The organism is Collinsella tanakaei YIT 12063 (assembly GCF_000225705.1).
Lineage (GTDB): Bacteria > Actinomycetota > Coriobacteriia > Coriobacteriales > Coriobacteriaceae > Collinsella > Collinsella tanakaei.
In genome coordinates this window covers 1-56,165 of record NZ_JH126468.1, presented here as the reverse complement: position 1 = coordinate 56,165, position 56,165 = coordinate 1, and the positions used below count along the sequence as shown (strand labels likewise).

Here is a 56,165-nt window from a genome sequence, read left to right as displayed (position 1 = left end):
CCGCGCCGCACATCCGTTATCCTATTGACTTGCCGCACGCGACCGGTCGGTCCGAGTCGTTTGCGAGCAGCCTCGTTGCGCGGTCTACGCAGGCGGGGCCATCTGTACAGCAAGCCGCCCGTAACGACACGGGGTGGCACGGATGAGGAGGTTCTTATGACCCAAATCCACTCTATGCACACGCATACGTGCAACGAGCTTCGTCTCGAGCACATTGGCCAGGAGGTGACCCTCACCGGTTGGGTGTGGCGTCGCCGCGACCACGGCGGCCTGATCTTCGTCGACCTGCGCGACCGCGAGGGCGTTACGCAGATCTCCTTCGACCCCGAGCATTCCGGCGGCACCGCGTTCCACGCCGCTGAGACCATCCGTTCCGAGTGGCCCATCAAGGTTACCGGCGTGGTGCGCGAGCGCCCCGAGGGCCAGTCCAACGCTAAGCTCGCTACGGGCGAGATCGAGGTGCTGGTCTCTCATATCGAGGTGCTCAACACTTCCAAGACCCCGCCCTTCCAGATCGAGGATCACATCGAGGCTGGTGAGGACATCCGCCTGCGCTATCGCTACCTGGATATCCGTCGCCCCAAGATGATGGCCAACCTCCAGATGCGCTCCGACTTCACCTTCGCCATCCGCGAGGCCCTGCACAAGCGCGCCTTCATGGAGGTCGAGACCCCGTCGCTGTTCAAGTCCACGCCCGAGGGCGCTCGCGACTTCCTGGTCCCCAGCCGCATCCAGCCCGGCCACTTCTACGCGCTACCCCAGAGCCCGCAGCTGCTCAAGCAGCTTCTTATGATCGGCGGCGTGGAGCGCTACTACCAGGTTGCCAAGTGCTTCCGTGACGAGGATCTGCGCGCCGACCGCCAGCCCGAGTTCACCCAGGTGGACATCGAGATGAGCTTTGTCGAGCAGGACGATGTCATGAGCGCTCTTGAGGATGTGCTCCGCGACGCCTTCGCCAAGATGGGCGTCGAGCTGCCCTGCCCGCTGCGTCGCATGCAGTACTGGGACGCCATGGACACCTATGGCACCGACAAGCCCGATACCCGCTACGGCATGGAACTCCATGACGTGACGGACATCTTTACCAACTCTTCCTTCAAGCTCTTCGCCGGCGCTGCCAATACCGATGGCCAGTACGTCAAGGCGCTCAACGCCAAGGGTGCCGGTACCTGGCCGCGCGCCAAGATCGACAAGCTCGCCGGCGTCGCCGCCGAGTTTGGCGCCAAGGGCCTGGCTTGGATCGCCTTCCGCGAGGACGGCTCCATCAACAGTCCCATCGTGAAGTTCTTTACGGACGAGGAGATGGCCGCCCTGCGCGCCGAGATGGACGCTCAGCCCGGCGACCTGGTCATGTTCGCCGTCGCCGATCGCCTTGGCGCCGACGAGATCCTGGGCGGCATGCGCTGCCACATGGCCGACGCCCTGGATGTTCCCCGCGAGGGCCACGACTTTTTGTGGGTGGTCAACTTCCCGCTGTTCCATTGGGACGAGGACCGCAAGGCGTACGCCGCCGAGCATCAGCCCTTCACCCTGCCTGATACGGATGACCTCGAGGCCATCAAGGCCAACCCGCTGGCCGCGGGGTCTTGCACCTACGACTTTGTCATGGACGGCTACGAGGCCGGTGGCGGCGGCATGCGCATCCACAACGCGCAGATGCAGCTCGCCATGCTCGAGATGCTCGGCTTCACCGAGGAGGGCGCTCGCGAGCAGTTTGGCTTCCTGATGGACGCCCTCGAGTTCGGTGCACCCCCCATGGGCGGCTTCGCGCTCGGCCTCGACCGCGTCTGCATGCTGCTTGCCGGCTGCGATTCCATCCGCGAGGTCATGGCGTTCCCCAAGACCAGCTCCGGCTCCGACCTTATGTCCGACGCCCCCAGCGCCGTCTCCGCGCGTCAGCTTAAGGAAGTCGGCCTCCGCATGGAGTAGTCGGCTTTTCGAGGCTCCTGCGTTCCTTGCTTTGAGCTTGGAATTGATGAGACCTAATAAAAGGCCCAGAATGGTATGCAAGATGGCAGCCATTCTGGGCATTTTTGTTGCTTTCATCGAATGAGGGGCGGACGCCCGCTAACGACTTCGCCTGCTGACGACTTAGGGGGTGCGATGCAAATCCTGCAGCCCGGGGCAGGGAGGCAATCGGGTAGGGAGGCAACCAGTTCTGGGAGGCAGCCCGCGCCGGGAGTCAACTGGCTCCGGGAAGCGAGTGACAAATAATGGCTTAGTGCGGGACTTAGGTCAAATAGTCGCTTAGTGCGGGCCTTGGAGTGTCAAATAGTGCGTTAGTGCGGAAAGAGGGAGATATAGTAAGGGTACCTCATGAATAGGCCTCTCCAATTATCCGAGCTAGAAGGCTCGGGCGATGATGATCGATGCATACAGAAGTCGCGCCGGGCCGCCTCCAGTCCGCACTAACGCACTATTTGACCTAAGTCCCGCACTAAGCCCTTTTTTGACACACCGTCCTTCTCTCGAACGATGATGGATTTGCATGCTCCGCCTTCCGTCTACACGTTTTGGCGCACCGCGGTGCTGCGGAAGCAGAAGTGGTCCAGGCGATGGCGCGACTGCGTGTACTCGATCATGGTGCCCTGTGCATCGAAGGTCTGGCTCTTGACCACGGCGAGGTAGTCGACATCGTCCAAATCAAGGAGTTCGCGGTCGCGATCGGTCGCGCGCTCGCCGGTGATTTCGCGCTTGCTCATGGCGATGGTGATGCCCAGCGTGTTCTCTAGATAGTTGTAGATAGAGGCTTCCGCTATTTGCGGCGTGAGGCCCTCCGCTGCGCTGGCGAGGAAGAAGTTGCGGTCCAAAATGAGCGCCTCGCCATCGATGGTGCGGATGCGTTCGATGGCGAAGAGTTCGTCGCCGGGGGCAAAGCCCGTTTGGTCCGCTATGGCTTGGGTGGCTTGCATGCGCTCGAAAGCCACCACGCGCGTGGTGCTTGAAAAAGCGGGCCTCGCTTTGCGCGGGGTCCGCTCTGCTGGTTTTAGTTGATGCGGTGCCGAGTTGCTTGGCGCCCGCCGAATGCGCGGCGATTTACTACAAGAGGGACCCCAGGGTATCGATGTCTTGCTGCGGCAGCTCAAAGTCGAGCGTAAGATCCATGGCGGGGATGTACATGGTGATGTAGTCGGTATCGCCGTATAGCGTGATGTCGAGCGATTCGGTGTCTTGGTCGCTGCTGGATCCAAGCAAGGTCTCGGTGGGGTTGGTGTAGAAGCGCAGCGAGCGGTCCGCCACGCAGTCATCTGGCGCCGACGAGACGAGCTTCCAGGATGCAGCATCCAGCCCGGCGATGGAGTCGCCAAGCTTCGCGAGTTCGGTGGCGCTGTCGATGGATGAGACGACCTCTTGGGTCTGGGCATCGACAAGCTCCGGACGAGAAGAGCTGTTCATGAGCTCGTGGTTCGAGTGCCATTCTAAAGATGGTGGCAAAGCTCGGTGGGTGCCGGGCCCGTAGGCGGGAGGTTGCGATGACTACTGCGATTACGCTCTACCTGCTTCTTCTCTGCGTTCTCACGGCGGTTGCTCTTGGCGTGGGAACGGCCATTTATCGCGGGTTGATTCACTGGTTTTAACCGTGGCTGATTGGGATGGCAATTGAAACGTTTCAGGCGGGATTTTTTCTCTATGCATAGCGGTTAAGCGGGGTCTGCGTCGACGCGCGGCGTGCGTTTCCGATTCGTGCTTTTTGTGAATGGCGACAGAGCCATTAGAACCGTTGGATAAGTTACATCTGTTGAGCGGCCCTTTTATCCGGTAGTGGCTCTGTCACGGCTTTGCGGAGGGTTCGCTTGTGCGTACCGAGTTTATTTAGGCGAGTCCGTACCCGCCTCGTGGCACTCAGTGACCATACCGATTCGAGACGACTTGGCTAATTTGCATTGATTGCATAAAACGTGAATAGAGCAGTAAGAAATCCTGCGAAAACTTTACGGCGCATGCACGCGCTAAGATGCTTGGCCTACCACCGCCTCATGCCATCTTTCTGGGGCGCGGTGTCGACGTTGCTTCTACGGCCTTTTGCGCAATGCGAGCGGCGGTGCGAGTGCTATACTCGACCGCGTACATGGGGAGCTGGGACGATGGCCCGGCTGAGAGGAGCATGCCCGCGATGCTCGACCCGCAACCTGATCCGGATAATGCCGGCGTAGGGAACCAACAGCCTTGCTTTTGCAACTGCAAGGCCCCTACGGAAAACGAGGGGCCTTTTCTTGGCCCGGAAGGGAGGAGCAGTGGAGGCAAGCGTTGCCATTCAGGTACTGCCCCAATTCGTGGAGAGCACCGAAGAGGTCGTCCGCATCGTCGATGAGGCGATCGCCTACATCCAGTCGGAGTTCCCAGATGCCTACGTGGGTCCGTTCGAGACCACTATCCAGGGCGAGTACGACCATTGCATGAAGGTGGTAGCCGAGGTCAATCGCATTGTGGTCGCAGCCGGAGCGCCCGAAGTAGCGACCTATGTCAAGATCTTCTTTGCCCCCGAGAAGGGCGTCCTCACCACTGAGGAAAAGATCACCAAGTATCATTTGGACGAGAAATAACATGTCGCGCTCGTCCAAGACAGCCGAATCAACCCGCAGGGATCCTGCTTCGCGTGGCCGCTGGCTATCTGCCGCCGCGCCCGTGACGTTGGTCGCTTTGCTGGCCGCCTGGCAGGCAGTGTGCTCGGCCGGTATCATGCCTCCCTATCTGCTGCCCAGCCCCGTTGCCGTGTTGCGCGCGCTGGCGGGGGATTGGCCCTTACTGGCGGGCCATGCCGTGACCACGTTGGCGGAGGCGGGTATCGGTCTTGCTGCGGGTATTGCGCTGGGCGCCGCGGCGGCGGTCGCCATGGATCGCTTCGAGTTGCTCTACCGTGCGTTCTACCCCTTGGTGGTGCTTACGCAGACCATCCCTACGGTCGCCATCGCTCCGCTGCTGGTGCTGTGGTTTGGCTACGGCATGCTGCCCAAGGTGGTGCTCATTGTGGTGGCCACATTCTTTCCCATCACGGTGGGGCTTCTGGGCGGATTCAAATCGGTTGATCCGGACGAGATAGACCTTATGCGCTCCATGGGGGCGTCGCGCTGGCAGATCATGCGCCATGTAAAGATCCCGGCTGCCCTGCCGCAGTTCTTCAGTGGTCTCAAGATCTCCGCCGCCTATGCCATCGTGGGCGCGGTCATTGCCGAATGGCTGGGAGGTTTTTCCGGCCTTGGCGTGTACATGACACGCGTCCGCAAGGCGTATTCGTTCGACAAGATGTTCGCGGTGATCTTCCTCATCTCGGCCTTGAGCTTGGTGCTCATGTGGGCCGTCGAGGCCGTCCGCCGCATCGCAATGCCCTGGGAGCGCGTCAAGGGTAACCAGGGAGAATAGGATTCATCATGCGTTCCAACAACATGTTCAATATGCAGGCCACCATCAGCCGTCGCGGCCTTGTGCGCACGGGCCTGGCGGGGCTGGGCCTCGCCGGCGCTGCGGCCCTGACGGGTTGCGCGGGTGGCAACGCTAGCGCTCCGGCGGGTTCCGCGGGTTCTGGCAAAACCCAAGGCGGCCTCACCAAGGTGACCTTCGCGTTGGACTGGACGCCCAATACCAACCATACCGGCCTGTACGTCGCCCAAGAGAAGGGGTACTACAAGGATGCCGGGCTTGAGGTCGAGATCCTTCAGGCGCCGGAAAACGGTGCGGATCCGCTGGTGGCGGCCGGCGACGCGCAGTTTGGCGTGAGCTTCCAGGACACTATGGCCTCCTACGTGTCCGGCGACGCCGCCATGCCGGTCACCGCGATCGCCGCTATCATCCAACACAACACCTCGGGCATCATCAGCATGAAGGACAAGGGTATCACCGGCCCTGCCAAGATGATGGACCATACCTACGCCACCTGGGAGATGCCTATCGAGCAGGGCGTCATCCAGCGCTGCGTCGAGGCGGACGGAGGCGACTATAGCCGCGTGCAGATGGTCCCCTCGACCGTGACCGACGAGGTGACCGCGCTTTCCACCAACCAGGTCGACAGCATCTGGATCTACTGGGCGTGGGCGGGCGAGAAGTGCAAGCTCGCGGGCCTGGACACCAACTACTTCGCGTTCGCAGACATCGACCCCGTCTTCGATTTCTACACGCCGGTCATCATCGCCAACAACGATCTCATAAAGAGCGACCCCGACACGGTTAAGGCGTTTATGGATGCCACGCGCGCCGGCTACGAGGACTGCATCAAGGACCCTGACGGCGCCGCCGAGATCCTGCTCAAGGCTGCTCCCGAGCTTGAGAGCGAGCTGGTCCACGCATCGCAGAATTACCTGGCGGATCAGTATCAGGCAGACGCTTCCATGTGGGGCCAGATGGACCAGCAGCGCTGGGACGATTTCTTCTCCTGGGTCTCTGACCAGGGTTTTGCGCCCGCAATCGAGCCGGGCGCTGGCATGACCATGGACTTTATCAGCGCTTAGCGCCTATTGCGGCTCGCCCGCGGTGATCGGCGCCCGCGACAAGCGGGGCGTGCGGCACGCGATGCCTGCGGCACGTGGTGCGTCGTCGGCAGTCCGTGGCTGGCGGTTATCGGGTGCCGTCGTTTTTCTCAGACGGCACCTATTATTTTGGACGAGAAGGGGCGGGGGAGTAACGCATGGCGAGTCTGGATATCGAGGACGTTTCCCAGGGCTTTGGTGACATCAAGGTTTTGGACGCCATCAACTTGCATGTGGAATCCGGCCAGGTTGCCTGCCTGCTGGGGCCGTCCGGTTGCGGCAAGACCACGCTGTTCCATGCAATCGCAGGTCTCTCCCGCCCCTGGGCCGGTCGCGTGCTTCTGGACGGGCATGACATCACTGGGCAGTCCGGGCGTCTTGCTTACATGCTGCAAAAAGATCTGCTGCTGCCCCATAAAACGATTCTGGACAACGTCTCGCTTCCCTTGGTGCTCAAAGGCGAGCCGCGTGATTCTGCCCGCGATAAAGCGCGCGAGCTGCTTGGTCTATTTGGCCTGGAGGGCACCCAGGATCGCTGGCCCGCCGAGCTTTCCGGCGGCATGCGCCAGCGCGCCGCGCTGCTCCGCAGCTACTTGTTCTCGCGCGAGTTCATGCTCTTGGACGAGCCCTTCTCCGCGCTCGATGCGTTCACCAAGGCGGACATGCACGAGTGGTTTCTCAACGTGGTCGATACCTGCGGCACCACGGCGCTGGTGGTGACCCATGACATAGACGAGGCAGTCAAGCTCGCGGACATCATCTACGTCATGCGCGGGGCCCCGCAGCGCGGCGAGCCCGCTCATATCGTAGGCTGCGAGCCCGTGGCATGCGAGCGCTCGCAGCGCGCCTCGTTCTCGCTCACGCCCGCTTTCCTCGACCACAAGCGCCGCGTCCTTAACCTGCTGGGGTAATAGAAGCCTCACCTTGATTATATTTGCTATGCATGCTATACACTTATTATAGCAAGCTAGCTATGAAGTGAGGAGGATTGCAATGGCGACGGCTAAGGTGATGGCATCTTCGCAGCTTAATGTAAGAATTGATTCTGATTTAAAGCGAGCGGGTGATGCTGTATTCACTAGCATAGGGTTGTCACCTTCGCAGGCGGTTAGGGCTTTGTGGGAACTTGCGGCAAATCATAAGGACGAGCCCGAGCGGCTGCGCGCTGTTTTGTTCCCTCACGAGGAGGAAATCTCCGTGGCTGCTCATGATAAGGAAAAGGCAAGGAAGCTGAAGCTGGCGGCGCAAGGTCCTCATATCATGGAGGATGTTATACGCGCCTCCGGGTTGAATCCCATCGACTCTTCTGTTCCAGAGCTATCATTTGATGATCTCAAAGAGCTAGCTTATCAAGAGAAGTATGGTGACGGCGCTTTGTTCTTTAAAGCGATGGTGTAACCATGTCTCATCAGATCTCTCTTCTAATAGATACTAATGTCTGGATGGATTATTATGACGCGAGCCGAAGCGGCTCAAAGGCGGCGTTCAAGCTGATTAATAATGCACTTGAGCATGGAGCCGAGCTGGTGTATACCGTTCCTAGCAGCAAAGATGTGTTTTATCTTATTGGAAGGGCGTACAAAGGGGTGCTCCGCGCCGTTAATCAAGAGCGCTCATCTGAGGATTTGGCAGCCGTAGCTTGCGAGATGGCATGGGGCTGTGTTCGCAACATGTCGGAGATTGCGACTGCGGTTGGATGCGATGGAAGAGATGTCTGGATTGCCGAAAAACAGAAGCGTTTGCATCCAGACTACGAGGACAATTTGATTATTGCTGCATCTATTCGGCTGGGAGCGACGTTGCTTGTAACAAATGATGAGGGTTTGCTTCGCCATGCCCCCGTAAGCGCGCTTTCCGTAGAAGACGCATTGAAGTATCTCGATACGCTGGAATAGGGTTACTCGCTAATGGGGCGTCCACGTTCCGACTTGTCTTCGTTCGCCGATAGCGAAGGACTTCTTTTTGCCTTCCTCGTTATACTGTGGGGGCGAACGTATCAGATACGTCATGGGTTCTCGAAATCTGAGCGTATGGGAGATGTGCGGGGCTAAGGATATGTGGCAGTCAACTTCGAGCGATGGACGTCGCGTGACGATCGATGAGCGTCGGGCGATGATTGTGGAGGAAGTGAATCGACGCTCATCTATTCAGGTGACGGATATTTGCGAACGTTTTGGCGTGTCCGAGGTTACGGCTCGCAATGACCTGGATAAGCTTGAGAAGGGCGGAAAGCTGCGGCGTACCCACGGAGGTGCCGTATCAATTTCTCGTACGATTACCGTCTCATATCCAGACCAACGAATGAATATCAATGTTGAGGCGAAGAGGGCTGTAGCCCAGAAAGCCGCCGAGTTCGTGTCGAACGGGGATTCCCTCCTTATCGATACGGGAACTACGACATTTGAGTTCGTAAACACTTTGTACGATAAGCGGAACATCACCATCGTCACTAGCGATTTGTCAATTGCTACCTTTGCCGACTCTAACCTTCCCCATGCGGATGTCATGCTGCTTGGTGGCGCCCTTCGTAAAAACCATCGCTATATGACCGGTTCGATTACCAACGAGATTCTCGGCCGCCTACATTTGGATAAAGCGTTTGTGGCGACTGATTCCTTTCATGAGGAGTATGGGTTTACCACTGAATATACCGGCAATGCTGATGTGAAACGTTTGATGCTCCGCCGCGCTCGGGAGCGGTTCATGATCATGGACGCATCAAAGGTTCGTCCGCCAAGCTTCATCCAATTTGCCACTATTTGCGACTTTGATACCGTTATCACCGATTATGACCCCGAAGGTGTAATTGCTCGGTCAATTGCAGACAATGGGGCCCACGCTCACTTAATCGAAGCGAGGCCCGATGGCTTTACTGCAGATACAGCAGCGGACGAGGTCGGCGAATTTGAAGTAGGGCGTCAGGCTACCAGACATGTTGGTAGGGTAATGTAGCCGTTTGCCTAGCGATTCGAGTCGAAGGAACGGGGCTGCGTGATGGGTGGATCTCGCGGCCCCGTTTTGCGTTGATGATGGTCGGGGTTATTTGGGCTGACGACCAAGGTACGCCACGATGCCGCCGTCAACATAAAGGATGTGTCCGTTTACAAAGTCGGATGCGGAGCTCGCGAGGAAGAGCGTGGGGCCCATGAGATCCTCCGGAGTGCCCCAGCGATCTGCTGGAGTTTTGGACATGATGAATTGGTCGAAGGGGTTTCTCGAGCCGTCGGGAAGGCGCTCGATTAACGGCGCGGTTTGGGCGGTTGCGATGTAGCCCGGCCCTATGCCGTTGCATTGGATGTTGTACTGGCCATATTCGGATGCGATGTTGCGCGTCAGCATCTTGATTCCGCCCTTTGCGGAGGCGTACGCCGATACGGTCTCTCGACCGAATTCGCTCATCATGGAACAAAGGTTAATGATCTTGCCCGAGCGCTGTTCCATCATATGCGGGAGCACCGCCTTGGAAACGATGAACGCGGATGTGAGATCCGTATCGATAATCTTGCGGAAATCCGCGGCATCCATTTCATGCATGGGGACGCGCTTGATGACCGCTGCATTGTTGACAAGGATGTCTACGCCTCCGAGGTTGCTCTCGATGGCACGGATCATGCTGGAGACCTGCTCTTCATCTGTTACATCGCAAACATAGCCTGCGACCTCAAGGCCGCACTCTCGGTATTGGGCGACGGCTGCATCGCGCCTTTCTTCTGTTCTGCAGCAGAATGCGACGCGGGCGCCCGCCTTCCCTAGAGCCTTGGCCATCGCGAATCCAATGCCGTGCGATGCGCCGGTGACAAGCGCGACTTTGCCGTCGAGATCATACTGAACCATCGTAAAATCCTTTCCCTTTTCGTGCTTTTTGCTACTTCGTAAGAAACCGAAAGAAATATATGAACAAAATATCGACACTTACGAAATTAATGCTAATAACGAAAGAAAACAGAACATCTAAATTCCTTCGCTCAGGTATTAAGAACTTATAAAAAAGTGCCATCTACCTGCAGTAACAATACTACACGCTTGGAAGTTGAAGAACACCTACGGGCTTTAAATTGAACCAAATATACCGTTTACGTACGAAACTAGTACGCTCGCCGAGCGAAAACGTTTTACCTCCTCGGCGTGTTGTACAAATAGGGCCGTCAAGACGAACAAGGGCCTTACCATCCCCTATCCAGAAGAGGAGCGTTCAATGGATTTGCGCGAGATTCTGAGCGAGGACATCATCGACCTCGACCTCAAAGGCACCACCAAGGACGAGATTCTTCACGAGCTCTCTCAGCATCTGTTCGACGCGGGCTACATCACCGATATCGATCAGTTCGTGAAGGATATCTATGTCCGTGAGGCTGCTGGCATTACCGGAGCGGGCAATCACATCGCCATTCCCCATGGTAAGAGCAGCGCGGTCAAGAAGATCACCATCGCCGTCGGTCGCTCCGAGCACTACGTTGAGTGGGAGAGCTACGACGAGCAGCCCGTGAACCTGTTCTTCCTGTTCTGCGTATCCGATGACGAGGGCTTTGCCCAGAACCACATGCGCCTGCTGGCGGAGCTCGCCGGCAAGATCGGCAAGGACAGCCTTGTCGAGGCCCTGCAGGGCGCTCAGACCCCTGCGGAGGTTATCGAGATTCTTACGGCGTAAAGAAGCGCCGAGGAATGCGCAGAGATGCGCGTTGGAAATTGGGGGACGCGTTGCGTCCATAAGGAGAGCAACTAGAAGGAGGAAGTAATGAAGATCGTTGGAGTTACCGCTTGCACTGCAGGAATCGCGCACACCTACATCGTCGCCCAGAAGATTCAGGACGCCGCCGAGGCCGCTGGTCACGAGTGCAAAATCGAGACCCAGGGCACCATCGGTGCGGACAACATCCTCACCGATGAGGAGATTGCCGCCGCCGACGTCGTGATCATCGCCCACGACATCGCCGTTGACCAGGCTCGTTTCAAGGACAAGAAGGTTGTTGATATCCCCATCAGCACCGCTATGAAGAATCCCAAGAGCCTGATCGCCACCATCGAGAAGAAGCTCGGCAAGTAAGCGGTTCTCTCAGGTATTCCGTGTTGAATTGCCATATGGCTAAGTAAGAAAGGAGGGAGTTCCATGTCTCAGATCAAGAAGGTCGGCGTGATGAAGACCATCATGACGGGTATCTCCTACATGATCCCCATGGTCGTTGCCGGCGGTATCCTCGGAGCTCTCGCAAAGGGTTTCGGCGGCTGGGAGATCGGCAACTACTATGCCGAGGTCGCCGGTAGCTGGCCCACGCCCTTCACCGGTATGGAGCCCTTCACCTGGGGCGGCTTCTGGTGGGGCGTCAACATGCTCAGCTCCTACGCGATGAACTTCGCGGTCGCGATCCTATGCGCCTTCATGGCTTACTCCATCGCCGAGCGCCCTGGTATCGTCCCCGGTTTCATCATCGGCTACGTCTGCACCATGTCCAAGGCCGGCTTCCTGGGCGGTCTGCTCATGGGCTTTGTGATCGGCTACTTCATTCTCTGGATGAAGACCTGGAAGCTTCCCAAGTGGGGCGCTGGTCTGATGCCCGTATTGATCATCCCGGTCCTCGCTACCTTTGTTTGCGGCATGCTCTTCCTGTGCGTCTTTGCCCAGCCCCTGGCCTGGGTCATGGACGTCTTCCAGCAGTGGATCGCGTCTCTTAACGGCGGCTCCAAGGCCGTCATCGGCGCCGTCATCGGTGCCTGCATGGGCTTCGACATGGGCGGCCCGGTCAACAAGACCGCTTCCATGGCTGCTAACGGCCTCGGTGCCGACGGCATCTACGGCCCTATGTCCGCTAAGATCATCGGCGGCATGACCCCTCCCATCGGTGCTTTCGTTGCCTCCCTTATCGCTCGCGATAAGTTCACCCAGACCGAGCGCGATACCGCTATCACCGCGTTTCCCATGGGCCTGTGCTTCATCACCGAGGGCGTCCTGCCCTTCGCAGCTGCTGATCCCGTTCGCTTCATCCCCGCTTCCATGCTCGGCTCCGCCGTCGCCGGCGCCATCGCGGTAGGCATGGGCGTCGAGTCCATGGCCGGACACGGCGGCATCTTCGTCTTCCCGGCTATGGTCAACCCCATGTGGGCAGTCGTCGCCCTCGTCGCGGGCTCCCTGGTGACCGGTGTGGTCTACGCCTTCATCAAGAAGAAGCCCGAAGAGGCTGAAGAGGTCGAAGAGGAGATCGTCGAGCTCGACATTGACCTCTAAGCAAGATTCCCTCAGGAGCCGGCGACCGACATCGTCGGCTCCATTACTGAACATCAAGAAATCGAGGTAGAAACAATGCTCGTTTCCATGAAGGCCATCCTCGATGACGCTAATGAGAACTACTACGGCGTCATGGCGATGAACTCGATCAATATCGAGATGGTGCGTGCCGGTATCGAGGCGGCCACCGAAGAATGCTCTCCCATCATCATCCAGATGGGCCCCGGTCAGATTGCCAAGCACGCGCATCTGGACGAGATGCTCCCTGTCATCAAGGAGCTCGCCGAGACAGCTCCCGTGCCCGTTGCCCTCAACCTCGACCACGGATCGAAGCTTGAGGATGAGGTCCGCGCCATCCAGGCCGGCTTCACCAACGTCATGATCGATGCCTCGGCCCTTCCCTATGAGGAGAACATCCAGAAGACCAAGACCATCGTTTCGCTGGCCCATCCCATGGGCGTGTCCGTCGAGGCGGAACTCGGCCACGTCGGCCAGGCTGCCGATGGCGACGGCCGCACCGATGACATGTACACCAACGTCGAGCAGGCCAAGGACTTTGTCGAGCGCACCGGTTGCGATGCTCTGGCGGTCGCCATCGGCACCGCTCACGGCAAGTATCCCGAGGGCTTTGTTCCCCAGCTCGACTTCGAACGCCTGAAGGAGCTCAAAGACGCCCTCAAGATGCCTCTGGTCCTGCACGGCGGTTCCGGCTCCGGTGAGGAGAACCTCAAGAAGGCGGTTGCCGGCGGTATCAACAAGATCAACGTCTGCACCGATGCGTTCCAGGCCGGCAAGGAGGGTATGCTCGCCCTTTTGGAGGAGAATCCCAAGGCCGATTTCCTCGCCCTGCAGATGGCAGCCGAGGCTTCTATTAAGAAGTTCGTTAAAGAGTACATGCATATCATCGGTTCGAACGGTCGTTATACCTACGCCGAGTACGAGTCCGGTTCCAAGGAGTAAAAACAATGAAGATCGCACTTATCCAGGAGTTTTCCCAGGCTTCCAAGAACGATGTCATCTTGGGCCAGCTGAAGAAGGTCGTCGAGCCCATGGGCCACACCGTCTTCAATACCGGTATGCAGCAGGTCGAGAACCCCAACGACCGCCCCGAGGACTACACCGAGGAGAATCCTCGCCTCACCTACCTGCACATCGGCATTCAGGCTGCGCTGCTGCTCAACTCCGGTGCCGTTGACTTTGTCGTTACCGGCTGCGGTACCGGCCAGGGCGCTCTCATGAGCTGCAACATGTACCCCGGCGTCGTTTGTGGCTACTGCATCGAACCCACCGATGCTTACCTCTTCCTGCAGATTAATGACGGCAACGCCCTCTCCCTGCCGTATGCCAAGGGCTTTGGCTGGGGTGCCGAGCTCAATCTTGAGACCATCTTCACCCGTGCATTCGGTTCTCCCAAGGGCCAAGGCTATCCCTCTGATCGTAAGGAATCCCAGAACAAGAACGTCCGTCTGCTGGACGATGTCAAGAAGCGCGTCGCCAAGCCGCTTCCCGAGATCCTTCGCGCCCTTGATCCCGAGATGGTCAAGACCGCGCTGACCAAGGCCTTCCTGGATTGCTTCTACGCTAACTGCCAGGATGCCGAGCTTGAGGCTCTCGTTCGCGAGCTGGCAGAGTAGCCTTTCGCAACCATGGTTCGCGAGTAACTAGGTTTCCCCTTTTTCTCACGCGGGAGGGGGCGTTCTAACCCCCTTGGACGCCTCCTCCCGCCTTTTATTATTTCGAGGAGCTGAGGCATATGTCCAACTGCACTACCCAATATCTGCCGAGCTACACGGTCGGCGTCGATGCGTACCGCGCGGTTCCGCAGGTAGTGGGTGCTGCGCGCGTTGCTGTGATCGGAGGCCGTAAGGCGCTTACCGCCGCGAGCGACCGTCTTACCGCCGCTCTCGAGGGAAGCGATGTCAGCGTCACCGGAACGTTTTGGTACGGAGGCAAGGCGGCGTATTCCTGCGTGGAGGAGCTTTGTTCGAGTCCCGAGGTTGCGGAGGCGGATGCCATCTTTGTAGTGGGAGGCGGCAAAGCGGTTGACACCTGTAAGATCGTCGCCCATAGGCTGGCAAAGCCCCTCTATACGTTCCCGACTATCGCGTCCAACTGCTCGCCCGTCTCCTGCATATCCATCATGTATAACGAGGATGGAAGCTTCAAAGAGATCGTCCAGCTGCACGAGCCGCCGGCACATTGTTTCATCGACACCCAGGTTATCGCCGAGGCTCCCGAGATGTATTTGTGGGCGGGCATAGGAGATACCATCGCCAAGTATTACGAAGTGGTCTTCTCCATGCGCGGTGATTCTCCCTCGTACGGTCCCGTGCTGGGGCGGGCGATTTCATGCATGTGCAACCGCCCCCTCATTGACTGCGCTCTTGAGGCGTATGAGGACTGCAAGAACAATCGCGTTTCGGACGCTCTCACGCATGCCGCACTCAACATCGTGGTAAGTACGGGTCTGGTTTCCGGTCTCGTCGGGGTTGATTACAATTCGGCGCTCGCCCATGCGTTGTTCTACGGCCTCACCACCATTCCCTCGATCGAGCGGGACCATTGCCACGGCGAGGTGGTTTCCTATGGCGTCCTGGTCCAGCTTGTGATGGATAAGGATTCCGAGCAGCTTGATTTCCTCATGCCGCTCTATCGCAAGCTCGGTCTTCCCACCTGCCTAGCCGATCTTGGCCTCACGGTCGAGGATGACTTTGCCGAGGCTCTTGCCGCCACCGAGGTAAACCAGGAGCTCCGCCACGTGCCCTATCCAGTCACCAGAGATCTTATCTGGCAGGCGATCCTTGGTCTGGAAGACGCCTCGAAAGTATGCGACGTCCCCGCATCTCCCGCCCCCGTTCTTCCGGAGGAATAGCCATGCAGCTGTCCGAGTATATCCAGATTGCATGCGCCATCGTGGGGCTGGCCGGCATAACCCTCGCCCGTGTCAGGTTCACGCGTCGCCAGCAGGCGAACCCCGGCGTAACCTCGTATTCCGACGGAGAGCGCAAAATTTACTACGCGTCCTGGGCAGTCATCGCTGCCGCGCTCGTCCTCGTCTTCTTTCCCTTCTAATCGCGAGCGCGGCGGCTTATTGAATCGCCTTGCTCAGGAGAACCCATTCATTCGATAGCACAGGAGTTATCCCATCATGGCATACATCGACCTTGACCAGACCCGTCCCCTCGACATTGTCCTTCTCGGTCGCATCGCAATCGACTTCAACCCCGCCTACTCGGAAGACGTGAAGGAGGACTTCAAGCCGTTGAAGGACGTGCACTACTTCGAGAAATACGTTGGAGGTTCCCCGGCGAACATCGCCGTGGGCGTGACTCATCACGGTCTCAAAGCGGGGTTCATCGGTCGCGTTTCAGACGATCAGTTTGGCGACTTTGTTATCGAGTATTTTGATAAAGAGGGCATCGATACCAGCCATATCGCTCGCTGCACCGGCGGCGAGAAGCTGGGGCTTACGTTCACCGAGATGCTGAGCCCTTCCGAGAGCTCGATCCTTATGTACCGCAACTGCATCGCCGACCTGCAGCTTTCTGTGGAGGATATCGATCCCAAATACATCGCTCAAGCGAAGGTCCTGTTGATCTCTGGCACCGCTCTGGCCGAGAGTCCCAGTCGCGAAGCGGCCCTGAAGGCTGCCATGGTCGCCCGCCAGGTGGGGACGCCCGTCATCTTCGATATCGATTACCGTGCCTATAACTGGAAGAATGCGGACGAGATATCGATTTATTGCTCCGCGGTCGCGCGCCAGGCAGATATCATCATGGGCTCTCGCGAGGAGTTCGACCTGACGGAGGCGCTGATCGCACCCGGTATGACGGATGAGCAGAGCGCCGCGTACTGGCACGGGCAGGTCGCGAAGATCGTTGTCATCAAGCACGGTATGGAGGGCTCGACGGCATATCTCAAGAGCGGGGAGCGCTACTCTATCAAGCCGTTCCCTGTCACGGCGCGTAAAGGATTCGGCGGCGGCGACGGCTATGGGTCGGGCTTTATATACGGCCTGTTCCAAGGCTGGGACATGCAGCGCTGCCTTGAGTTTGGATCGGCCGAAGCCTCGATGATGGTTCGCGCCAACAATTGTTCTGACGCCCTGCCCTCTCCGGACGAGGTCCAGGCCTTCATAGACGAGGAGAAGGCGATGTACGGGGAGATGGTGGCGCGGGCATGAGGCCGCTGCTTGTTCTGGACGGTGTCAGGGTAGATTGGCGTAGGACCGTGCTGAGGATGGCCATGTACCTTTCCGGCGTCTTGATTCTGGCGCTCGGCATCGTGATTCAGACCGAATCGGGCATGGGGGTGGCGTCGCTGACGTGCTTTGCCGATGCGCTCTCGCACATATCGGGGGTTTCGTTGGGCACGATGGTCTCGGTGACTTATATCGTCTACGTGTTTGCCCAGCTCGTGATTCTGGGACGCGAGTTCCAGCCCCGTATCCTGCTCGAGATCGGCTTCTCGGTTGTGATAGGCATGTTTACCGACGTCTTTTCAGCCCTGATTCCCATCCATCCCGTCGCGCTTTCCGAGCGGGTAGCGGCAATGTGTGTCTCCTTGCTCCTTACGTCGTTCGGGGTCAGTCTGGTTGTGAACATGGGCGTTGTGCCGAACGCTCCCGACGGCCTGGTGCAGGTTATTGCCGAGAAGATGCAGAAACGTTTTGGAGACGTCAAGGTAGCGTTCGATTCCATTCATGTCGCGGCCGCTTTGGCGTTGACCCTTACGGTCCTCGGAACTGCTGGAGGATTCGGGCCCACGACGGTGATATCCGCCCTATTCCTTGGCCGGATGATCAATGTGATGAATCGCTTGTTTGCGACGAGGTTTACAAGGGCTGCGTTTGGAAACGTGGCGCCGCTGGCGAGTGGTTTGGCTGAAGCGAGAGGGGAGTAGCTATGGGAGAGCTGGTAACGGCGATCTGCGTGGTGTTTATCGGAATCATGGGCTTTAAGGCGTATCAGGCTTACCCGTCGTATAGGGGCAGTCTGTATCAAGAGCTGTTTGGAAGCTATGCCGAGTACTTTTGGCGCTTCACCATGAAACGGGACCTCTCGGAGTCCAGCTACCTTAATGAGAAAATCGGCCCTCATCGTTTAGGTTACAACGCGTATTTCGATGGAAGCGGAAAGCAGGCGGCGACGTTTGTGACCGTATTCTCGACGCGCGGGGTGGCGAGCATTTGCATGGTTGGCGGCGTTGGGGCGTACCGCGGCGGCGACACCGGCTCCTGGACCGTCGATCGGGGCGGCAAGGTGGTGGCATGCGCTTCTCCCATCGTCTACCTTCGCCGTCAGAAAAAGCTTCTCGATGGAATCGCGAGGGGCGTGCGCGTGGGTTACGCAGTTTCCTTCGAAGACGCCGCGGACCTATCGGGGATCGATTCCTCGTACCCCGTGATGCATGCGTCAGAGGTCGTTTCATATCTTGGGGAGCACGATGTCTCTGTTGACGAGGCAGCGATGCTCGAGGCGTTCGAATCATTTAAGGGGATGGCGAGGAATGGACAATAACGAGGGCTTTTGTGGCGTTTCGTCTCCGCAGGGCAGGGTCTTGCCCGCGGTTTGCCTCGCGGGCAAGAACGATCGCTATATCTTGTCCAACGGCGTCGAGATACCGTGCCTGGGGTATGGGACCTATATGGTTCCCAACAACAAGGTGGGGGAGGATGCTCTGAGGGGCGCCATCGAGATGGGTTTTCGCCATATCGACACCGCCACCAGCTACCATAACGAGGATATGGTCGGTAGAGTCATGGCCGAGTCCGGTCTGCCCCGTTCCGATTTCTTCATCACGAGCAAGTTGAACAACCCCGACCAAGGGTATGAGAGCACCCTCGAAGCCTTCGAACGCTCTTTGGCGTGGCTGGGCACGGATTACCTCGATCTTTACCTTATCCATTGGCCGCGCGTCGCGGGTACCGAGGAAGTATGGGAGGAGCGCGTCGCCGAGACCTGGCGTGCGTTCGAGGAGCTGTATCGGGCGGGCAGAATTCGCGCGATAGGAGTTTCGAACTTTTTGGTGCATCATCTCGAAGGGCTCGCGCGCCATGCGAGCATAGCCCCCATGGTGAATCAGATCGAGCACAATCCCACCTACCAGCAGCGTGAAACAGTTTCGTACTGCGAGGAGCACGGGATTCAGCTCGAGGCATGGGCTCCCCTTGGCAGGGGGCACCTGTTCGATAATCCGGACGTGGTGGCCTTGGCGGAGCGCAAGGGTAAGGATGTTGGGCAGATCTGCGTGCGTTACGCGCTCCAGAAGGGATTCGTCACCATGCCTAAATCCAATAGACCGGAGCGCATCCGCTCGAACAGCGAGGTTTTTGATTTCGCGTTGGACAAGGACGACATGGCCCTCCTTGATTCGCTTAATACCGACGATTGCTACACCTTCCATCCCGACCGTCTGGACGAGTGGGCCGAGCGTGTTTCTCGTGCCCATGCGGAGTCAGGGGTTGCATAGGCCATGGGCCCATTGATGTCCGTCCGTTGCCGCGGACGGCTGAGCATGAGGAGAGGAGCGCTTTATGGAAAAGAGATTCGATGAATCCGTGCCGTCGCTAAGGCTTGCGGGTGGGGTCGATATTCCCCAAATAGGATTCGGCACGTTTAAGATTCCCGCTTGCGACACGCAGCGCGCGGTCGAGGAGGCTTTGACTCTTGGATACCGTCATGTCGATACCGCGGCGGCCTATAACAACGAGGAGGGCGTTGGTGCCGCGCTAAAGGCGCTTGGCAAGGAGGACGAGGTATTCGTTACAACCAAACTGCGAAACGCGGACCAAGGCTACGAATCCGCGATGCGCGCCTTCGAGGAGTCTCGAGCTAAGTTGGGTGTCGATATCGTGGACCTCTACCTCATCCACTGGCCGGCGCCTTCGCAAGATCGCTATGTCGATGCCTGGCGCGCGCTCATCGAGCTTCGTGATCAAGGTGCGGTTCGGGCGATCGGCGTGAGCAACTTTATGCGGGAGCATCTCGAGCGAATCGAGCTCGAGACCGGTCAGCTGCCCTGCATCAACCAGATCGAATCGCATCCCGGTTACTGGCAACCTGACCTAGAGGAATTATGCGTTTCGAAGGGCATTGCGATCGAAGCGTACTCGCCGCTGGGCCACGGCGGGGATATAGCCTCGGCTCCGGTGGTTCACGCTGCCGAGCGGCTTGGCGTGACCCCTGCACAGGTCGTTCTGAGATGGCACCTCCAAAAAGGCCATGTCTTTATTCCCAAGTCTACTCACGTCGACCGCATGCGGGCAAACCTGGATGTGTTGGGTTTCGAGCTCGGTGTTGATGACATCGCCGCGCTGGATGGGCTTGACGCGCGGGGGAACAGGTGCGGTAACGACCCGTATACCTTCGACCGGCCTCAAACGCTCGAGGACATGCTCTCGAGAGGGAACTTGTAGCTGTTGAGACCGCGAGTGCGCCGGTCGTTCGCGAAGCATTGCTAATGTGACTGGCCAAAAGGCCAAGACAAGGAGAGATTGATATGGCTTCTATCGAGGCACGCTCTTTTTTGATGCCGGGCAAGATTGTCTACGGAGAGGGGGCGCTTGGCCAGGCTGCCCCGTCTATGGCGCAGATGGGAGAGAAGGCCCTGATTGTAACCGACGCGATGATGGTGAAGCTGGGAAACCTGGCTCGCCTCACGCAGGCGCTTGAGGGCGAGGGCATAGGGTTCAGCGTGTACGATGGCATCAACTCCGAGCCCGTTGACAAGATGGTCGAGGAGGGCGTACGCCGATTCAAAGATGACGGTTGCGACTTTATGGTTGCCCTGGGAGGAGGTAGTCCCATCGACACCATGAAGGCAATCGCCATGTGCGCCGCAAGCGGGGAAAAAATCGCCGCCTTCATGGGCAGGCCTTACTGCGGTCCCGTCTGCCCCATGGTCGCCATTCCCACAACTGCGGGAACGGGGTCCGAGGCTACGCAGTTCACCATTATCACCGATACCGAAAACGACGTTAAGATGCTCATCTCCGGAGCTCCGCTGATTCCTGCGCTGGCTATCGTCGATCCGGTATTTACGTTGACGGCGCCCGCCAGCGTGACCGCTGCGACCGGCGTGGACGCTCTTTGCCATGCTATCGAGGCGTACACCTCTCGTAAGGCGCAGCCTCTGTCGCAGGTCTTCGCCCTTTCGGCCGCTAAGAGGATTTTCGCCAACCTCGACGTCTGTGTGGAGGAGCCCGACAATATCGAGGCCAGGACCCAGATGTCGCTTGCTGCCACTGAGGCGGGCGTAGCGTTCAACAACGCTAGCGTCACGCTCATTCACGGTATGAGTCGCCCCATCGGCGCCGTGTTCCATGTTCCCCACGGTCTTTCGAACGCCATGCTGATGAAGGTCTGCTTCGACTTTGCCCTGGACGGCGCTTATGACCGCTTTGCGGAGGTCGCCAGGGCCTGCGGGCTGTCCGCTTCCGATGATGACGCCGCTGCCGCGCGTGGCCTTATGGAGGGGATTGATGATCTTCTGACCAGGATCAAGATTCCAACGCTTGTCGAGTTCGGTGTTGATTCCGATGCTTTTACCGCGGCTATCGATAAGATGGCGGCGGATGCGGAGGCCAGCGGAAGCCCGGCAAATACCATCAAACCGGTATCCCAGGGGGATATGCGTGCGATGTACCGGAGCCTTATCTAGGTGCCGCACGGCTTGAGACGGCTTGCTCGGGAAGGGCGGATGCGATGGGGTGTCGCGTCCGCCCTTTATTATGCATTCGCCCCCGTGTTCCCGCTTGATGAATCAATGTGATAATGAGCGAACAATTATATTTTTCAGGTAAATCGTCTTTCTGGGTTTTCAATTCAATTCAGTGGTGGTAGTTTATCAAGGTAAACATAGCCATGGCTAACTTCCCTTGAGCGGGGCACCATTGCTGCTGTAGCGAAAGGGAAGTTTTCCTGCGTTTGCACCGTGCTCGTCGTCACGGCGCGCAAAAGTGCGAAGCGGTGTGAAAGCGAAAGCGCGGCAAAGCGGCTATGCGATGTGTTGGGACGAGGAGAGACGGTGGTTGAGGATGCCTCAGGGTCCGCAGATGCCGGCGATGCCGCTTTCGATGGTGCACGCTGGTGACACGGTGACGGTTTCGCGCGTGAAGGGCGCGGCGGACGTCAAGCGCCACTTGGAGACGCTCGGGTTTGTCGAGGGCTCGCAGGTGCACGTGGTCACATCGGGCGGGGGTAACATCATCGTTCTCGTCAAAGGTGCTCGCTTTGGCTTGGATGCCAAAGTGGCCAAGAACGTAATGGTCGCTTAAGGACGGTTGCCGACCGTGTTGGGCGATGCAGGTCGAACCGAGAGGGGGAAGCATGAAGACATTGGGAGATGTGGCGGTAGGGGATAGCTCCGTCATCGTCAAGCTGCACGGAACGGGCGCGCTGCGCCGCCACCTTATGGACATGGGGCTTATCAAGGGCACCGCGTTTAAGGTGGTGAAGGTCGCTCCGCTGGGCGATCCCGTGCAGATTACCGTGCGCGGCTACGAGCTGTCTATCCGCAAGGAAGAAGCGGCGATCGTAGAGGTCGAGTAGGCCTGAAGCGTTTCTTTTTACAGGTAGAGTTAGCCAAATCTAACAACAATGGCCAACTCAGGAATTGCTTGAATCTCAAAGCCTTGATGTGAAAGAAGGAATGATGGCTGAATCCCAGATTCATATAGCGTTGGCGGGTAATCCCAACTGCGGTAAAACCACGCTGTTCAATTTGATTACGGGCCAAAACGGCTACGTGGGCAATTGGCCGGGCGTTACGGTCGAGAAAAAGCAGGCGCCCCTGTCCGTTGATAAAAGCGTTATCATCACGGACCTCCCGGGTATCTACTCGTTGTCTCCGTATAGCCCGGAAGAGCAGGTGTCGCGCGACTACCTTATGAGCGGCGAGGCGGATGTTGTGGTGCAGGTAGTTGACGCCACCAATTTGGAGCGCAACCTGTACCTGGCGCTCCAGGTTATCGAGACGGGTCTGCCCGTGGTGGTCGCTCTCAACATGGCCGACCTCGTGAAAAAGAACGGTGACGACATCGACGTCGCCCGTTTGGAGAAGGCGTTGGGCTGCCCGGTCGTCATGATCTCCGCTTTGAAGAATAACGGTGTCGACGCCCTTATCGATAAGGCAAAAACCACCGCTGCTACCAAGGGCTCTGGCCAGCGCCATGCGTTTGATTCCGCAATCGAAGACGTGCTGCAGCATATCGAATCGCAGCTGCCCGCATCCGTTGCTGCAAATCGCCGCCGCTATTATGCCGTCAAGATGTTCGAACGCGACTCGGATGCCGCATCCGCAATCAAGTTGACGGGCGCTGCTGCGCAGAAGATCGAAGCCCTTATCGTCCAGTGCGAAGCCGACTGCGACGATGACGCGGAGTCCATCATCACCGGCGAGCGCTATGCCGTCGTCGCCCATATCATCGACGAGTGCCTGCATCGCGCTCCCGCCAAGATGAGCACCTCGGAGAAGATAGACCGCATCGTCACCAATCGCTGGCTGGGCCTACCTATCTTTGCGGCCATCATGTTTGGCGTGTACTACCTGGCCATCTCTACGTTCGGCACCTCTATGACAGACTGGGTGAATGACAACCTCTTCGGCGACGGCTGGGACTTCTTCGGTGCCGCCATGCCCAGCGTCCCCGCGCTGTTCGAGGGCTGGCTTTCCGCCGCGGGCGCCAGCGATATGGTGATCTCCCTGGTCTGCGACGGCATCGTTGCCGGCGTGGGCGCGGTTCTGGGCTTCATCCCGCAGATGCTCGTCCTCTTTGTCCTGCTCTCCTTCCTTGAGGATTGCGGCTACATGGCCCGCGTCGCTTTTGTTATGGACCGTATCTTCCGTCGCTTCGGCCTGTCCGGTAAGTCCTTTATCCCCATGCTGGTGTCCACCGGCTGCGGCGTGCCGGGCGTGCTTGCCACCAAGACCATCGAGAACGAGAAGGACCGCCGCATGACGGTCATGACCACAACGTTCATCCCCTGCGGCGCCAAGCTGCCCGTCATCGCGCTTGTCATGGGCGCGCTCATCGGCGACGCAGAGTCCACGTGGATCGCGCCGCTCTTCTACTTCCTGGGCGTCATCGCCGTCATCGTCTCCGGCATCATGCTCAAGAAGACCAAGCTCTTCGCGGGTCGTCCCACGCCCTTTGTCATGGAGCTGCCAAGCTATCACATGCCGAGTGCTCGCAGCTGGGCGCTGCATGTGTGGGAGCGTGTGAGCGCCTACGTCAAGAAGGCCTTCACCATCATCTTCGCCTCCACCATCGTGGTGTGGTTCTTGTCTAACTTCGGCCTGTTCAACGGCGTCTTTGGTTACTTGCCCGCCATGGAGGGCATTCCGGAGGAGTTCACCGACTACTCTCTGCTGGCGTCTCTCGCCGGCCTGCTCGCGTGGGTCTTCGCGCCGCTTGGCTTCGATTCTTGGCAGGCAACGGCCATGTCCATCACGGGCTTGGTAGCCAAGGAGAACGTCATGGCCACCGCGGCGTCGCTTTTGCATCTGGCAGATGCTACCGAGACCGACCCCAGCCTGTGGGCCGCGTTCGCCGCGCTCTTCCCCAGCGCCGGCGCCATCGCCGCCTTCGGCGCCTTCAACCTGCTGTGCGCCCCGTGCTTTGCTGCCATGGGCACCATTCGCGCCCAGATGAACTCTGCCAAGTGGACCGCCGTCGCACTGGGCTACGAGTGCGGTTTCGCCTGGGTCGTGGGCCTCATGATCAACCAGTTCTACCTTGCCGCCCAGGGGGTCTTCAGCATCTGGACCGTAATCGCCGTGCTCTTTGCGCTGGCCATCCTGTTCCAGCTGTTCCGCCCCATGCCCCGCGGTGCGTGGGACGATGACGCGGCGGAGCGCCTTACCCCGGCGGGTGCCTCTGCATAGCGCCGCGCCGCTCTAGGCTTGTCCCAAATCCCCGTTGCCGTTTTTAACGCCGTGTCCCCCTGTGCTATGCGGGGCGCGGCGTTTTTGTGTTGCGTGGACAAGGAGCGGCCGTGTTGCCCTGCATATGCGCTAAAGTTAGTCATAGTAAACAAAGGAGGAACCATGAGTCCTATCGATATCATCTTGCTGGTTGCAATCGGCGCGGCGTTTGTCGCCGTGTTGGTGCGCGCCAAACGCAAGGGCACGTGTGGAGACTGCTCGTCCTCCGGCTCGTGCTCGGGGCACTGCAGCTCTAAGCAGAAAAGCTGTTGTCCCGCTGTAAAGGGCGTGGATGCCGTGGAGAAGGAGCTCTCACGCGGCGTGAAATAGTTTCGAGCGCGACATGTGACTGGAATGCAGTCAACAGCGGGCTGGCCGCGGGGCGGCCGAAACTTGAACGGTTGGCTTTCGGTCTGCCCGCACCCGCATCGTTCAACCAATCGGCCGGCATGCTGATCTGATGTCCAAGATTGGTCATGGCGGATGCCCCGCACAGATTCCTCGTCCGTGGTAAGGTAGGTTACTGTAAGTGAACGTTCCCTAATTGGGACGGCGAGGTGTAAGGCTGGTGGATCATGGCGCGAGTGACCATGAAGGATATCGCGGCGCGCATGGACGTGTCGGTCAACACGGTGCATAAAGCGTTGACGGGCAAGCCCGGCGTGTCGGACGAGGTCCGCGCTCACATCATGAGCCTGGCGGATGAGATGGGGTACCGTCGCAACGCCAATGCATCCAGCCTTCGTCGCAAGGACGCCAAGATTGTGATCTGCCTGCCCAGTCCGGCAAATAGCGGACGTTACTACTATGCCTACCTGTGGGAAGGCTGCCGTTCCTATATTGAGGACGCGCCGGACGTGGGTGCTGCGTTTGAGAACATCGAGTACGCCTTTGGCCAGTATCCCGTTGCCCTTGCAGGTATATTGGACCGAATCGATGCCGGCGAGCGAATCGATGGTTTGCTGACGCTTGCTCCCATCCGTCCTGAGGGAACGGTGCTTTTGGAGAAGATAGCGGAGGCGGGCACGGCGGTGGTGCTGCTGGATGGCGATAAGCCTCAGACCAAGCGCATCGCCGCCGTGGTGTCCGATTACGCTATGGCCGGTAGTCTTATGGCCGAGCAGGCCATCAATTTGCTGCGCGGCAAACAGGACGCGCGAATCTTGCTGCTTGCGGGAGACCCTCAATCCGAATCGCATGCGGTGGTCGCCCGCGCGTTCCATGAATACCTGCGCACCCAGCGCGCCCAGGTGAGGGTGGATGATCTGTGCGGAGCTCACCAGCAGGAGGATCGTCTTCATGAGGAGCTTTCCCGTGTGTTGAATACCGCGAGGCCAGACATGGTCTGCAGCGTGTTTGCCGTGGGATCGGAAGTGCTTGCGGACACGTTGGTGGAACTTGGCATGGCGGGCGAGGTCCTGGCAATTGGCAACGATTTGTTCCCCGAGAGCGTTTTGGCGCTGCGTCGCGGCATTGTGAACAACCTGGTTTACAAGGATCCCTTTGGCATGGCGCAGACCGCCCTCAAGAGGCTGCTTGATTTTGTTTTGTTGGGCGAGCGCCCGCAAAGCGACGTGGAGCGCGGTATGGTAGAGCTGGTGTTTAGGAGCAACCTCGACCGCTACGCAACTGCGGCGCACGTTGAGGTCACGGGATAGACAAGCGTTTAGGGCTCACTTTATGCGCGCATAGATTACGGCCCATGGCCCATCTATACCAGGGGCGTCGCTATTTGCGGCGCCCTTTCTATTACCGCACATCACGAGCGGCGGCGACATGCCTGCAGGCTGGACACTCCGGGCAGCAAAATACACGCGCTGCTGAAGTCGGCCTCCAGTTGGACTTGGGGATCTGCTGAAATCGACCTCCGTGTTACCCTCGTTGCTAAAAATGCGGTTCAGTTGGACTCGCGAAATCGAGTCTTCGATTCTGCTGGTCTATCTACCATGGGTTTCTCCAATTAGGTCTCCATCGGGTTCTATGCCAAGTCCAACTGAAGGCTGATTTCAGCAGAGGCTACTCCAACTGAAGCCTAAAAATAGCAAGAGGGTGTAAACGAAGGCCTTTTTCAGCAGAGCCCCAAGTCCATCTGAAGCTGAAAAACAGCGGTGCAGCCAGACGGGAGATCGGTGCAGCGCCAGATGAGCGTGGGATTTTGAAAGCCCGCGACAGGCGCGTTTGGCGGCGGTCCCAGCAACGTGCTCCCTGGTTTAATCCCATCGGACCCCATCGAGCGAAGAACCGTTCGCCGATGAAAACGAACCGTTCGTCTGTATAGGTAAAGTGAACGTTCACCTTAGCTAGTGCATTTACCTTTCTTTTAGGGTAACGTTCACCTTGTACAAAGGCGAGCGACAGCTTTTCTCGCCCGGGGGTCGCAGGCATCGAGCATGTTTGCGAAGTCGAGAGGATGCACATGAAGGCTTTTATGGATGATCAGGATTTTCTTCTGAGCACGCAGACGGGTGAGGAGCTGTTCCACACCTATGCGGAGCACATGCCCATTGTCGACTATCACTGCCATATTTCCCCCAAGGAGATTTACGAGGACAAGCGTTTTGAATCCATCACCGAGGTTTGGCTGGGCGGCGACCATTACAAGTGGCGCCTTATGCGCGCAAACGGTGTGGACGAGCGCTTTATCACCGGCGACGCCCCGGCTCGCGAGAAGTTCCAGAAGTGGGCGGAAACCCTGGAGCGTTGCGTTGGCAACCCCGTTTTTGAGTGGAGCCACCTGGAGCTCAAGCGTTTCTTTGGCTACGAGGGCGTGCTCAACTCCCAGACCGCCCAGGAGGTTTGGGATTTGGCCAACGCCAAGCTTGCCCAGGACGATTTCTCCTGCCGCGAGCTGGTTCGCCGCTCTAATGTCCGCATGATCTGCACCACCGACGACCCGGCAGATAGCTTTGAGTGGCACAAGAAGATCGCTGCCGACCCCACCTTCGACGTGCGGGTTGTTCCCGCCATGCGCCCGGATGCGGCGCTTCGTATCGAACGCGGCCGCGAGTTCGTGAGCTACCTGGGCCGTCTGGCAGACGTGGCCCACGTCTCTATCTCCTCGTTCGCAGACCTCAAGCGCGCCATCTCCCTGCGCTACGACGTCGCCCATGAGCTTGGTTGTCGCGCCTCCGACCACGCGCTGGACTACGTGATGTACGTGCCCGCGCCCGAGGATGAGATCGAGCACATCTTCGCTAAGGCGCTTGCCGGCGACGCTCTTGATGAGCACGAGGTCCTGGCATACAAGACCGCCTTTATGCAGTTTGTCGCCAGCGAGTACGTGCGTCTGGGTTGGGCCATGCAGCTGCACTTTGGCTGCAAGCGAGACAACAACCGCGCCATGTTCGCCAAGCTTGGCCCGGATACCGGCTACGATAGCATCTCCAACTACACCCCCGCCGACCAGCTGGCAGATTTCCTCAACTCCATCCAGGAGAACAGCGGCCTGCCCAAGACCATCCTGTACAGCCTGAACCCGGTCGACAACACCATGATCGACACCGTGATGGCGTGCTTCCAGGAGGCTCCCGTCGCCGGCAAGCTCCAGAACGGCTCCGCCTGGTGGTTCAACGACAGCGAAGTGGGCATGCGCGATCAGATGACCTCCCTTGCCAACAACGGCGTGTTCGGCAACTTCGTCGGCATGCTGACCGATTCCCGCAGCTTCCTGTCCTACCCGCGTCACGAGTATTTCCGTCGCGTGATGTGCGGCCTGCTTGGCGAGTGGGTCGAGGCCGGCAAGTTCCCGCGCGATATGGAGCTGCTGGGCAGCTTGGTCCGCGATATTTCCTACAACAACGCTGTCCGTTATTTTGGCTTTGATCTTGCAGAGGAGAAGTAAATGAAGACCTTGAATCGTACGACGCTGGCGGAGACCGGTAATACCAGCTACGTGGTGCCCGCCGACGCGCCTGAGAAGGTTCTCCAATTTGGCGAGGGCAACTTCCTCCGCGCTTTCGTCGACCGCTTCTTCGACTTGGCAAATGAGGCGACCGGATGGAACGGTCGCATCTGCATGGTGCAGCCCATCAATGGAGCGTTTGGCTTCGCAGATGGCATCAACGCCCAGGATGGGCTGTACACCGTGCTTATGCGCGGCCGTGAGAACGGTCAGCAGGTGGACGAGGCTCGCCTGATCTCAAGCTGCAGCCGCTGCCTTAACCCGTACCGCGCGGAGGACTATAAGGCGTTCATGGGCGTTGCCGTCTCCGACGACCTGGAGATCATCGTCTCCAACACCACCGAGGCCGGCATCGCCTACGACGCTTCTTGCAAGCTGGACGATGAGCCCCCGGCGAGCTTCCCGGCTAAGCTGACGCAGGTGCTCTATGCGCGCTGGAAGGCGAACAAGTCCGGCGTGATCGTCCTTTCCTGCGAGCTTATCGACCACAACGGCGCCGAGCTGCTGCGCATTGTCCACCAGCATGTCTCCGACTGGGGTCTGGAGGACGCGTTTGGCGCCTGGCTCGATGATGAGTGCACCTTCTGCACCACCCTTGTTGACACCATCGTCCCCGGCCGCATCCGCGAGGCCTCCGAGGCGGCTGCCGTGGCCGAGCGCCTTGGCTACGAGGACCCCTTCCTCACGGTTCGCGAGCCCTTCCAGATGTGGGGCATCCAGGGCGATGAGGCGCTGGCTGCCAAGCTGCCGTTCATCCAGGCGGAGCTGCCGGGCGTCTTTGTCACCCCGGATGTGACCCCTTACAAGAAGCGCAAGGTCCGCATCTTGAACGGAGCCCACACCTGCTTTGTTCCGGGTGCCTGGCTTGCCGGCTTCGACATTGTTCGCGACTGCATGCATGACGAGGTTGTGCGCGGTTTCATGAACAAGATGCTTGACCATGAGGTTATCCCCACCCTGTCCGGTGAGTTGGACGAGGAAGACCTGCGCGCGTTCGCCGCGGCAGTCGAGAACCGCTTCGATAATCCGTTTATCGACCATCAGCTGCTCTCCATCTGCTTGAACTCGACCGCTAAGTGGCGCGCCCGCGACCTGCCCACGTTGCTGGACTACGTTGAGCAGAAGGACGAGCTGCCCGCGTGCCTGGCTACCAGTCTGGCGACCTTGATCGCGTTTTACTCCACCGGCCTGGAGGGTCGCGCGGACGATGGCCTGCACCTGCGTCGTGCCGACGGCACGGCTTACGTTGCACGGGATGACGCCTTTGTCCTCGATTTCTACGCCGCCCATGCGGATGATGCCGACGCCGACTTGGTTGCCGCCGTGCTCTCCAACGAGCAGATGTGGGGTCAGGACCTCACGCAGGTCCCCGGTCTTCTCGACTTTGTAACCAGCGCGCTGGCGATTGTTCGCACCCAGGGTGCCGCCGCCGCGTACGCTGCAGCTCTGTAAACCTTGCATGCCGCGGGCGGGGCAGTACCCGCCTGCGGTTTTTCTCATGATCGGAGGAGCCACACGTGAAGACCATCCAGATCAATCCGGCCGATAACGTGATCGTGGCGCTCGAGCCCCTTGCCGCCGGTACCGTGGTCTCGGTTCCGGGCGCAGGCGAGGTCACGGCGACCGAGGATATTCCCCAGGGTCACAAGATGGCCGTTCGCTCGATCGCCGCCGGTGACAACGTAATCAAGTACGGTTTGCCCATCGGCCATGTGACCTGCGATGTCCAAGCAGGTAGCTGGCTACATACGCATAATGTCAAGACCAACCTTTCTGGCGAGGTCGATTACGAGTACCATCCGTCGCGCCCGGTGCTCCGGGCTATCGAGCCCAAGACCTTCCAGGGCTTCCGCCGTGCCGACGGCCGCGCCGCCACGCGCAACGAGCTGTGGATCATCCCTACGGTCGGCTGCGTGAACGAGGTCGCCCGCGCCATGTGCGAACAGGCTCAGGACTTGGTGGGGGACAGTCTTGAGGGCGTGTACTACTTCCCGCATCCCTTTGGCTGCTCGCAGACGGGTGCCGACCATGCGCAGACCCGCAAGCTGCTGGTAGCGCTTTCTCGCCATGCGAACGCCGCCGGCGTGCTCTTCCTTTCGCTGGGGTGCGAAAACTGCACGCACGACCAGGTACTTGAGGAGCTGGGCAACTACGACGCGCAGCGTGTGCGCTTCCTTACCTGTCAGGACGTTGAGGACGAGTTGGTAGAGGGCCATAAGATCCTTTCCGAGCTGGCCACTCACGCCAAGACGTTCAAGCGCGAGACCATCTCTGCCTCCGAGTTGGCCATCGGCCTCAAGTGCGGCGGATCCGACGGCCTGTCCGGCATCACCGCCAACCCCGTAATCGGCCGCGTTTCCGACATCGCGGTCGCCGGCGGCGGTACCTCCGTGCTTACCGAGGTGCCCGAGATGTTCGGCGCCGAGTCGATCCTGCTCGACCGCTGCGAGGGCCAGGACGTGTTCGATGCGGCCGCCGACATGCTCAACGGCTTCAAGGATTACTTCATCAGCCACGGCGAGGTTGTGTACGAGAACCCCAGCCCCGGTAACAAGGACGGCGGCATCACCACGCTCGAGGACAAGAGCTGCGGCTGCGTCCAGAAGGGCGGTGACGCGCCCATCGTCGACGTGCTGGGCTACGGCGACACGGTGCGCAAGCCCGGTCTGCAGATGCTCTGCTGCCCCGGTAATGACATGGTCTCCACCACCGCGCTCACCGCGGCGGGCTGCCATGTGATCCTGTTCTCCACCGGTCGCGGCACGCCGTTTGGCGCCCCGGCACCCACGCTCAAGGTCTTTACCAACGAGCGCCTGTGCCAGCACAAGGCCAACTGGATGGACTTCAACGCCGGCGTGGTCGCCACGGGCGAACGCACCATCGATGAGGCCGCCGAGGACCTGTGGGACCTGGTGCTCGAGACGGCGAGTGGCAGGCAGACCAGCGCCGAACGCCGCGGCTGCCATGAGATCTCGATCTGGAAAGACGGCGTGACGCTGTAGTCCGTCTCGATATACGACTTGCTTATGCCCGCGGCATCGAATCGCTTGATGTCGCGGGCATAGTTGATAGGAGCGAATTGGTATGGGAGTTCATATTGTAGAGCTTCTCTAACATCGAGCACTATATCTCGACCACCTACCTGGAGCGCCATGAGTTTGCGCCGGCTCCCAGTTGCGGCAAGCGCGTCGCGGTCATTGGCGCCGGCAACGTTGCCATGGACGTGGCGCGCACCGCGCTTCGCCAGGGCGCTCGCAACGTCACCATCTATGCTCGCTCCAAGCATGTCTCCGCTAGCTCGGACAAGGTCGAGTTCGCCCAGTTGGACGGAGCGGAGCTGGTGTACGGCAAGGCGGTCCAAGAGATCGACGACAACGGCCCGGTGTTCCGTACCGCCATCTTCGATGAGGAGGACGCCGTTGTTGGCTATGAGGACGAGCTCGGCCACGTAAGCTGCGATACCGTGGTGATCGCCGCCTCCCAGCAGGCAAAGGACAAGCTGGTCCTCACAACCGACGCCCTGGTCGCCAATGATCGCGGCCTGCTTGAGGTGGACGAGAGCGGCATGACCATGATGTCCGGCGTCTTCGCGGCGGGCGATGTGGTGAGCGGTCCCTCGACGGTGGTTCATGCTGTGGCCGGCGCTAACCGCGCTGTCACCGGCATTATGTCCTACCTGGGGATTTAGGACGAAAGCGCATCTGTAGATAGGTGCCCCAGTTGGGAATGGGATTATGCGCCCCGCTCACGGCAGTGCAATTGTAAGGATAACGGCCCCGGCCTCCATTCATTTGGTGGCCGGGGTCGACTGTTTAGGGGGAGCATCAATGTTGGGGGCGCCGCAACCACAGGTAACTCAGTGGAAACATAGCTATGCAAATATAAAAAGCTATATGTTGGGATTTAAGCGTGAAAGGGCTTCCCATGGACCTGCAGCAGAACATCGACTTCGTGCTCCGCACAGTCGAGGAACGCGATATTCGCTTCGTTCGCCTTTGGTTTACCGATGTTCTCGGTAGGCTTAAGAGCTTCGCAATCGCCCCGGAGGACCTCGAGGTTGCATTCGAGGAGGGCATCGGTTTCGACGGCTCGGCTATCGAGGGCTTTACCACGCCCGACGAGTCCGATATGCTCGCGTTCCCCGATCCCTCCACGTTCCAGGTCCTGCCTTGGCGCCCTAGCCATGACGGCGTCGCCTGCATCTTCTGCGACGTGTGCACGCCGGACCGCAAGCCGTTTGCCGGTGATCCGCGCGAGTGCCTGCGCCGTATGTTCAAGAAGGCCGAAAAAGACGGTTACATCATGAACGTGGGCACCGAGCTCGAGTTCTACTACTTCCCGGACGAGTCCACGCCCGAGCCTCTGGACGATGTTCGCTATTTCGACCTCACTCCATCCGATTCCGCGCGCGACCTGCGTCGCTCCACCGTTCTCATGCTCGAGAAGATGAGCGTGCCGGTGGAGTACACCTTCCATTCTTCCGGTCGCTCGCAGCACGGTATCTCGCTTCGCCATGCAGAGGCGCTTTCCATGTCCGATGCCATCATGACCGCCAAGCACGTTATTCGCCTAGAGGCCTTCGAGGCGGGCATCCACGCATCCTTCATGCCCAAACCCATCGCCAAGGAGCCTTCCAGCGCCATGTTCCTGCACCAGTCGCTGTTCGATAAGAGCGGCAACAACGTGTTTTGGGGCGAGGATGACCCCGAGTACCACCTGTCGCCCATTGCCAAGAGCTACATGGCCGGTATCTTGGCCCATGCCAACGAGATCTCCGCGATCACCAACCCCACGGTGAACTCCTACAAGCGACTGGTCACCGGTGGCGGCTCTGTTCCCACCTGCGCAAGCTGGGGTCTGCGCAACCGCTCCGCGATGATCCGTATCCCCATCTATAAGCCGGGCAAGCACCAGTCAAGCCGTATCGAGCTGCGCACGCCCGATCCCATGGCCAATCCCTATCTCACCAACGCGGTGACGCTGGCGGCGGGCCTCGACGGCATCAAGCGCGGCCTCACCCTGCCGGAGGAGGCGACCAGCGCGCTCACCAGCCTGAGCGACGCCGAGCTGCGCCGCCATGGCATCCAGCCGCTGCCCCGCAGCCTTGCCGAGGCGCTCGACTACTTCGAGAACTCCGACTTTATGCGCGAGACGCTGGGCGAGCACATCCACGGGTTCTTCCTTAAGAAGAAGCGCGGCGAATGGGAGAAGTACTCGTCCACCATCACCGAGTGGGAGATCAAGCACTACCTGGCTAACTCGTAGCCGCTTCTTCATAGAAGAAAGATAGCGTCATGGGCCGCGTCGTTTTGATGCGGTGCGGCCCCTTTTATTCGAAACGGCGCCCCGTTCGCGCCGCGAGTGAAAGTTTTTTACATAAAAATAAAAATGACTGCTGATAGCGCATATATCTACCAGCGGTTCTTGTTATCATGTCACTAAAAAGGGAGGTGCGAATGTCCGAGAAGAACGTACTCTTTATGGCGCGTACTACGCGTTTCCATGACTTTGCCCGGACCCTGACCTCTACCATGGGTGTAGAGGTGTACGCGGCAACGCCGGATTCGCCCAACGCCACCCATGATTTCGATTTGCTGATCCTTGATGTGGACGGCTTGCGCAACGATCGCCTGGACCATATCGCCAAGTGGTTGGACGGGCGCGGCAGCATTCCCATGCTGCTGATCGCGGACGAGGACGCGCTGGCGAGCCTGCGCATTCCCTCCCGCGCACGCGTCGACTTCATCTGTTCTGGCGCTACGGAGCTTGAGCTCGAGATCCGCGCCCGTCGCCTTATGGGCGAGGAGGACCCGTTTGCGGGCGATGATATCCTCACCGTTGACGGCATGACCATCAACCTTGCTACGTATCAGGTGTATCTGGACGATGAGCCGGTCGACCTCACGCTGATGGAGTACTCGTTGCTATCTTTCTTGGCCACGCACCCCAACCGTGCTTATAGCCGCGAGGTGCTGTTGCATCGCGTATGGGGCTTTGAGTATTGCGGCGGTACGCGCACGGTTGACGTGCACATTCGTCGCATTCGCTCCAAGATCGGCCCGCAGATCGCCGCGCATATCACCACGGTTCGCGGCGTGGGCTACCTGTTCAAGGAGTAGCGTTTTGACGGGTGCCGCCCCGTTGCGCCCGTGCTCTGCATAGCACCGTATCGAGGAGGGTCTTTTGGCCCTCCTTTTCTTTTCCCTCGTCCTCTTTCTTAATGGTGGGCAACCATTTACTTAAGGGATTACTTAAGCCTGCTTGCGAAACGTTTAATGTGCTCCGTTCTGCCACGCACGGAGCGCCGCATTGGGGTAAAACTCTTCTTGACCCAACGGTTTGAAGATAGGAAGCAACCATGAGTGATGACAAGATTCCGCAGCGCCCCGACGGCGTTGGCGACTCCTTTTTCCACGGCTCCGCCCCGCGTGTCGAGGTTGAGCCCACGCCTGCCCAGCCAACCACCCATACGGCCTCTCCGCAGCAGGACCCCGCTATGCCCGGCGCGGTCCCTCCGACGACCGAGACCGTAAAGCACACCGTGGTGAAGACCAAGACCAAGAAGGCTCCGGTCTTTTTGGCGTCGTTTGGCGGCTTGGTTGTGGGCGCGGTGCTGGTAATCGCGCTTGTCATGTCCGGCGCTTTTAAGATCACCGACTCGGACGTTCAGGCGACGGGCAGCACTGCTACGCAAAACATCGAGATCGACGCGGAGGACACCACTCTGGCGGAGGTTGTCGCCGCAAAGGCACAGCCCTCAGTGGTTTCTATCAGCACCACTACCAGCGAAGGCTCCGGTGTGGGTTCGGGCGTGGTGCTTGATACGGATGGCAACGTCCTCACCAACTGCCACGTGATCGAGGGCGCGACGGAGTTGGTTGTCTCCATGGGCGGCGAGAGCTACGAGGCGGAGCTGGTGGGCGAGGACTCCTCGAGCGACCTGGCCGTTATCCGCCTTAAGGACGTCGACTCCAGCAAGCTGACCCCTATCGAAATCGGCGACTCCGATGACCTGTCCGTGGGCGAATGGGTTATGGCTATCGGCAGCCCCTTTGGTAACGAGCAGTCCGTTTCCACCGGCATCGTGAGCGCCCTGTACCGCTCCACCGCGCTGCCCTCTACCAGCGGCACCTCCATCTACGCCAACATGATCCAGACGGATGCCGCCATCAATCCCGGCAACTCTGGCGGCGCGCTGGTGAATGATAACGGCGAGCTTATCGGCATCAACTCCATCATCGAGTCCTATTCTGGTTCCAGCTCGGGCGTTGGCTTTGCAATTCCGGTCAACTACGCCATCAACATCGCCAGCCAGATCATCGACGGCAAGACCCCCGTCCATCCGTACCTTGGCGTCAGCCTTACCTCGGTGAACGCGCTGAGTGCTCGCGCCAATAACCTGGGTGCCACCGAGGGCGCTCTGGTGGTCGCGGTAAGCGATGGCGGTCCCGCGGCGGACGCCGGCATTCAGGAGAACGACATCATCACGAAGATCGATGGCGAACAGGTAACCTCTGCAGACGGCTTGATCATCGCCCTGCGCGAACATGAGGTGGGAGACAAGGTGACCCTCACCGTGGTTCGCGACTCCAAGGAGCGGGAGGTTGAGGTCACGCTTGGTTCCGATGAGGCCCTGCAGACCGACCAGCAGGACAACTCGCAGGGCGATGCCTCCGGCAACTCCATGACCGAGGAGGAATTCCTCCAGTATCTGGAAGAGCTTATGGGCCGCGGCTCCAGCAGCGGTTTTGGACAGGGCGGTAACTTGGGCTAATCCTCGTCCGCAAACAGTAAGCGCAAGGCTGCGCATCAAGAAAGATAATCGCCAAAGAACTCGCTTGGTACGGCTGTATCGAGCGAGTTCTTTTTCTTTTAGAGCATTATTCTAATTCTCGAATAATGGTACGTGTTTAAATGATGAAGAAAAGCATCTAGAATAGAACGTTGGACTTTGTTGTTCTGCAACAGCTCGCTGCGGCGGAACAGAAGAGGAAGAGGAGCGAAAGGGGAGTAATGTTCTCTCTTCATAAGACGCTGGGCGGCGTCCATCCGCCCCAGTGCAAGGACACGCGGGATTGTCCCTGCACGTGGATCGAGCCCCCAAGTAAGGTTCGCATCCCGCTGAACATGCACATCGGCGCCCCGTGCACCCCGTGCGTCGAGGTTGGAGACCACGTCTACATCGGCACGCTGATCGGAACGGGCGAGGGCCTTTACGCCCCCATCCATGCGAGTGTTTCCGGTACGGTCACCTCCGTTGCCACCGAGAAGCTGCCCACCGGCGCCACCGCGCCCGTAGTCGAGATCACCTCGGACGGCAAGATGGAAAACGACCCCGCGCTCGAGGTCCCCACCTACTCCACCAAGGACGAGTTCATCGCCTGCGTCCGCAACTCCGGAGTGGTTGGTCTGGGCGGCGCCTCGTTCCCCACGTGGTTCAAGATGCAGGCGCCCGCTGGCAAGAAGTTCGAGTTTGTGGTCGTTAACGCCATGGAGTGCGAGCCCTACATCACTAGCGACTACCGTCAGATGATCGAGCACGCCGAGCGCGTGATCGACGGCGTGGTCCGCATCTCGCGCGCGCTCGAGATCCCCGCCGTGGTCATCGGCGTCGAGGACAACAAGCCCGAGGCGGTCGATTCCCTCAACAAGGCGATCGCCGAGAAGGGCGTTTCTGACCTGGTCGAGGTCCTCATGGTTCCCACCAAGTACCCCGCTGGCGGCGAGAAGGTCCTGATCGAGGCCACGACCGGCCGTGCCGTCCCCGCCGGCGGCCTGCCCATCGATGCCGGCTGCCTGGTGCTCAACGTCACCACGGTTTCCCGCGTCGAGGAGTATTTCCGCTACGGCGTGCCGCTGGTTCGCCGCACCATCACCCTTGCGGGCGATTGCGTCGCCAACCCCGGCAATTACCGCGTGCCCCTGGGCATGAGCGTTCGCGACGTTATCGAGGCTACGGGCGGCCTGGTGAAGGATCCCAAGAAGATCATCATGGGCGGACCGATGATGGGCCGCACCATCACCAATATCGATTGCCCCATCCTGAAGGCGAACAACGCGATCCTCTGCCTTGACAAGGAGGCGGAACTGCCCGAGGAGTCCCCGTGCATCCGTTGCGGCCGCTGCGTGCGCGTGTGCCCGTTGGGCCTCATGCCCTACGCGCTCGACCCCGCCAGCCGTCGACATGATGCGGTGGAGCTGGACGAGCTCGCCGTCATGAACTGCATGGAGTGCGGCTCCTGCGCGTTCACCTGCCCTGCCCACAGGCGTATCACCGCCTCGATCCGCGAGGGCAAGGCGGTCTATCGCGGCGAGGTCGCGCGCCTCACCCAACCTGCGAAGGAGGCGTAACGTATGAATCTCATCTCTGAGGATTCCCCGCACTTCCATGGCAGCGCATCCACGTTCAAGATCATGGGCGCCGTCTGCCTGGCGTTGGTGCCCACGCTGATCGCCGCCACCTGGCTCTACGGCCTGGGCGCCCCGTTGCTGGTGCTGGTGTGCATCGCCACCGCCCTGGTGAGCGAGCATCTGTGCTGCGCCATCATGCACCGCGAGTCCACGGCGGGCGATATGTCCTGCGTGGTCACCGCCATGCTGTTCGCCTTCACCCTGCCCGCGACCTGCCCGTTTTGGGTTGCCGTCCTGGGCACCGCGTTCGCAATCGTCGTCGTCAAGATGATGTTCGGCGGCATCGGCAACAACTTTGCCAACCCCGCGGTCGCCGCGCGCATCTTCGTGATGGTCGCGCTGCCCAGCGCCCTGTCCTCCTACCCGGACGTCGCCGGCAAGCCGCTTGACGCCATCACCGGCGCCACTCCGCTGGCGATGGAGTCCAACCCCTACAGCATCATGGATATGCTGCTGGGCAACCACGCCGGCGCCTTGGGCGAGACCTGCATCATCACCCTGCTCGCCGGTTATCTGTTCCTGCTGGCCATCAAGGTGGTCGACGCATGGGCGACCCTGCCCTTCATCGGCACCGTTGCCGTCGTCATGGGCCTTGCTGGCGAGGACGTGGTCTTCCAGCTGCTCTCCGGTGGCTTGGCCCTGGGCGCCTTCTTCATGGCGACCGACTACACCACCACCCCGATGACGCCCAAGGGCAAGATCATCTTCGGTATCGGTTGCGGCCTCATCACCTCCTTGGTGCGCTTGTTCGCCGCCGCTCCCGAAGGCGTTGCCTTCTCGATCCTGTTCATGAACATGTTCGTGCCGCTAATCGATCGCTATACCCGTCCCCGTCCGGTGGGAGGTGTGAAGAATGCCCTCGTCTAACTCCTGGCTTTCGCGCCATCGCAACGGCGCCTTCTACACGCTCGCGCTCATTTTGGTCGCCACGCTGGTGTGCGGCGGCGTGACCGCTGCGGTTCATTGGGGCATGACCGATGCCTTCGCCGAGGCCGACGCCAAGCTCGATGAATCCAAGGGCGGCGCCCAGCGCGCGCTGCTGTTCCCGGATGCCACCTTTGAGAAGGTGTCCGCCCCCGCCGTCGAGGGGCTTGTCTCCGTGTATAAGACCGATTCCGGCGATTACGTTTTCGATGTCGCCTCCAAGGGCTACCACGGCGACGTCGAGGTTATGGTTGGCATCACGTCTGCCGGCAAGGTCGCCGGTATCCAGGTTGTCGCCGAGGACGAGACCGATGGTATCGGTACCAACGCCCTGACCGAGGACTACTTCGGCACCTTTACCGACCTGGACGCTTCCGGCGTGCTTACGGTCGAGGAGCCCGGCAGCGGCGAGACCAAGGTCGACGGCGTCTCCGGCGCGACCTTCACCACTAAGGCTGTCGTCGCCGACCTCAACATCGCCTTCGAGGCGTATGCGCAGATGGGAGGCAAATAAGATGGCTTTGAACCAGAACGTCATCCGCGAGCAGGACGAGCGCATCGCCGACTTTGTCCGTACGCCCACCTTTGTGGTTACTGCCGCAGCCCTGCCGGGCCTCTTTGTGGCCACCTCCGTTGTCAACGGTGCCGCCATCGGCATCGCGACCGCCGTCGCCATCCTTGCCATGGCGCTGATCGCTCCTGTGACCCGTCGCTTTACCGGCGCGTTCTCCTACCTGCCCGTGACGCTGCTTGCCGGCGCCATGGTTTCGGTGCTGGTGAGCTTTGCCGTGCGCGTGGTCGAGCCCGCCGTGCACGAGGCGCTTGGCATCTACTTGCCGCTTACCTGCGTAAACGCCATGGCAGTGGCCTTTGTCGCCCGTGAGGGCTTCTCCGCGCAGCCGGCTTCCAAGTCTTCGCTTGGCACCGCCGCCTTCGCCGCCGTGTGCGCTTTCGCGACGCTTACCTTTGTGGGCTTCATCAACGGCATGCTCAGCACGGGCGAGGTCTTTGGCCTTACCATGCCCGAGCTCGCCGCTTCTCCCTTGTCCATCTTCGGCAAGCCCGCCGGCTCGCTGCTGGTCTTGGCCCTGGTTGCCACCTTTGTCCAGTCCATCTGCGACGTGCGCGCCAAGTCCGCAGCTGCTAAGGAGGGTGAGCGCTAATGGAATTCCTCAACGCTCTGTTCACCGCTGCGTTCGATAACAACATCGTCTTCGCGCAGCTCATCGCCATGGTCTCCGTGATTCTGCTCGCCCAGCGCCCGCAGGATGCCATTCGCATGGGCGGTCTTCTGGGTATCTCCGTAGCGGTTGCCGGCGTTATCTGCTGGCCGCTTTACGCGGGCTTCCTGCTGCCTTGGGGTGTGTCCTATCTTGCTCCCCTTGGCTGCGTGCTCGCCAGTACCGGCGCCATCTTTGTGGGCGGCACCATCATGGGTGCGGGCAAGCCTTCCGAGGAGCGTACCCGCATTCTGCGCGCCTGCACCATTTTGGCCTGCAACGCGGCCGTTTTGGCCGTGCCGCTTTCCCAGGGCGCCATGGCGGATACCATGACCTTCTCGTCCGCTCTCGGCGCTTCCGTTGGTGCGGGCTTTGGTCTGTTCTTGGCCGTCGTCCTGTTCGCCTTTGTCCGTAACGGCATCGATGAGCGCTTGGTTCCCCATGCGCTTCGCGGCCTTCCCATCACGCTGATCACCGCCTCGCTGATGGCGCTTGCCTTCACGGGCGTCGCGGGCATCGCCGGCGGACTGTTTGTGTAAGGGGGATTGAAGATGACCGATCCTTTCATCATGGTTGGCGTCCCGCCCATCCTGCTCGCCATTATCGGCGGCGGCGTGGCTCTCGCCCTGTGCATCTGCGCGGGCGTGAACAACTTCGCTGATCGCCGCGAGGCACGCGCCGAGGCGGAGGCCGAAGAGACCGCTGCTGTGGAGGCAGAAGAGGCCTAAGGCTTTGCTCGTCCCGCATATCTTGTGAAAAGAAGCGCTCCTGGAATTATCCGGGGGCGCTTTTTGGTTGACATCTCAATTGGATGCGCAATCAAATCTGCAGGTACATAAGGTATGCAAAGACGAGAGGCGCTAGAAGAACTAAGCGAGCTGATCCTAACCGTTAGAAGGTAAAAGAGGGCCCCTTGCGGGTCCCTCTTTCAGAGTGAATGAGATGCGAATCGATGAGTCGGACGGGTGCGCGAAGAGCTCCCGCGGGCCCGTTACGGCATGATGCTGTTGGCGCCGTCGACGATGACACTCTGTCCGGAGAAATAGCAGGAGTCCGGACCGGCGAGGAAGGCGACGACGGGGGCGATGTCTGCCTCGGGATCGCCAAAACGCTTCATGGGGTTAAGGTTGACCTGCTTAGCGTATTCCTCTGGGAATTTCTCGGCCCAAGCCTTAGCTGCGGGCGATTCGGCGCCGGGCAGCACGATGTTCACGCAAATGCCGTACTGGCCCCACTCCTTGGCGGCAATCTTGGTCAAACCGCGCAGGGCTTCCTTGTTGGAGCCGTAGGCGAGCTGGCCGGCGATGCCGAACATGCCGGTGGCCGAAGCGAAGTTGATGATGCGGCCCTCGTGCTGCTCCTTCATGTAGGGGAAGGCGGCCTGCATATAGTTGAGGGAGCCGATAACGCCGGACTGCCATGCCTTGAGCATGTTCTCGTACTCGGTATCCTCGACGGGCTGGGAGGGCACGATCGCCTGTCCGTTGTTGACGATGACGTCGATGGAGCCGAAGGTGTCGATGGCAGTCTTGACCACCTCGAAGACGCGCTCGCGGTCTGCGGAGTCGCAGCTCATGGCCAGGCCGTCGCCGCCCAGCTCCTTGATTTCCGCAATGGTTGCCTCGATGGGCTCCAGGCGGCGGCCTGTGGCGACGATCTTGACGCCGCGCTTGGCCAGGCACAGGGCGATGCCCTTGCCGATGCCCTGGCCGGCGCCGGTTACGATCGCGACCTTCTCGTTCAACTGCTTCATGGTTGATCCTCTCCCTCTCGAGATATGTTGCCGCCGAGACCCCGCGGGTCTCCACGCGCAAGCAACAATCAATAGTCTACAGGTGGTTTTGGCACGAGCTCGCGCACGCCGTCGAAGCGCGGGGCGGGCGGCGAGACGTCTTTCGACTATCGGTTTGTCAAGAGCTGGAGTGTAAGGCGTATGATTTAGGGCGTTGTTTTGCTCCCGGGTCGATGCGCCGCGCAGTTCTTGCGGATAAGCGCATCAATTTTTGAAAATGCTAAGTATACAAAAACGGTAACATATTGTATTTGTTTGAAAAACGCTCCATGTACAGGGTGACTACTCGAGGAAAAATCAAAAACGATGCAATTATCCTCAAGAACTGCGCACGGGTCCTTTCGGCGGCTATGGGGCCTATGGGCGGAGCTGTTGTCGCTGTTCGAAAAAATGCCTGATAAATAGGGGTGTAAAAGGATTTATACAGATCGATAGCGATTGCGTGGTACAAAGAGCGCCACCGCGCGGGTATAGTGTGCGCAACGAAAGACGCCGAAGACCGCTTGGTTTTCAAAGGCGGCACGTCGGAAGATTGATGAGGGGGTTGCGATGACAAAGAGCGACCAACATGCGGCAACGGCAGCGGCGGAGCTTCCAAAGGACGTGACGCGCACCAAGGAGAATCCCATCGAGTCCGCGGTGGGAGCACGCATCCGTTGTTTGCGCGAGGCCGCCGGCATGTCCCAAGGCGAGCTAGCTTCGCGTGTGTTCGTATCGCGCCAAACGGTTATCAACTGGGAAAAGGGCAAGACCTTGCCGGACATCGAGAGCGTGAAGCTCCTTTCTGCCGCCTATGGCATAACGATTGACGCGCTGCTGGACGAGCGGTCGGAGGAATATCTGCGCCAAACGGAACGCGATCGTCGAACCATCTTGCTATCGCTTGCGAGTAGCTTGGTATACATTCTTGCGGGTCTTACGGGAATGGTTGTTGTTTCATTGTCATATCAGTTCCTCAATTGGGATACGGCCCATGTCATTTCGAACGTTGAGGCGGCGCTCCGATTCTGCCTCATGGTTCCTTGGTCCGTGCTGGCATTCAGGGCAAACGCTATTAGAAACGAGCGTCAAATCAGAAGCGCAGTGGATACCATGGCGTTCCTAGAAGGGTATAAGCCCGGCAGCGCGTTGCCGCAGACGTTTTTATGGCGGCGCCTTTTGCCCCATTGGACGGCTATTATGGTTGCTACCTGGGTGGTCATTTTGTTCCTCGTCTTCGCTCCACTGTTCGCGCTGAAGATGGTGTGAGGGCGCGACGCGGTGCTACAAGGGATGGTTTTGCGTTGGATGCGCCCTTTGATTCGGGCGTCTCTCCTTCCGCGTGATGGTACCCTGTAAGGGTTGAAAACAGGTACCAAGGAGGCACGCGTGTCAGAGCAGCAGAGCTTGTTCGGTGATTTGGCAATGGACAATGAAACTCGGGCGCAGCAGGCGGCTTCTGGAGCCCCGGCCGCGACCGCGCAGCAAGGCGACCGCGCTAAGGCGGCGGAGCGCGCGGCGGAGCTTCGCCACCTGCTCGACTACCACGCGTATCGTTATTATGCTTTGGACGCCCCGGAGATCACGGACGCGGCGTTCGACAAGCTGCTGGTAGAGCTCCAACAGATCGAGGCCGCATATCCCGATCTGGTGACGTCCTCCTCCTACACGCAGCGCGTGGGCGGTTTTGTAGATGCTGAGCAGTTCACGCCCGTCACGCACATGGCGCGCATGTATTCCATGGATGATGCCATGAACCTGGAAGAGCTGGATGAGTGGCTCGACCGCACGGAGGCTGCGCTGGGTGCCGGCAACGTCGCGTATACCTGCGAACTTAAGATCGACGGCCTGGGCGTGGCTATCACGTATCAAGACGGTGCCTTTGTTCGCGCGGCGACGCGCGGCGACGGCACCACGGGCGAGGATGTTTCGCTGAACGTCCGCACCATCAAGGACGTACCCATGCATCTCTCCGAGGCCGCGCTGGAGCACATGGCCGCTGATCGCTCTACGCCCATCGAGGTGCGTGGCGAGGTCTATATGCCCAAGGGCAGCTTCATGCGTCTCAACGACGAGGCCGATGCCGAGGGGCGCGACCCCTTCGCCAACCCGCGCAACGCCGCCGCGGGCAGCCTGCGTCAGAAGGACCCCAAGGTCACGGCCAAGCGCGACCTTGCTACCTTCATCTACGCCATCGCGGACACCGCGCCGCTGCACGTGGATTCGCAGCACGAGTTTCTCGACTGGCTGCGTAGCGCCGGTTTCTCCGTCAACCCCAACGTGGCCCGCTGCACCACGCCCGCGGCCGTGCACCAGTTCTGCGCGGACGCCCTGGCGCATCGCAGCGACCTGGACTATGACATTGACGGCGTAGTGGTCAAGGTCGACAGCTTCACCCAGCAGGGCGACCTAGGCTTCACCGCCCGCGCGCCGCGCTGGGCCATCGCGTTCAAGTTCCCGCCGGAAGAGAAGACCACCGTGCTGCGAGAGATCCGCATCCAGGTTGGCCGCACCGGCGTGCTCACCCCCGTGGCGGAGTTCGACCCGGTGACCGTCGCCGGCTCCACCATCGCCCGCGCCACGCTGCACAACATCGACGAGATCCGCCGCAAAGACGTTCGTGTGGGCGATACCATCATCGTCCATAAAGCGGGCGACGTGATCCCCGAGGTAGTGGGTCCCGTGCTGGATAAGCGCTGGCCCGATTCGGTCGAGTGGGACATGCCTACCGAGTGCCCCGCCTGCGGAAGTCCCGTGGTGCATGAGGACGGCGAAGTGGCCTACCGCTGTGTGTCGCTGGATTGCCCCGCACAGCTCAAAGAGCGCCTGATCCACTGGGTCAGCCGCGGCTGCATGGACGTTGACGGCGTGGGCGAGGAGCTGGTCGATAAGCTGGTCGAGGCCGGGCTGGTGCATGACGTCGCGGACTTCTACCAGCTGGATGTCGATACCGTCGCCGCGCTGGACACGGGCCGTACCTACGCAACCTCCAACGCCAAGAAGGGCGTGGCTGCGGGCGACCCCATCCCTGTGGGCCCCACTATCGCCGCCAAGGTCATAGACCAGCTGAACCAGTCCAAGCAGCAGCCGCTGGGCCGCGTGCTGTTCGCGCTGGGCATCCGCCACGTGGGCAAGTCCGTGGGCGAGGTGCTGGCACAGCGCTTCCTTACCATCGACGCGCTGGTGCAGGCAAGCGAGGAGGACATCGCCGGCTGCGAGGGCATCGGCCCCAAGATCGCCGCCAGCGTCAAGCAGTTCTTGGCGGTCCCTGAGAACCTGGAGGTCTTGCAGCGCTTGCGCGACGCAGGCCTTTCGCTTGAGGAGGATTTGGGCGCCGCCGCGGCGCGCGTGGCCCAGCAGACCGGCGTGGACGCGGATTTGGCGGCGGAGCACCCGCTCGAGGGCCTTACCTTTGTGCTCACCGGAACGTTGGAGCTTCGCACGCGCGACGAGGCCGGAGCGGCCCTTAAGGCGCTGGGCGCTAAGGTGACGGGTTCGGTTTCTAAAAAGACCAGCTATCTGGTAGCGGGTCCCAAGGCGGGCTCCAAGCTTACCAAGGCGGAGAGCCTGGGCGTGCCCGTTTTGGACGAGGCCCAGCTGGAGCAGATTCTCACTACTGGCAAGGTGCCGCAGGAGTAGGGAGCAGCGCGTCCGCCTCATTTTCCGCGTCATCTCATCATCATTGACGCAAACTGACTATCTAACGCATCTATCGGGTAGAGTGATAGATATAGTATCTAACGCGTTAGATAGGGGTGCGGATGAAGATGGTGGAAAGCGAGGGGTGCGAGTTCAAGCGCTCCGTCACTCCTCGTCTTGCAAGGGAAGTCATAGCGTTCTTGAACGGTCGCGGCGGCGTCATATACGTAGGTGTTGAAGATGATGGCACCGTTTCCGGCGTGGGCGATTCTGCCGCTGCGATGCTCGCCGTTGAAAGCATGGTGCGAGACGCCATCCAGCCAGATGCCACGGAATTGATGAGATGCAGCGTTGTGTACGGCACCGGCCTCAGCGAGGAGCGGCATTCGAACGGCGAGGCACAGTGCGTTCGCATCGACGTCTCCGCGGGGGTGTCCAAGCCTTACTTCCTGCGGTCAAAGGGGCTGACTCCGCATGGCGTCTACGTTCGCCAGGGAACATCGTCGATTCCCGCAACCAATACCGCGATTCGCAGAATGGTGCGCGAAGCGGATGGGGAGCGTTTTGAGGACCTGCGTTCGCTTTGCCAAGACCTCACGTTCGAGAAGGCCCAAAGCCTATTTAAAGCGAACGACGTTGCGTGGGGAACGTCGCAAATGCGATCGTTTGGGCTCTTAAGCGATGATGGGGTTTTCACCAATCTCGCGCTACTGCTTTCCGACCAATGCCCGCCGTATCTCAAGGCGGCGTGGTTTGACGGTACGGCGGCAGGTCAGTTCTCGTTCAGAAATAGGGACGAGTTCACCGGCTCGATATTCCAGCAGTTGGAAGACGCGTTTAGATTTATCGATGATCGAAATAACCTGGCGTCTAAAATCGAGGGTCTCGAGCGCATCGATATTCGCGACTATCCGGTGGACGCCGTGCGCGAGGCGCTGATCAACGCGGTTGTCCATCGCGAGTATTCCTTTAGCGATGCAACGTTGGTGAAGATGTTCGATGACCAAATGCAAATCGTCAACTTGGGCGGCTTGCCAGACGGCATTGAGCTGCAAGACATCGCGGCAGGAGTCTCAAGGCTTCGAAACCCTAAGCTCGCAGGGGTGTTTTTTAGATTGAAGTTGATTGAGGCATACGGTACGGGCATAGCGAAAATACGGTCTGCATATCGCTACGATGTCAAAAGGCCCCAGATCTCGTTCTCTAAAGGCGCCTTCACTATCGCGCTTCCTAATCGTTCATACAAGAATGCGTTGTCGAGCGAGAAAGATGCGGCAAGGTTGGCATTGCGGGGTGCGGGGGAGCCCTTCGAGGTTTCTGGCGAGGGGGCGTCTTCGCTCTGGTTGAGGAGTCGTACCGCCGCCGGCGAGCCAAGCCCGCGTAACGCGTTGCGCGAAGAGGGCGGCAGCAAGCGCGCATTGGCTTCGTTTGACTTGAGCGATATCGAGCGCACTGTCCGCTTCATCGAAGTCGAGGGCGAGGTGACGCGTAAGCAGATAGAAGAGCTTCTTGGCGTAGGTCAGACCACGGCGGGCAAGGTCTTGCGTGGTCTGGCAGAAGACGGCGTTATCGTCCAAGAGGGGCGAGGACCTTCAACGCGCTATCGGTTGGCTGGTTAGCTGCGCTCTGCAATCTGTGCCGCCACGGCAAGGTTCGGTATACTTCTTGTGCTTGATTCAAATCACAGGAGGTACCCATGCCCGTCGAGCCCAAGCCGATGCACGACTTGCCCGCCCATCACCTGGTCCCGGACGCCCTTACGCCGGAGCAGATCGAATCCAAGGCGGAGCACGTCGCCATCAGCAAAGCGAACATGCCCCTCATCAAGCTCTTTGTCCTCGCCATGTTCGCGGGCGCGTTCGTAGCGTTGGGTGCGGCGTTCTTCACCGTGGTTATGGGGGACGCGCAGATGGGTTTCGCGGCGCAGCGCGCGCTGGGCGGTCTATGCTTCTGTCTTGGCCTTGAGCTGGTGCTTCTGTGCGGCGCGGAGCTTTTTACGGGCAACGCCCTCATGGTGTTGGGCAAGGCGTCCGGCAAGATTTCCGGACGAGGGCTGGCTCGCAACTGGTCCATTGTCTGGCTGGGCAACTTTGTGGGCGCCCTTATGCTGGCGGCGCTCATCTTTATGTCGAACTTGCAGGGCATGAACGGCGGTGCCGTGGGCGATGCGATGGTATCCCTGGCCGTTGGCAAGGTCACACCCGCATGGCACACGCTGTTCTTCAAGGGCGTGCTATGCAACCTGCTGGTTTGCCTTGCCGTGTGGATCGGTTTTGGCGCGCGTACCACGGCGGACAAGGTTCTCGGCATCATTCTGCCCGTTTCGGCCTTTGTGGTGATGGGCTTTGAGCACTGCGTCGCCAATATGTTCTTCCTACCCATGGGTCTCGCCGCCAAGGCTGCCGGCTTTGGGACGGCGGTCGCGGGCGTGGAGTCGCTCACCGCGGGCTCCATGCTCTACAACCTGTCTGCCGCCACGCTGGGTAACATCGCGGGCGGTATCCTCATCGTTGGCGTCGGTTATTGGATCGCCTACGGCCGCGAGGCCCACAAGCATGAGACCGAGGTCGAGAAGCTGGCCGAGTAGCGGTAAAGGTTCCTCAAACAAATCAGCCGTATTGACGGGTTCGCTGTGGCGCTATCTTGCTGCGACGAACCCGTCTTTATTTGTTGAGATGCAGCCGGGTGCAAAGTGACGAACGACCGCACGCGCGACCATGCTGACCACTCGTCCTCCCAAGTCGCTTTAGCGTGCTAGTGTGATATGTTGACATCATCATTGGGCGCGGACGCCCGCGTGCGCGCGAACGCGAGGGGAGGCGCAGGCAGTATGTTCGGACGCATTTTCAGCACCATCGCCAAGCGCGTCGCATCGTCGCGCCTGCTGCTTGTGCTCATCATCGTCCTGCAAGTGCTCTACCTGTTGCCCGCGCTTAAACAAACAACCATGGGCGGCTGGCAAGACTCAATCGCATCGACTGAGGTCGAGTCCATTCGCATGTACCGCTCCAGCCAGTCGCTCGACCTAAACGGATATCCAGAAGACGACGCGGTGGGATCGTGGCACCGTGCGAACGATATCAAGATGGCGCGGGCGGCGGATAAGCTGCTCGACCGCTGGGACGCGGGCGATGCGAACGGCTACTTCGCCGCCGCGGCGGAGTATTACCAGATGAGCGCCAAGGTGCAAGGCTACGCGGGTTCCGTTTACAACCTCGATCGCGCGGCGTTTTACCAGGCTCTGGCAGACTCCGGCGCCACGCAGGCCTATGCGGTGTCTAGTGATGCGCCGGCGCTCCTGTACGCCGCCATGGGTGGCAAGGGCCTCTTCATGTTTCCCAGCGGCGCCATGCCTATTGTCTACTCATCGCAAGGTGACGGCATCTATAGGTATAACAGCCAGGTCGAGCTGCTCTTTTGGACGGTGCCGCCGCTGGCGGTATGCGTGCTTGGCGCCTCGACCCAAACCAAGCAGCGCCTTATGACGCAGGCTCCGTTGGGCGCGCGCCGCCGCATGCTCTACGGAGCGGCTTCCTCTGCCTTGCTGGCCCTTGCCGTCTTGGCCCTTATCTGCGCACCGACGTTGATCTTGCAGGCGGTTCGCGCGGGTGTGGGCGATGCGTCCTATCCCGTGGTGGTGGGGTCCGGTGCTTCGCTGGTGGTCTCCACGGTGGGGGAGGCGCTGCTTAAGTCCGCCGTGCTCTACGTGTTGATCGCATCGATGTTCTCGCTGCTGGCGCACCTCAGCGCGTCGGTGTTCGATTCCGTGGCGCCGGCGGTGGTCGCATCGTTGTGCATGATGGCGCTGCCTTTGGCACCGGGCTACTACGGCGAGTTCTCGTCCTATCGCGAAGTCGCGCCCTGGCTGCCCTCCACGTATCTGTGGGTGGAATACGCCGCGGGCTCCATCGATTCGGCTATGATGCCCGGCGCGCGGCCCCTGCTGGGCGTCTCCTTTGTTCGCGGTTGCGTGTCGCTTGGCGCCGCGACGTTCGCGCTTTCCGCTTTGCTCGCGCTGCTGGCTCCGGCGGGCGCGCTGGTGAGTTGGTCCTCGCGCCTGCGCCGCGCCGCTTCTCACCGCACGGGTTCGCGTGATACGGCGATGGACAAAGGTGCTGCGAGCGCCGGCATGGCGGCGGGGTCATCTCATTCCCCATCGTCCTCTTCCCGCCCTGCGCTCCCAACATTCTCGTCCCTTTCCGTCTTCGCATCCTACACTGCCGCGTTGGCGCGCATGCTGCTCAGCGGTCCGGCGCTCTACGCGCTCGCCCTTATCATGGCGGCGGCGTTAGTGGTCCCCGCGGTGTTCTCGGTCGATACGAACGTGCGCGACTTCTCGGTCGAGTCCTACAAGAACATGCAGCTTCGCCAGCTCTACGCGCAGCTTGAGTCCGGCGCATATGCGCATGATTCGGACGAGTACCATATGCTGCAGCGCCAGGCGGATGCATTGAGTGGCTACGTGTATAGCGAGACCTCAGCCAAGGGGTACGCGAGTTTGGCGGAGTATGAGCGCCTGCGGCTTGAGGCGGCGGACCTGCCGGCCCTTGCCCAAAACGACCCCGTGGGCGACCCCTTGCGCGTGGAAGCGAAGATCGCCCTGCTTGAAGGATTGGCGGCGTCTGACCAGCTTGAGCTTTACAACATGAGCACCCGCATGCCGGGATCCTTCTACCTGTCGTTTGTGTTTGGCGCAGCGCCCTTCGCGTTTTGGCTGGCGCCCGCATGCGTGACGGCGCTGTTGATTGCGCGACATCGCTGCCGCGGATCGCTTATCCAGCAGGCGCCCGTTTCCTTTACGGTCGAGCTGGGGGCGGGCTGCGTGGTGGCGTCCGCCATCGCGCTTGCTGTGCTGGCGCTGGTTGTTATTCCGGGGACCGCGTACGCCACCATGCGCAACGGCGTGGGCGAGATGGGCTATCCCGTGGTGTTCATCCAGAGCGGCGGCGTGGTGGCTACCACCGTAGCGAGCGCCCTTATGTCCGGCGCCGGCGTGCAGGCGCTAGCCAGCGCGTTTGTGGTGGTGTTCCTGGCCTGCATAGAGCGGGCGACCAGGAGTTTCCGTAGCGTGTGCGTCGCTGCTGCGGCTACGTTGGCATTGGCAGCGCTCGCCGCCAACGCGTCTGCGTTGGCGCCTGCGGATAGCATCGCCTCGGTGGCCCTGGGGTGGCTACCGCTTACGTATCTGGATGTGGCGCGCGTGGTCGGCACCGCAGGTTACGGCCTTATCTCCGGCTGCGGCGTCTCCGCCTTTGCGGCCTGCATCGTGCTGGCGGCCTCCTTGCCGGTCATGGTCGCCGCGGCGTACATGGTTGTCCGTGCGCAACGCGCCCGGTCCCTGCGCGTGCGCGATTCCTCTTGCGTGATTAGAATCTGATATTCGTCCAACTTGGCGGCAGCGCTGGCTGCAAGGCGATGGCCAAGACGATATTGGACCTCAATCACGGGAGCGCTCATGCTTTCTGTTACAAATCTCACCCTGTCCTACGGTGGACGCGTGCTGCTGCAGAACGTGTCTTTCGACCTTGAACCAGGTTGCATCATGGGCCTGGTGGCGCCCAACGGCTACGGCAAGACCACGCTGCTCAAGGCCATGGCCAACATCAAGGCAGCTCGCGTCACGGGCGCAATCGCGGTGGACGATCTTCCTGCCAACCAGGTTGCCCGCCGCCGTGCGCGCGTGTTCTACGCCCCGGGCGAGGGCACCTTACTTTACCCGGGCATGACCGTGGGCGACCACCTGGCCATGACGCGCAAGCTGTGGCGCTCCCAGAGCTCCATCGACGACGTCGCCCGCGCCTGCAGGGTCGACGGCTTTCTCAGCAAGCGGGTCCGCGCGTGCTCTCAGGGCATGCGCCAGCAGCTCACGCTGGCCATCGCCTATATGACGGGGGCGCGCTACCTGCTGCTAGACGAGCCCATGAACGCGCTGGATCCCACTAACGTGCAGCTCAATTCCGCCATCATGCGTTCGCTGGCCCAGCGGGGGACGGGCATCATCATGTCGTCCCACATCCTTGATAACGTGGACCAGCTCAGCGACAAGATTCTCTTTGTAAAGGACAAGGGGCTGGTGCTGTTCGGCCCGTCAGCGCCCGCCGCGCCGGCTTCGACAGCGTCGCCTTTGTCGTCCGCGTCGGCTTCAACCGCGGCATCGCCCGCGCACGCCGCGCCGAGCGCCGGGGCTCACTTTGCTTCCGGCCCCGCCTGCGCCTCCAAGGCGATCGATATCTATAACGAACTCTACCTGTAGCATAAGGAGATTGAGATGAAGGAAATGATGGGGGCAAAGAGCCCTTCGGCTTTGTGGACGGCCGAGATTTCGCGGCGCGGTTTGCTGTGCGCGGCGGGTTCGCTGGCGCTTGCGTCGCTGGCGGGTTGCTCGCGCGGCACCGCGGGCGGAAGTTCCGGCAAGGGCTTGGCGGGCAACGGCGACGACGATCCTTCCGACCTCTCCGACGTTACCATCACCATCGAGCCGCCCGCCCCGGCAAGCGAGGTCATTATGGTCGAGAACGCCTGCCGCTTGGCGGAGGGCGAGCCCACGGCGGAGGACACCTTGCTACGGGCGTTGGAGTACAGCGAGCCGGCGTTTAGCTTGGCAGATAGGCTGCCAGATGGTATGACGCGCGGCGACGTCTACTATTTCGATCTGATGGGGATGGGCGCGGGCACGGTAAAGAGCTCGCAGATGCCCTGCGATGTAGCGGAGGACACCACGTTGCCGGAAGGGTTCACCTATCTGGTGGTGGACGTTTCCATTCGCAATCCGCTGGATGAGAAGGTCAACTTCAACACGGCAGGTTGCATGTTGGGCGTCTATAGCGCAAACGACGATCCGGCGCTTACGTTTGAGGGAATCGACGCCAATACGTACCCGCGCACGGAGTTTGACCAGGTGGGCTACGCGGGCGAGGGCGCCTTCAGCATTTTCACGGGTGCTGACAATCCCTTGTGGGTGAGCGGTTACGATGGGCCGGGTGCCATGCAGCCGGGAGATCCCGTTGGTGATTTCTGGCGCGATTTGTGGATCATTCCGCAGAAGCGCTATCAGTTCTACTACGTGGTGTCGGATGAGGACCTGCAGCGCGAGGGCCTTTCCTGGCTTATCAGCCCTCGTCCGGATATCGATGGCGCGCGAACGTACGCATATAAGGTTGAGCTCGCGTAGGCAGCGACAAGCCGAGGCTGGCTGCGCCGAGCAGTAGGGGCGGCGGCTGACCGCGGGAGGCTGCGGCGGGTTTACTCGTCCAAACAATGCTCCGCGATACGGCGCTTCAGCTCGTCGATGCCCGCGCCGGTCTGCGAAGAGGTGACAAAGATCTGCTCGGCGGGCAGTTCCAGCTGCTTGCGGATGCTTGCCAGCTGGCGGGCCTGCTGGGCGCGGCTGAGCTTGTCCGCCTTGGTGAGTGCCACCACAAAGTTGAACTCGTTCTCGCGCAGGTAATCGACCATCTCGAAGTCGAGCTTGCTGGGATCGTGGCGAATGTCGACCAGAGAGACCACCAGGTTGAAGCTGCGCTCGCTCTCAAGAAAATCGCCGATAAGAACGGCCCAGCGGTCGCGCTCCGCCTTGGAACGCTGGGCGAAGCCGTAGCCGGGCAGGTCTACAAAGTGGATGCCGTCCGCTTCGAAAAAGTTGATGTTGGCGGTCTTGCCGGGGGTGCTTGATACCTTGACCAGGCCCTTGCGGCCAAACAGCTTGTTCATGATGGAGGACTTGCCCACGTTGGAGCGACCCACAAAGCTGACTTCCGGGCAGGTAGAGGGTGGAATCTGCGACGCCTTGCCGTAGCTGGCGACAAAGTGGGCGAGGTTGTAGTTGATGTTTGCCATGGGTTCTCCTGAGGGTAGGGGCGAGGCCTGGGTTTGGGAGCCTTAGCGGCTCTCGAGACCCAGCTTGGCGGCCAGGCGGCGGACGATGGCCAGGGTGAGGGCGCTGGCGGAGCGGGCGTAGTCCTCAAGGTCGAATTCGCGCTCGCACAGGGCGTCGTAGGATTCGTCGCAGTTATCGGAGATGGCGCGCAGCACCAGGCAGTCGATGCCGTTTTTGGCGGCGACGTGCGCGATGGCGGCACCCTCCATTTCGGCGCAATCTGCCTGGGTTACGGCGACTACCTGGTCTCGAAGTTCCTTGCCGGAGATGAAGCGATCGCCGGTGGCGATGGTTCCGCGCAGGTAGCGGCGGGGCTCCGCATCGGTGTTGTTGCGGCGGAAGAAGGAGGCGTCGGCGACGGATCGCGCCTGGGTGCCCTGTGCGATCTCCTCATCCGAAAGGTTGGCATCCATAAAGCCGTGCGAGATCAGGGTCTCCTCTGCAAGGTCTACCAGGAAGTCGGTGGATTCGAATTCCTCTAGACCGGGCTTGGATTCGGCAATCAACGCGGTGTCGGTATCGATGTAGCGCAGGCGCTCGCCGATCACTACGTCATCGATGTGCAACGCGGGGTTGAGGCCCCCGGCGATGCCGCTGAAGATGATGGCGTTGGCGTTGTACTTGGAGATGAGGTGCTGTGCGGCGGCCGCGGCGTTGACCGTGCCCATGCCGGCGGTGGTGCTCACGATGTTGAAGCCGTGGTACTCGCCGCCGATGATCTTAAGGCCGGCTTCCTCGCATACGGTGCCGTGCTCGATGGAGGTATAGATCTGGCGAACCTCTTTCTCCAGGGCGCCGATGATCGCGATGGTTGGTGTCATAATGCTCCTCGCAGGTAGGTGCTGTTTTTTGCTTTGCCTATGGTACCAGCACCGCGTGGAAAAAATGCGATGCGAATGGCGGGCACTCAAGTCGTTCGCGTTGGCTATGGCAGCTAGGGGGCGCCGGTGTGCACCGCCTGGCGGTCTCTATCGCGGTGTGCTCCGCGCTTGTGGCCATGCTGCCGCGTACGGGAGAGACGGATGAGCCGGCGACCGTTCGAGACCAGATCGGCCTTTTGGGCGAGCCCCAGCTGCTGGTGGGCATGGCCATCTTCATCTTTGGCGTAGGCGGCGTGTATGTGCTCTCGGTACCGTGTATCTCCATGTTCATGCGCGTCGCGCGGCAGCGCCACCCCAAGGCCATGATGCTTGCGAGCTCCGTCGAGCCCACGGCGTTCAACATTGGCATCAGCTTTGGAACGGCGGTGGGGTCCGCGGTGGTGGCGGGGCCCGGTATGGCGAGTGCGGGCGTGGTGGGCGCCGTCTTCTCGCTGGTGGCATGCGCGCTTACGCTGCTGACCATGCGAATCGATCGTCGACGCGGGTAGTCAACGCTATGCCAAGGCGAATTTGCCCTGATTGCCGCCGAGCGACCAGCTCTCATTCTTTCCCAGCCATGTAGCGTCATCATCGTCTCGCACGGATTTAAGGCGCAGGGCGATCTGGTGGTTTGATAGCGGTTTATATGTGGCGGGACGAGGGCCGGCGATACTCTGGTCCCTGTTTTGAGACAGTGGAAAGAACTGTACGCCGCCAGGGCAATCGAGTCCAATATGCTCAAGCATAGCGATGGCGTTGTTAGGACGGATGCCGAACTCTCGTGCGATGGCGCTGCGTTGCCGCTCGCTATCCGGCAGCAAGCCAAAGAGGTAGGGAAGCAGTTCGGTGTTGTGGAAGGACTGGTTTTTGAGGGGCAGCGCAATGGAAAGCGGGGCCCCATGGTAAGAGGGATCGTACACGAAATGCGCGATTCCCTGTTGATCTTGCCAGAGCGTGCCCGCTACCTGGCCGTTGATTGTCGCTTGCGAGTAGATGGATGCCATTAGAAACCTCCTCGCTGCCAGTCCTCGGGCTCTTGGGGAGTCTCAGCGCTAGCGTAGGGCAGCGGATCGGTGGTGTTGCCGGTGATGTGCCTAAACAGCTCGTCATAGGTTGTGGGCCGTGGCTCCTTTTGCGGTGGGCCGTCGGGTGCGACAGCTTTAAACTGCGGATCCGCCTGCACGGAGAGGGATATGCCCAGCGATTCGAGTATCGAGAGCAGCTTGTCGAGGCGGATGCCGGGCGCTGTCTCTACTTCGAGTGCGATGATGGAACGCTCGGAAACTCCGCAAAGCCATGAGAGCTGCCGCTGCGTAAGGCCTTGGCGCTTGCGGGCCTCGCGCACGTATATGCCGACCTGGCGGGGGATAACAATATCCATGGGCCCATCGATGAGGTGGGCGTAAGGATTGGTGACATCGTCCATAAGCAGACTTTCTTGAGTGCAGACTTTTGCATATCAGTCTATCTGCAAAAGTCTGCAGATAGGGATGGACGAGACGATATGAGTTGAACATTGGGAGCCCCTCCCCTTGCAGCTCTATCGTGGGTCGGGCGACAATGGTCGTAGCGCCAACCGTGGCCGCGCGCCACATGCGACGGAGAGGGGCCCGCCATGTCCAATTATGTCACAGCCATCGGTCTCGACGTCCACGCGAGGAGCATCTCCGCATGCGCCTTCGACCCCATGACCGGCGAGGTGTCCCGCGCAAGGTTCGGATACGACCCCGCGTCGGTCGCCGAGTGGGCACTGGGGTTCGAGTCGCCCAAGGCGGTGTACGAGAGCGGCCCGACCGGCTTCCACCTCTGCCGCGCCCTGAGGGCGCTCGGCGTCGACTGCGCCGTAGGCGCCGTCTCCAAGATGCACCGGCCGGCCGCCGACCGCGGGCGCAAGAACGACCGGCGCGACGCCGAGTGGCTCGCCAGGCTCCTCGCCTGCCGCAACGTCGTCGAGGTG

The 56,165-nt window shown here is 60.2% G+C and carries 56 protein-coding genes; 48 read left to right on the top strand and 8 right to left on the bottom strand.

The window, feature by feature from the left end:
- Window positions 1-156 precede the first annotated feature (156 nt).
- Window positions 157-1,929 carry an aspartate--tRNA ligase gene (gene aspS / locus HMPREF9452_RS03595; RefSeq protein ID WP_009140748.1) on the top strand — a complete coding sequence of 591 codons (1,773 nt, stop codon included), beginning with the start codon at window positions 157-159 and terminating at the stop codon, window positions 1,927-1,929.
- Window positions 1,930-2,504: 575 nt separating this feature from the next.
- On the opposite strand, the gene HMPREF9452_RS11920 is transcribed toward aspS, so the two are convergent.
- Together HMPREF9452_RS11920 and HMPREF9452_RS11915 are read right to left on the bottom strand one after the other, a co-directional pair.
- Window positions 2,505-2,930, bottom strand: coding sequence for a UTRA domain-containing protein (locus HMPREF9452_RS11920; protein ID WP_050797618.1), 426 nt, complete (start codon window positions 2,928-2,930; stop codon window positions 2,505-2,507).
- A 109-nt stretch (window positions 2,931-3,039) separates the two neighbouring features.
- Window positions 3,040-3,396, bottom strand: coding sequence for a hypothetical protein (locus HMPREF9452_RS11915; RefSeq protein WP_009140746.1), 357 nt, complete (start codon window positions 3,394-3,396; stop codon window positions 3,040-3,042).
- A gap of 839 nt (window positions 3,397-4,235) precedes the next feature.
- Between HMPREF9452_RS11915 and HMPREF9452_RS03580 the strand changes: the two genes are divergently transcribed.
- From HMPREF9452_RS03580 to HMPREF9452_RS03550, 7 genes are all read left to right on the top strand, one after another.
- On the top strand, window positions 4,236-4,544 hold the full coding sequence (locus HMPREF9452_RS03580) for a thiamine-binding protein (RefSeq protein ID WP_009140745.1): 309 nt from the start codon (window positions 4,236-4,238) through the stop codon (window positions 4,542-4,544).
- 1 nt (window position 4,545) lies between these two features.
- A complete protein-coding gene (locus tag HMPREF9452_RS03575; RefSeq protein ID WP_009140744.1) occupies window positions 4,546-5,361 on the top strand; it encodes an ABC transporter permease in 816 nt (271 codons plus the stop codon).
- Window positions 5,362-5,369: 8 nt separating this feature from the next.
- Window positions 5,370-6,443 (top strand): ABC transporter substrate-binding protein, encoded by a 1,074-nt coding sequence (locus HMPREF9452_RS03570; protein ID WP_009140743.1) that lies wholly within the window; start codon window positions 5,370-5,372, stop codon window positions 6,441-6,443.
- Between the two features lie 176 nt (window positions 6,444-6,619).
- Window positions 6,620-7,372: an ABC transporter ATP-binding protein gene (locus HMPREF9452_RS03565; RefSeq protein WP_009140742.1), complete on the top strand. Its 753-nt coding sequence runs from the start codon at window positions 6,620-6,622 to the stop codon at window positions 7,370-7,372.
- 82 nt (window positions 7,373-7,454) lie between these two features.
- Entirely contained in the window at window positions 7,455-7,859 is a 405-nt protein-coding gene (locus tag HMPREF9452_RS03560) for a type II toxin-antitoxin system RelB/DinJ family antitoxin (RefSeq protein ID WP_009140741.1), read from the top strand.
- A 2-nt stretch (window positions 7,860-7,861) separates the two neighbouring features.
- Window positions 7,862-8,356 carry a type II toxin-antitoxin system VapC family toxin gene (locus HMPREF9452_RS03555; protein WP_009140740.1) on the top strand — a complete coding sequence of 165 codons (495 nt, stop codon included), beginning with the start codon at window positions 7,862-7,864 and terminating at the stop codon, window positions 8,354-8,356.
- A 193-nt stretch (window positions 8,357-8,549) separates the two neighbouring features.
- On the top strand, window positions 8,550-9,413 hold the full coding sequence (locus tag HMPREF9452_RS03550; protein ID WP_232205014.1) for a DeoR/GlpR family DNA-binding transcription regulator: 864 nt from the start codon (window positions 8,550-8,552) through the stop codon (window positions 9,411-9,413).
- 87 nt (window positions 9,414-9,500) lie between these two features.
- Here the strand turns inward: HMPREF9452_RS03550 and HMPREF9452_RS03545 are convergent, their stop codons facing one another.
- Complete coding sequence (locus HMPREF9452_RS03545) at window positions 9,501-10,295, bottom strand: gluconate 5-dehydrogenase (RefSeq protein WP_009140738.1); 795 nt, start codon at window positions 10,293-10,295, stop codon at window positions 9,501-9,503.
- 361 nt (window positions 10,296-10,656) lie between these two features.
- Here HMPREF9452_RS03545 and HMPREF9452_RS03540 point away from each other — a divergent pair, with 361 nt between their 5' ends.
- The 31 genes from HMPREF9452_RS03540 (at window position 10,657) to HMPREF9452_RS11745 (ending at window position 40,790) form a co-directional block, all read left to right on the top strand.
- A complete protein-coding gene (locus HMPREF9452_RS03540) occupies window positions 10,657-11,109 on the top strand; it encodes a PTS sugar transporter subunit IIA (protein WP_009140737.1) in 453 nt (150 codons plus the stop codon).
- 87 nt (window positions 11,110-11,196) lie between these two features.
- On the top strand, window positions 11,197-11,505 hold the full coding sequence (locus HMPREF9452_RS03535; protein WP_009140736.1) for a PTS fructose transporter subunit IIB: 309 nt from the start codon (window positions 11,197-11,199) through the stop codon (window positions 11,503-11,505).
- A gap of 63 nt (window positions 11,506-11,568) precedes the next feature.
- Window positions 11,569-12,681, top strand: coding sequence for a PTS fructose transporter subunit IIC (locus HMPREF9452_RS03530; protein ID WP_009140735.1), 1,113 nt, complete (start codon window positions 11,569-11,571; stop codon window positions 12,679-12,681).
- 75 nt (window positions 12,682-12,756) lie between these two features.
- Complete coding sequence (locus tag HMPREF9452_RS03525) at window positions 12,757-13,641, top strand: class II fructose-bisphosphate aldolase (RefSeq protein ID WP_009140734.1); 885 nt, start codon at window positions 12,757-12,759, stop codon at window positions 13,639-13,641.
- Window positions 13,642-13,646: 5 nt separating this feature from the next.
- Window positions 13,647-14,315: an RpiB/LacA/LacB family sugar-phosphate isomerase gene (locus HMPREF9452_RS03520; RefSeq protein WP_009140733.1), complete on the top strand. Its 669-nt coding sequence runs from the start codon at window positions 13,647-13,649 to the stop codon at window positions 14,313-14,315.
- 119 nt (window positions 14,316-14,434) lie between these two features.
- Window positions 14,435-15,553 (top strand): iron-containing alcohol dehydrogenase family protein, encoded by a 1,119-nt coding sequence (locus HMPREF9452_RS03515; RefSeq protein WP_009140732.1) that lies wholly within the window; start codon window positions 14,435-14,437, stop codon window positions 15,551-15,553.
- Window positions 15,554-15,555: 2 nt separating this feature from the next.
- Window positions 15,556-15,753, top strand: coding sequence for a hypothetical protein (locus HMPREF9452_RS03510; RefSeq protein ID WP_009140731.1), 198 nt, complete (start codon window positions 15,556-15,558; stop codon window positions 15,751-15,753).
- Window positions 15,754-15,829: 76 nt separating this feature from the next.
- Window positions 15,830-16,864 (top strand): 5-dehydro-2-deoxygluconokinase, encoded by a 1,035-nt coding sequence (gene iolC, locus HMPREF9452_RS03505; RefSeq protein WP_009140730.1) that lies wholly within the window; start codon window positions 15,830-15,832, stop codon window positions 16,862-16,864.
- A gap of 56 nt (window positions 16,865-16,920) precedes the next feature.
- The gene (locus tag HMPREF9452_RS03500) at window positions 16,921-17,583 is read left to right on the top strand and encodes a YczE/YyaS/YitT family protein (protein ID WP_232205013.1); all 663 of its coding nucleotides are present in this window, start codon (window positions 16,921-16,923) and stop codon (window positions 17,581-17,583) included.
- A gap of 2 nt (window positions 17,584-17,585) precedes the next feature.
- On the top strand, window positions 17,586-18,200 hold the full coding sequence (locus tag HMPREF9452_RS03495) for a hypothetical protein (RefSeq protein WP_009140728.1): 615 nt from the start codon (window positions 17,586-17,588) through the stop codon (window positions 18,198-18,200).
- Complete coding sequence (locus HMPREF9452_RS03490; protein WP_009140727.1) at window positions 18,190-19,152, top strand: aldo/keto reductase; 963 nt, start codon at window positions 18,190-18,192, stop codon at window positions 19,150-19,152. Before HMPREF9452_RS03495 ends, HMPREF9452_RS03490 begins: the two co-directional genes overlap by 11 nt.
- A 64-nt stretch (window positions 19,153-19,216) precedes the next feature.
- Window positions 19,217-20,098 carry an aldo/keto reductase gene (locus tag HMPREF9452_RS03485; protein WP_009140726.1) on the top strand — a complete coding sequence of 294 codons (882 nt, stop codon included), beginning with the start codon at window positions 19,217-19,219 and terminating at the stop codon, window positions 20,096-20,098.
- 83 nt (window positions 20,099-20,181) lie between these two features.
- Window positions 20,182-21,342, top strand: a complete 1,161-nt coding sequence (locus tag HMPREF9452_RS03480) for an iron-containing alcohol dehydrogenase (RefSeq protein ID WP_009140725.1) — start codon at window positions 20,182-20,184, stop codon at window positions 21,340-21,342.
- Window positions 21,343-21,718: 376 nt separating this feature from the next.
- On the top strand, window positions 21,719-21,958 hold the full coding sequence (locus HMPREF9452_RS03475) for a FeoA family protein (RefSeq protein WP_040362305.1): 240 nt from the start codon (window positions 21,719-21,721) through the stop codon (window positions 21,956-21,958).
- Window positions 21,959-22,010: 52 nt separating this feature from the next.
- On the top strand, window positions 22,011-22,232 hold the full coding sequence (locus HMPREF9452_RS03470; protein ID WP_009140723.1) for a FeoA family protein: 222 nt from the start codon (window positions 22,011-22,013) through the stop codon (window positions 22,230-22,232).
- A 103-nt stretch (window positions 22,233-22,335) separates the two neighbouring features.
- On the top strand, window positions 22,336-24,567 hold the full coding sequence (feoB, locus tag HMPREF9452_RS03465; RefSeq protein ID WP_009140722.1) for a ferrous iron transport protein B: 2,232 nt from the start codon (window positions 22,336-22,338) through the stop codon (window positions 24,565-24,567).
- 162 nt (window positions 24,568-24,729) lie between these two features.
- Entirely contained in the window at window positions 24,730-24,936 is a 207-nt protein-coding gene (locus HMPREF9452_RS03460; protein WP_009140721.1) for a hypothetical protein, read from the top strand.
- 245 nt (window positions 24,937-25,181) lie between these two features.
- Window positions 25,182-26,264: a substrate-binding domain-containing protein gene (locus HMPREF9452_RS03455; protein ID WP_009140720.1), complete on the top strand. Its 1,083-nt coding sequence runs from the start codon at window positions 25,182-25,184 to the stop codon at window positions 26,262-26,264.
- A gap of 758 nt (window positions 26,265-27,022) precedes the next feature.
- The gene (gene uxaC / locus HMPREF9452_RS03450) at window positions 27,023-28,447 is read left to right on the top strand and encodes a glucuronate isomerase (protein WP_009140719.1); all 1,425 of its coding nucleotides are present in this window, start codon (window positions 27,023-27,025) and stop codon (window positions 28,445-28,447) included.
- Complete coding sequence (locus HMPREF9452_RS03445) at window positions 28,448-29,959, top strand: tagaturonate reductase (protein WP_009140718.1); 1,512 nt, start codon at window positions 28,448-28,450, stop codon at window positions 29,957-29,959.
- 65 nt (window positions 29,960-30,024) lie between these two features.
- Entirely contained in the window at window positions 30,025-31,509 is a 1,485-nt protein-coding gene (locus HMPREF9452_RS03440; RefSeq protein WP_009140717.1) for a UxaA family hydrolase, read from the top strand.
- A 113-nt stretch (window positions 31,510-31,622) separates the two neighbouring features.
- Window positions 31,623-32,195 (top strand): FAD-dependent oxidoreductase, encoded by a 573-nt coding sequence (locus HMPREF9452_RS03435; protein WP_083821729.1) that lies wholly within the window; start codon window positions 31,623-31,625, stop codon window positions 32,193-32,195.
- Window positions 32,196-32,431: 236 nt separating this feature from the next.
- Window positions 32,432-33,772 carry a glutamine synthetase family protein gene (locus HMPREF9452_RS03430; protein WP_009140715.1) on the top strand — a complete coding sequence of 447 codons (1,341 nt, stop codon included), beginning with the start codon at window positions 32,432-32,434 and terminating at the stop codon, window positions 33,770-33,772.
- A 191-nt stretch (window positions 33,773-33,963) separates the two neighbouring features.
- Window positions 33,964-34,626, top strand: coding sequence for a response regulator transcription factor (locus HMPREF9452_RS03425; RefSeq protein ID WP_009140714.1), 663 nt, complete (start codon window positions 33,964-33,966; stop codon window positions 34,624-34,626).
- A gap of 239 nt (window positions 34,627-34,865) precedes the next feature.
- Window positions 34,866-36,281 carry a S1C family serine protease gene (locus tag HMPREF9452_RS03420; RefSeq protein WP_009140713.1) on the top strand — a complete coding sequence of 472 codons (1,416 nt, stop codon included), beginning with the start codon at window positions 34,866-34,868 and terminating at the stop codon, window positions 36,279-36,281.
- A gap of 239 nt (window positions 36,282-36,520) precedes the next feature.
- Complete coding sequence (gene rsxC / locus HMPREF9452_RS03415) at window positions 36,521-37,858, top strand: electron transport complex subunit RsxC (RefSeq protein WP_009140712.1); 1,338 nt, start codon at window positions 36,521-36,523, stop codon at window positions 37,856-37,858.
- Window positions 37,859-37,861: 3 nt separating this feature from the next.
- Window positions 37,862-38,785, top strand: coding sequence for an RnfABCDGE type electron transport complex subunit D (locus HMPREF9452_RS03410; protein ID WP_009140711.1), 924 nt, complete (start codon window positions 37,862-37,864; stop codon window positions 38,783-38,785).
- On the top strand, window positions 38,772-39,356 hold the full coding sequence (locus HMPREF9452_RS03405; protein WP_009140710.1) for an FMN-binding protein: 585 nt from the start codon (window positions 38,772-38,774) through the stop codon (window positions 39,354-39,356). The genes HMPREF9452_RS03410 and HMPREF9452_RS03405 overlap by 14 nt, the downstream gene beginning before the upstream one ends.
- 1 nt (window position 39,357) lies before the next feature.
- Entirely contained in the window at window positions 39,358-40,005 is a 648-nt protein-coding gene (locus tag HMPREF9452_RS03400; RefSeq protein WP_009140709.1) for an Rnf-Nqr domain containing protein, read from the top strand.
- Window positions 40,005-40,601 carry an Rnf-Nqr domain containing protein gene (locus tag HMPREF9452_RS03395; protein WP_009140708.1) on the top strand — a complete coding sequence of 199 codons (597 nt, stop codon included), beginning with the start codon at window positions 40,005-40,007 and terminating at the stop codon, window positions 40,599-40,601. Before HMPREF9452_RS03400 ends, HMPREF9452_RS03395 begins: the two co-directional genes overlap by 1 nt.
- A gap of 12 nt (window positions 40,602-40,613) precedes the next feature.
- Window positions 40,614-40,790, top strand: a complete 177-nt coding sequence (locus HMPREF9452_RS11745; protein ID WP_009140707.1) for a hypothetical protein — start codon at window positions 40,614-40,616, stop codon at window positions 40,788-40,790.
- Window positions 40,791-41,053: 263 nt separating this feature from the next.
- Here HMPREF9452_RS11745 and HMPREF9452_RS03390 read toward each other — a convergent pair whose 3' ends face one another.
- Window positions 41,054-41,815, bottom strand: a complete 762-nt coding sequence (locus HMPREF9452_RS03390) for an SDR family NAD(P)-dependent oxidoreductase (protein ID WP_009140706.1) — start codon at window positions 41,813-41,815, stop codon at window positions 41,054-41,056.
- Window positions 41,816-42,403: 588 nt separating this feature from the next.
- On the opposite strand from HMPREF9452_RS03390, the gene HMPREF9452_RS03385 reads away from it, so the two are divergent.
- The 7 genes from HMPREF9452_RS03385 (at window position 42,404) to HMPREF9452_RS03355 (ending at window position 52,643) form a co-directional block, all read left to right on the top strand.
- Window positions 42,404-43,102 carry a helix-turn-helix transcriptional regulator gene (locus HMPREF9452_RS03385; protein WP_009140705.1) on the top strand — a complete coding sequence of 233 codons (699 nt, stop codon included), beginning with the start codon at window positions 42,404-42,406 and terminating at the stop codon, window positions 43,100-43,102.
- A 156-nt stretch (window positions 43,103-43,258) separates the two neighbouring features.
- Window positions 43,259-45,472 carry an NAD-dependent DNA ligase LigA gene (ligA, locus tag HMPREF9452_RS03380; RefSeq protein ID WP_050797625.1) on the top strand — a complete coding sequence of 738 codons (2,214 nt, stop codon included), beginning with the start codon at window positions 43,259-43,261 and terminating at the stop codon, window positions 45,470-45,472.
- A 122-nt stretch (window positions 45,473-45,594) separates the two neighbouring features.
- On the top strand, window positions 45,595-47,091 hold the full coding sequence (locus tag HMPREF9452_RS03375; protein ID WP_009140703.1) for an ATP-binding protein: 1,497 nt from the start codon (window positions 45,595-45,597) through the stop codon (window positions 47,089-47,091).
- Window positions 47,092-47,168: 77 nt separating this feature from the next.
- Window positions 47,169-48,059, top strand: a complete 891-nt coding sequence (locus HMPREF9452_RS03370) for a formate/nitrite transporter family protein (protein ID WP_009140702.1) — start codon at window positions 47,169-47,171, stop codon at window positions 48,057-48,059.
- Between the two features lie 243 nt (window positions 48,060-48,302).
- Window positions 48,303-50,849: a hypothetical protein gene (locus tag HMPREF9452_RS03365; RefSeq protein ID WP_009140701.1), complete on the top strand. Its 2,547-nt coding sequence runs from the start codon at window positions 48,303-48,305 to the stop codon at window positions 50,847-50,849.
- Window positions 50,850-50,927: 78 nt separating this feature from the next.
- Window positions 50,928-51,725, top strand: a complete 798-nt coding sequence (locus tag HMPREF9452_RS03360) for an ATP-binding cassette domain-containing protein (RefSeq protein ID WP_009140700.1) — start codon at window positions 50,928-50,930, stop codon at window positions 51,723-51,725.
- A gap of 15 nt (window positions 51,726-51,740) precedes the next feature.
- A complete protein-coding gene (locus tag HMPREF9452_RS03355) occupies window positions 51,741-52,643 on the top strand; it encodes a hypothetical protein (protein ID WP_009140699.1) in 903 nt (300 codons plus the stop codon).
- Window positions 52,644-52,714: 71 nt separating this feature from the next.
- Here HMPREF9452_RS03355 and yihA read toward each other — a convergent pair whose 3' ends face one another.
- Together yihA and HMPREF9452_RS03345 are read right to left on the bottom strand one after the other, a co-directional pair.
- Window positions 52,715-53,308, bottom strand: a complete 594-nt coding sequence (gene yihA, locus HMPREF9452_RS03350; protein ID WP_009140698.1) for a ribosome biogenesis GTP-binding protein YihA/YsxC — start codon at window positions 53,306-53,308, stop codon at window positions 52,715-52,717.
- Between the two features lie 42 nt (window positions 53,309-53,350).
- A complete protein-coding gene (locus HMPREF9452_RS03345) occupies window positions 53,351-54,169 on the bottom strand; it encodes a 5'-methylthioadenosine/S-adenosylhomocysteine nucleosidase (protein WP_009140697.1) in 819 nt (272 codons plus the stop codon).
- 128 nt (window positions 54,170-54,297) lie between these two features.
- On the opposite strand from HMPREF9452_RS03345, the gene HMPREF9452_RS03340 reads away from it, so the two are divergent.
- Complete coding sequence (locus HMPREF9452_RS03340; RefSeq protein ID WP_009140696.1) at window positions 54,298-54,717, top strand: MFS transporter; 420 nt, start codon at window positions 54,298-54,300, stop codon at window positions 54,715-54,717.
- A gap of 6 nt (window positions 54,718-54,723) precedes the next feature.
- Here HMPREF9452_RS03340 and HMPREF9452_RS03335 read toward each other — a convergent pair whose 3' ends face one another.
- Both HMPREF9452_RS03335 and HMPREF9452_RS03330 read right to left on the bottom strand, forming a co-directional pair.
- A complete protein-coding gene (locus HMPREF9452_RS03335) occupies window positions 54,724-55,212 on the bottom strand; it encodes a HipA N-terminal domain-containing protein (protein ID WP_009140695.1) in 489 nt (162 codons plus the stop codon).
- On the bottom strand, window positions 55,212-55,634 hold the full coding sequence (locus HMPREF9452_RS03330) for a helix-turn-helix domain-containing protein (RefSeq protein ID WP_009140694.1): 423 nt from the start codon (window positions 55,632-55,634) through the stop codon (window positions 55,212-55,214). The genes HMPREF9452_RS03335 and HMPREF9452_RS03330 overlap by 1 nt, the downstream gene beginning before the upstream one ends.
- Window positions 55,635-55,823: 189 nt before the next feature.
- Between HMPREF9452_RS03330 and HMPREF9452_RS03325 the strand changes: the two genes are divergently transcribed.
- Window positions 55,824-56,165, top strand: a 342-nt coding sequence (locus tag HMPREF9452_RS03325) for an IS110 family transposase (protein ID WP_009140204.1), incomplete at its 3' end; no start/stop codon positions are given.

Excerpts from the sequence above, each read along its gene's own strand:
- aspS (WP_009140748.1), top strand. The coding sequence starts at position 157 with ATGACCCAAATCCACTCTATGCACACGCATACGTGCAACGAGCTTCGT.
- HMPREF9452_RS11915 (WP_009140746.1), bottom strand. The coding sequence starts at position 3,396 with ATGAACAGCTCTTCTCGTCCGGAGCTTGTCGATGCCCAGACCCAAGAG.
- HMPREF9452_RS03575 (WP_009140744.1), top strand. The coding sequence starts at position 4,546 with ATGTCGCGCTCGTCCAAGACAGCCGAATCAACCCGCAGGGATCCTGCT.
- HMPREF9452_RS03570 (WP_009140743.1), top strand. The coding sequence starts at position 5,370 with ATGCGTTCCAACAACATGTTCAATATGCAGGCCACCATCAGCCGTCGC.
- HMPREF9452_RS03565 (WP_009140742.1), top strand. The coding sequence starts at position 6,620 with ATGGCGAGTCTGGATATCGAGGACGTTTCCCAGGGCTTTGGTGACATC.
- HMPREF9452_RS03560 (WP_009140741.1), top strand. The coding sequence starts at position 7,455 with ATGGCGACGGCTAAGGTGATGGCATCTTCGCAGCTTAATGTAAGAATT.
- HMPREF9452_RS03555 (WP_009140740.1), top strand. The coding sequence starts at position 7,862 with ATGTCTCATCAGATCTCTCTTCTAATAGATACTAATGTCTGGATGGAT.
- HMPREF9452_RS03545 (WP_009140738.1), bottom strand. The coding sequence starts at position 10,295 with ATGGTTCAGTATGATCTCGACGGCAAAGTCGCGCTTGTCACCGGCGCA.
- HMPREF9452_RS03540 (WP_009140737.1), top strand. The coding sequence starts at position 10,657 with ATGGATTTGCGCGAGATTCTGAGCGAGGACATCATCGACCTCGACCTC.
- HMPREF9452_RS03535 (WP_009140736.1), top strand. The coding sequence starts at position 11,197 with ATGAAGATCGTTGGAGTTACCGCTTGCACTGCAGGAATCGCGCACACC.
- HMPREF9452_RS03530 (WP_009140735.1), top strand. The coding sequence starts at position 11,569 with ATGTCTCAGATCAAGAAGGTCGGCGTGATGAAGACCATCATGACGGGT.
- HMPREF9452_RS03525 (WP_009140734.1), top strand. The coding sequence starts at position 12,757 with ATGCTCGTTTCCATGAAGGCCATCCTCGATGACGCTAATGAGAACTAC.
- HMPREF9452_RS03520 (WP_009140733.1), top strand. The coding sequence starts at position 13,647 with ATGAAGATCGCACTTATCCAGGAGTTTTCCCAGGCTTCCAAGAACGAT.
- HMPREF9452_RS03515 (WP_009140732.1), top strand. The coding sequence starts at position 14,435 with ATGTCCAACTGCACTACCCAATATCTGCCGAGCTACACGGTCGGCGTC.
- HMPREF9452_RS03510 (WP_009140731.1), top strand. The coding sequence starts at position 15,556 with ATGCAGCTGTCCGAGTATATCCAGATTGCATGCGCCATCGTGGGGCTG.
- iolC (WP_009140730.1), top strand. The coding sequence starts at position 15,830 with ATGGCATACATCGACCTTGACCAGACCCGTCCCCTCGACATTGTCCTT.
- HMPREF9452_RS03500 (WP_232205013.1), top strand. The coding sequence starts at position 16,921 with ATGGCCATGTACCTTTCCGGCGTCTTGATTCTGGCGCTCGGCATCGTG.
- HMPREF9452_RS03495 (WP_009140728.1), top strand. The coding sequence starts at position 17,586 with ATGGGAGAGCTGGTAACGGCGATCTGCGTGGTGTTTATCGGAATCATG.
- HMPREF9452_RS03490 (WP_009140727.1), top strand. The coding sequence starts at position 18,190 with ATGGACAATAACGAGGGCTTTTGTGGCGTTTCGTCTCCGCAGGGCAGG.
- HMPREF9452_RS03485 (WP_009140726.1), top strand. The coding sequence starts at position 19,217 with ATGGAAAAGAGATTCGATGAATCCGTGCCGTCGCTAAGGCTTGCGGGT.
- HMPREF9452_RS03480 (WP_009140725.1), top strand. The coding sequence starts at position 20,182 with ATGGCTTCTATCGAGGCACGCTCTTTTTTGATGCCGGGCAAGATTGTC.
- HMPREF9452_RS03475 (WP_040362305.1), top strand. The coding sequence starts at position 21,719 with ATGCCTCAGGGTCCGCAGATGCCGGCGATGCCGCTTTCGATGGTGCAC.
- HMPREF9452_RS03470 (WP_009140723.1), top strand. The coding sequence starts at position 22,011 with ATGAAGACATTGGGAGATGTGGCGGTAGGGGATAGCTCCGTCATCGTC.
- feoB (WP_009140722.1), top strand. The coding sequence starts at position 22,336 with ATGGCTGAATCCCAGATTCATATAGCGTTGGCGGGTAATCCCAACTGC.
- HMPREF9452_RS03460 (WP_009140721.1), top strand. The coding sequence starts at position 24,730 with ATGAGTCCTATCGATATCATCTTGCTGGTTGCAATCGGCGCGGCGTTT.
- HMPREF9452_RS03455 (WP_009140720.1), top strand. The coding sequence starts at position 25,182 with ATGGCGCGAGTGACCATGAAGGATATCGCGGCGCGCATGGACGTGTCG.
- uxaC (WP_009140719.1), top strand. The coding sequence starts at position 27,023 with ATGAAGGCTTTTATGGATGATCAGGATTTTCTTCTGAGCACGCAGACG.
- HMPREF9452_RS03445 (WP_009140718.1), top strand. The coding sequence starts at position 28,448 with ATGAAGACCTTGAATCGTACGACGCTGGCGGAGACCGGTAATACCAGC.
- HMPREF9452_RS03430 (WP_009140715.1), top strand. The coding sequence starts at position 32,432 with ATGGACCTGCAGCAGAACATCGACTTCGTGCTCCGCACAGTCGAGGAA.
- HMPREF9452_RS03425 (WP_009140714.1), top strand. The coding sequence starts at position 33,964 with ATGTCCGAGAAGAACGTACTCTTTATGGCGCGTACTACGCGTTTCCAT.
- HMPREF9452_RS03420 (WP_009140713.1), top strand. The coding sequence starts at position 34,866 with ATGAGTGATGACAAGATTCCGCAGCGCCCCGACGGCGTTGGCGACTCC.
- rsxC (WP_009140712.1), top strand. The coding sequence starts at position 36,521 with ATGTTCTCTCTTCATAAGACGCTGGGCGGCGTCCATCCGCCCCAGTGC.
- HMPREF9452_RS03410 (WP_009140711.1), top strand. The coding sequence starts at position 37,862 with ATGAATCTCATCTCTGAGGATTCCCCGCACTTCCATGGCAGCGCATCC.
- HMPREF9452_RS03405 (WP_009140710.1), top strand. The coding sequence starts at position 38,772 with ATGCCCTCGTCTAACTCCTGGCTTTCGCGCCATCGCAACGGCGCCTTC.
- HMPREF9452_RS03400 (WP_009140709.1), top strand. The coding sequence starts at position 39,358 with ATGGCTTTGAACCAGAACGTCATCCGCGAGCAGGACGAGCGCATCGCC.
- HMPREF9452_RS03395 (WP_009140708.1), top strand. The coding sequence starts at position 40,005 with ATGGAATTCCTCAACGCTCTGTTCACCGCTGCGTTCGATAACAACATC.
- HMPREF9452_RS11745 (WP_009140707.1), top strand. The coding sequence starts at position 40,614 with ATGACCGATCCTTTCATCATGGTTGGCGTCCCGCCCATCCTGCTCGCC.
- HMPREF9452_RS03390 (WP_009140706.1), bottom strand. The coding sequence starts at position 41,815 with ATGAAGCAGTTGAACGAGAAGGTCGCGATCGTAACCGGCGCCGGCCAG.
- HMPREF9452_RS03385 (WP_009140705.1), top strand. The coding sequence starts at position 42,404 with ATGACAAAGAGCGACCAACATGCGGCAACGGCAGCGGCGGAGCTTCCA.
- ligA (WP_050797625.1), top strand. The coding sequence starts at position 43,259 with ATGGACAATGAAACTCGGGCGCAGCAGGCGGCTTCTGGAGCCCCGGCC.
- HMPREF9452_RS03375 (WP_009140703.1), top strand. The coding sequence starts at position 45,595 with ATGAAGATGGTGGAAAGCGAGGGGTGCGAGTTCAAGCGCTCCGTCACT.
- HMPREF9452_RS03370 (WP_009140702.1), top strand. The coding sequence starts at position 47,169 with ATGCCCGTCGAGCCCAAGCCGATGCACGACTTGCCCGCCCATCACCTG.
- HMPREF9452_RS03365 (WP_009140701.1), top strand. The coding sequence starts at position 48,303 with ATGTTCGGACGCATTTTCAGCACCATCGCCAAGCGCGTCGCATCGTCG.
- HMPREF9452_RS03360 (WP_009140700.1), top strand. The coding sequence starts at position 50,928 with ATGCTTTCTGTTACAAATCTCACCCTGTCCTACGGTGGACGCGTGCTG.
- HMPREF9452_RS03355 (WP_009140699.1), top strand. The coding sequence starts at position 51,741 with ATGAAGGAAATGATGGGGGCAAAGAGCCCTTCGGCTTTGTGGACGGCC.
- yihA (WP_009140698.1), bottom strand. The coding sequence starts at position 53,308 with ATGGCAAACATCAACTACAACCTCGCCCACTTTGTCGCCAGCTACGGC.
- HMPREF9452_RS03345 (WP_009140697.1), bottom strand. The coding sequence starts at position 54,169 with ATGACACCAACCATCGCGATCATCGGCGCCCTGGAGAAAGAGGTTCGC.
- HMPREF9452_RS03335 (WP_009140695.1), bottom strand. The coding sequence starts at position 55,212 with ATGGCATCCATCTACTCGCAAGCGACAATCAACGGCCAGGTAGCGGGC.
- HMPREF9452_RS03330 (WP_009140694.1), bottom strand. The coding sequence starts at position 55,634 with ATGGACGATGTCACCAATCCTTACGCCCACCTCATCGATGGGCCCATG.